At 67.7% G+C, this 57671-nt stretch carries 53 protein-coding genes and 2 pseudogenes (1 of these 55 running past the window's edge); 21 read left to right on the top strand and 34 right to left on the bottom strand.

From position 1 onward, the window contains the following. Positions 1–510 (bottom strand): ribulose-phosphate 3-epimerase (gene rpe, locus VHL31_RS20265; RefSeq protein WP_329663052.1); only part of this gene is annotated, 510 nt, incomplete at its 3' end. Further along, entirely contained in the window at positions 507–701 is a 195-nt protein-coding gene (locus tag VHL31_RS20270) for a cation transporter (RefSeq protein WP_329663053.1), read from the bottom strand. The genes VHL31_RS20270 and rpe, both read right to left, overlap by 4 nt. 146 nt (positions 702–847) lie before the next feature. Between VHL31_RS20270 and VHL31_RS20275 the strand changes: the two genes are divergently transcribed. From VHL31_RS20275 to VHL31_RS20325, 11 genes are all read left to right on the top strand, one after another. Further along, on the top strand, positions 848–3070 hold the full coding sequence (locus tag VHL31_RS20275; RefSeq protein ID WP_329663054.1) for a heavy metal translocating P-type ATPase: 2223 nt from the start codon (positions 848–850) through the stop codon (positions 3068–3070). 104 nt (positions 3071–3174) lie between these two features. Further along, positions 3175–4650 (top strand): glucose-6-phosphate dehydrogenase, encoded by a 1476-nt coding sequence (gene zwf, locus VHL31_RS20280; RefSeq protein WP_329663055.1) that lies wholly within the window; start codon positions 3175–3177, stop codon positions 4648–4650. Continuing rightward, a complete protein-coding gene (gene pgl / locus VHL31_RS20285) occupies positions 4647–5363 on the top strand; it encodes a 6-phosphogluconolactonase (protein ID WP_329663056.1) in 717 nt (238 codons plus the stop codon). The genes zwf and pgl overlap by 4 nt, the downstream gene beginning before the upstream one ends. Before the next feature lie 22 nt (positions 5364–5385). Beyond that, positions 5386–7224, top strand: a complete 1839-nt coding sequence (gene edd / locus VHL31_RS20290; protein ID WP_349262502.1) for a phosphogluconate dehydratase — start codon at positions 5386–5388, stop codon at positions 7222–7224. Further along, positions 7221–8174: a glucokinase gene (gene glk, locus VHL31_RS20295; protein WP_329663058.1), complete on the top strand. Its 954-nt coding sequence runs from the start codon at positions 7221–7223 to the stop codon at positions 8172–8174. The genes edd and glk overlap by 4 nt, the downstream gene beginning before the upstream one ends. A gap of 6 nt (positions 8175–8180) precedes the next feature. Continuing rightward, entirely contained in the window at positions 8181–8822 is a 642-nt protein-coding gene (eda, locus tag VHL31_RS20300) for a bifunctional 4-hydroxy-2-oxoglutarate aldolase/2-dehydro-3-deoxy-phosphogluconate aldolase (RefSeq protein ID WP_329663059.1), read from the top strand. Positions 8823–8952: 130 nt separating this feature from the next. Further along, on the top strand, positions 8953–10287 hold the full coding sequence (locus VHL31_RS20305) for an extracellular solute-binding protein (protein ID WP_329663060.1): 1335 nt from the start codon (positions 8953–8955) through the stop codon (positions 10285–10287). Positions 10288–10561: 274 nt separating this feature from the next. Beyond that, complete coding sequence (locus tag VHL31_RS20310) at positions 10562–11446, top strand: ABC transporter permease subunit (protein ID WP_329663061.1); 885 nt, start codon at positions 10562–10564, stop codon at positions 11444–11446. 10 nt (positions 11447–11456) lie between these two features. Beyond that, on the top strand, positions 11457–12374 hold the full coding sequence (locus tag VHL31_RS20315; protein WP_329663062.1) for an ABC transporter permease subunit: 918 nt from the start codon (positions 11457–11459) through the stop codon (positions 12372–12374). 11 nt (positions 12375–12385) lie between these two features. Next, positions 12386–13516, top strand: a complete 1131-nt coding sequence (locus VHL31_RS20320) for a sn-glycerol-3-phosphate ABC transporter ATP-binding protein UgpC (protein WP_329663063.1) — start codon at positions 12386–12388, stop codon at positions 13514–13516. Positions 13517–13573: 57 nt separating this feature from the next. Then, positions 13574–15049, top strand: a complete 1476-nt coding sequence (locus VHL31_RS20325; RefSeq protein ID WP_329663064.1) for a calcium-binding protein — start codon at positions 13574–13576, stop codon at positions 15047–15049. Here VHL31_RS20325 and VHL31_RS20330 read toward each other — a convergent pair. Together VHL31_RS20330 and VHL31_RS20335 are read right to left on the bottom strand one after the other, a co-directional pair. Further along, positions 15046–15825, bottom strand: coding sequence for a hypothetical protein (locus tag VHL31_RS20330; RefSeq protein ID WP_329663065.1), 780 nt, complete (start codon positions 15823–15825; stop codon positions 15046–15048). The two genes, VHL31_RS20325 and VHL31_RS20330, sit on opposite strands and share 4 nt — an antisense overlap. An 86-nt stretch (positions 15826–15911) precedes the next feature. Further along, the gene (locus VHL31_RS20335; RefSeq protein WP_329663066.1) at positions 15912–16673 is read right to left on the bottom strand and encodes an SDR family oxidoreductase; all 762 of its coding nucleotides are present in this window, start codon (positions 16671–16673) and stop codon (positions 15912–15914) included. 132 nt (positions 16674–16805) lie between these two features. Here VHL31_RS20335 and VHL31_RS20340 point away from each other — a divergent pair, with 132 nt between their 5' ends. Beyond that, complete coding sequence (locus VHL31_RS20340; RefSeq protein ID WP_329663067.1) at positions 16806–17261, top strand: DoxX family protein; 456 nt, start codon at positions 16806–16808, stop codon at positions 17259–17261. A 20-nt stretch (positions 17262–17281) separates the two neighbouring features. Here VHL31_RS20340 and VHL31_RS20345 read toward each other — a convergent pair whose 3' ends face one another. The 5 genes and pseudogenes from VHL31_RS20345 to VHL31_RS20360 form a co-directional block, all read right to left on the bottom strand. Further along, positions 17282–18340 (bottom strand): phosphatidylglycerol lysyltransferase domain-containing protein, encoded by a 1059-nt coding sequence (locus tag VHL31_RS20345; protein WP_329663068.1) that lies wholly within the window; start codon positions 18338–18340, stop codon positions 17282–17284. 207 nt (positions 18341–18547) lie between these two features. After that, complete coding sequence (locus VHL31_RS20350; RefSeq protein ID WP_329663069.1) at positions 18548–19036, bottom strand: hypothetical protein; 489 nt, start codon at positions 19034–19036, stop codon at positions 18548–18550. A 15-nt stretch (positions 19037–19051) separates the two neighbouring features. Next, positions 19052–19153, bottom strand: a pseudogene (locus tag VHL31_RS27035) (calcium-binding protein); the annotation flags it as partial. Positions 19154–19194: 41 nt separating this feature from the next. After that, positions 19195–19746, bottom strand: a pseudogene (locus VHL31_RS20355) (hypothetical protein); the annotation flags it as partial. A gap of 388 nt (positions 19747–20134) precedes the next feature. Further along, positions 20135–20791 carry a TetR family transcriptional regulator C-terminal domain-containing protein gene (locus VHL31_RS20360; RefSeq protein ID WP_329663071.1) on the bottom strand — a complete coding sequence of 219 codons (657 nt, stop codon included), beginning with the start codon at positions 20789–20791 and terminating at the stop codon, positions 20135–20137. Positions 20792–20876: 85 nt separating this feature from the next. Here VHL31_RS20360 and VHL31_RS20365 point away from each other — a divergent pair, with 85 nt between their 5' ends. The 3 genes from VHL31_RS20365 to VHL31_RS20375 are packed head-to-tail and all read left to right on the top strand — an operon-like array spanning position 20877 to position 24138. After that, positions 20877–22217 carry an NAD(P)-dependent oxidoreductase gene (locus VHL31_RS20365; protein ID WP_329663072.1) on the top strand — a complete coding sequence of 447 codons (1341 nt, stop codon included), beginning with the start codon at positions 20877–20879 and terminating at the stop codon, positions 22215–22217. A gap of 12 nt (positions 22218–22229) precedes the next feature. Continuing rightward, positions 22230–23507, top strand: coding sequence for an NAD-dependent dihydropyrimidine dehydrogenase subunit PreA (gene preA, locus VHL31_RS20370; RefSeq protein WP_329663073.1), 1278 nt, complete (start codon positions 22230–22232; stop codon positions 23505–23507). Between the two features lie 4 nt (positions 23508–23511). Beyond that, complete coding sequence (locus tag VHL31_RS20375; RefSeq protein ID WP_329663074.1) at positions 23512–24138, top strand: glutathione S-transferase family protein; 627 nt, start codon at positions 23512–23514, stop codon at positions 24136–24138. 3 nt (positions 24139–24141) lie between these two features. Here the strand turns inward: VHL31_RS20375 and VHL31_RS20380 are convergent, their stop codons facing one another. Both VHL31_RS20380 and mepA read right to left on the bottom strand, forming a co-directional pair. Beyond that, complete coding sequence (locus VHL31_RS20380; protein WP_329663075.1) at positions 24142–24537, bottom strand: surface-adhesin E family protein; 396 nt, start codon at positions 24535–24537, stop codon at positions 24142–24144. Positions 24538–24614: 77 nt separating this feature from the next. Next, positions 24615–25466: a penicillin-insensitive murein endopeptidase gene (gene mepA, locus VHL31_RS20385; protein ID WP_329663076.1), complete on the bottom strand. Its 852-nt coding sequence runs from the start codon at positions 25464–25466 to the stop codon at positions 24615–24617. 85 nt (positions 25467–25551) lie between these two features. Here mepA and VHL31_RS20390 point away from each other — a divergent pair, with 85 nt between their 5' ends. Continuing rightward, positions 25552–26244, top strand: a complete 693-nt coding sequence (locus VHL31_RS20390; protein WP_329663077.1) for a metal-dependent hydrolase — start codon at positions 25552–25554, stop codon at positions 26242–26244. A 54-nt stretch (positions 26245–26298) separates the two neighbouring features. Here the strand turns inward: VHL31_RS20390 and VHL31_RS20395 are convergent, their stop codons facing one another. Genes VHL31_RS20395 through VHL31_RS20405 form a run of 3 tightly spaced genes read right to left on the bottom strand, consistent with a single transcriptional unit; the run spans position 26299 to position 28627 of the window. Beyond that, positions 26299–27024: a 3-keto-5-aminohexanoate cleavage protein gene (locus tag VHL31_RS20395; protein WP_329663078.1), complete on the bottom strand. Its 726-nt coding sequence runs from the start codon at positions 27022–27024 to the stop codon at positions 26299–26301. After that, on the bottom strand, positions 27021–27917 hold the full coding sequence (locus VHL31_RS20400; RefSeq protein WP_329663079.1) for an NAD(P)-dependent oxidoreductase: 897 nt from the start codon (positions 27915–27917) through the stop codon (positions 27021–27023). The genes VHL31_RS20395 and VHL31_RS20400 overlap by 4 nt, the downstream gene beginning before the upstream one ends. After that, the gene (locus tag VHL31_RS20405; RefSeq protein ID WP_329663080.1) at positions 27914–28627 is read right to left on the bottom strand and encodes a GntR family transcriptional regulator; all 714 of its coding nucleotides are present in this window, start codon (positions 28625–28627) and stop codon (positions 27914–27916) included. The genes VHL31_RS20400 and VHL31_RS20405 overlap by 4 nt, the downstream gene beginning before the upstream one ends. A 150-nt stretch (positions 28628–28777) precedes the next feature. On the opposite strand from VHL31_RS20405, the gene VHL31_RS20410 reads away from it, so the two are divergent. The 4 genes from VHL31_RS20410 to VHL31_RS20425 are packed head-to-tail and all read left to right on the top strand — an operon-like array spanning position 28778 to position 33219. Beyond that, positions 28778–29743 (top strand): ABC transporter permease, encoded by a 966-nt coding sequence (locus VHL31_RS20410; protein WP_329663081.1) that lies wholly within the window; start codon positions 28778–28780, stop codon positions 29741–29743. Beyond that, entirely contained in the window at positions 29740–31245 is a 1506-nt protein-coding gene (locus VHL31_RS20415; RefSeq protein WP_329663082.1) for a sugar ABC transporter ATP-binding protein, read from the top strand. The genes VHL31_RS20410 and VHL31_RS20415 overlap by 4 nt, the downstream gene beginning before the upstream one ends. After that, positions 31242–32213 carry an ABC transporter permease gene (locus tag VHL31_RS20420; RefSeq protein WP_329663083.1) on the top strand — a complete coding sequence of 324 codons (972 nt, stop codon included), beginning with the start codon at positions 31242–31244 and terminating at the stop codon, positions 32211–32213. The genes VHL31_RS20415 and VHL31_RS20420 overlap by 4 nt, the downstream gene beginning before the upstream one ends. Before the next feature lie 16 nt (positions 32214–32229). After that, a complete protein-coding gene (locus VHL31_RS20425) occupies positions 32230–33219 on the top strand; it encodes a sugar ABC transporter substrate-binding protein (RefSeq protein WP_329663084.1) in 990 nt (329 codons plus the stop codon). Between the two features lie 51 nt (positions 33220–33270). Here the strand turns inward: VHL31_RS20425 and VHL31_RS20430 are convergent, their stop codons facing one another. The 13 genes from VHL31_RS20430 to VHL31_RS20490 all read right to left on the bottom strand — a co-directional run bounded on the left by VHL31_RS20430 (position 33271) and on the right by VHL31_RS20490 (position 47757). Next, complete coding sequence (locus VHL31_RS20430) at positions 33271–34488, bottom strand: MFS transporter (protein WP_329663085.1); 1218 nt, start codon at positions 34486–34488, stop codon at positions 33271–33273. A 3-nt stretch (positions 34489–34491) separates the two neighbouring features. Next, complete coding sequence (locus tag VHL31_RS20435; RefSeq protein ID WP_329663086.1) at positions 34492–35898, bottom strand: hypothetical protein; 1407 nt, start codon at positions 35896–35898, stop codon at positions 34492–34494. 52 nt (positions 35899–35950) lie between these two features. Continuing rightward, complete coding sequence (locus tag VHL31_RS20440) at positions 35951–36367, bottom strand: PadR family transcriptional regulator (protein WP_329663087.1); 417 nt, start codon at positions 36365–36367, stop codon at positions 35951–35953. 96 nt (positions 36368–36463) lie between these two features. Beyond that, positions 36464–37603: an ACR3 family arsenite efflux transporter gene (gene arsB, locus VHL31_RS20445; RefSeq protein WP_329663088.1), complete on the bottom strand. Its 1140-nt coding sequence runs from the start codon at positions 37601–37603 to the stop codon at positions 36464–36466. A 9-nt stretch (positions 37604–37612) separates the two neighbouring features. Then, positions 37613–38905, bottom strand: a complete 1293-nt coding sequence (gene arsJ / locus VHL31_RS20450; protein WP_329663089.1) for an organoarsenical effux MFS transporter ArsJ — start codon at positions 38903–38905, stop codon at positions 37613–37615. A 10-nt stretch (positions 38906–38915) separates the two neighbouring features. After that, positions 38916–39920 carry an ArsJ-associated glyceraldehyde-3-phosphate dehydrogenase gene (locus VHL31_RS20455; protein WP_414653784.1) on the bottom strand — a complete coding sequence of 335 codons (1005 nt, stop codon included), beginning with the start codon at positions 39918–39920 and terminating at the stop codon, positions 38916–38918. Between the two features lie 17 nt (positions 39921–39937). Continuing rightward, the gene (locus VHL31_RS20460) at positions 39938–40462 is read right to left on the bottom strand and encodes an arsenate reductase ArsC (protein ID WP_329663091.1); all 525 of its coding nucleotides are present in this window, start codon (positions 40460–40462) and stop codon (positions 39938–39940) included. Continuing rightward, positions 40459–40812, bottom strand: coding sequence for a metalloregulator ArsR/SmtB family transcription factor (locus tag VHL31_RS20465; protein WP_329663092.1), 354 nt, complete (start codon positions 40810–40812; stop codon positions 40459–40461). The genes VHL31_RS20460 and VHL31_RS20465 overlap by 4 nt, the downstream gene beginning before the upstream one ends. A gap of 83 nt (positions 40813–40895) precedes the next feature. Then, positions 40896–42629: a gamma-glutamyltransferase gene (gene ggt / locus VHL31_RS20470; RefSeq protein ID WP_329663093.1), complete on the bottom strand. Its 1734-nt coding sequence runs from the start codon at positions 42627–42629 to the stop codon at positions 40896–40898. 69 nt (positions 42630–42698) lie between these two features. Then, a complete protein-coding gene (locus tag VHL31_RS20475; protein ID WP_329663094.1) occupies positions 42699–43967 on the bottom strand; it encodes a hypothetical protein in 1269 nt (422 codons plus the stop codon). Positions 43968–44045: 78 nt separating this feature from the next. Next, positions 44046–45149: a substrate-binding domain-containing protein gene (locus tag VHL31_RS20480; RefSeq protein WP_414653786.1), complete on the bottom strand. Its 1104-nt coding sequence runs from the start codon at positions 45147–45149 to the stop codon at positions 44046–44048. Positions 45150–45163: 14 nt separating this feature from the next. Then, complete coding sequence (locus VHL31_RS20485) at positions 45164–46210, bottom strand: ABC transporter permease (RefSeq protein WP_329663096.1); 1047 nt, start codon at positions 46208–46210, stop codon at positions 45164–45166. Next, positions 46210–47757, bottom strand: a complete 1548-nt coding sequence (locus VHL31_RS20490) for a sugar ABC transporter ATP-binding protein (protein WP_329663097.1) — start codon at positions 47755–47757, stop codon at positions 46210–46212. The genes VHL31_RS20485 and VHL31_RS20490 overlap by 1 nt, the downstream gene beginning before the upstream one ends. 108 nt (positions 47758–47865) lie before the next feature. On the opposite strand from VHL31_RS20490, the gene VHL31_RS20495 reads away from it, so the two are divergent. After that, positions 47866–48717 (top strand): helix-turn-helix transcriptional regulator, encoded by an 852-nt coding sequence (locus tag VHL31_RS20495; RefSeq protein WP_329663098.1) that lies wholly within the window; start codon positions 47866–47868, stop codon positions 48715–48717. Positions 48718–48750: 33 nt separating this feature from the next. Here the strand turns inward: VHL31_RS20495 and VHL31_RS20500 are convergent, their stop codons facing one another. From VHL31_RS20500 to VHL31_RS20530, 7 genes are all read right to left on the bottom strand, one after another. Beyond that, the gene (locus tag VHL31_RS20500; RefSeq protein WP_329663099.1) at positions 48751–48939 is read right to left on the bottom strand and encodes a hypothetical protein; all 189 of its coding nucleotides are present in this window, start codon (positions 48937–48939) and stop codon (positions 48751–48753) included. 116 nt (positions 48940–49055) lie between these two features. Beyond that, the gene (locus tag VHL31_RS20505; protein WP_329663100.1) at positions 49056–50558 is read right to left on the bottom strand and encodes a serine hydrolase domain-containing protein; all 1503 of its coding nucleotides are present in this window, start codon (positions 50556–50558) and stop codon (positions 49056–49058) included. Between the two features lie 431 nt (positions 50559–50989). Further along, positions 50990–53464 carry an arsenate reductase (azurin) large subunit gene (locus tag VHL31_RS20510; RefSeq protein WP_329663101.1) on the bottom strand — a complete coding sequence of 825 codons (2475 nt, stop codon included), beginning with the start codon at positions 53462–53464 and terminating at the stop codon, positions 50990–50992. A 15-nt stretch (positions 53465–53479) separates the two neighbouring features. Next, entirely contained in the window at positions 53480–54001 is a 522-nt protein-coding gene (locus VHL31_RS20515) for an arsenate reductase (azurin) small subunit (RefSeq protein ID WP_329663102.1), read from the bottom strand. A 195-nt stretch (positions 54002–54196) separates the two neighbouring features. Continuing rightward, positions 54197–55516 carry a sigma-54 dependent transcriptional regulator gene (locus tag VHL31_RS20520; RefSeq protein WP_329663103.1) on the bottom strand — a complete coding sequence of 440 codons (1320 nt, stop codon included), beginning with the start codon at positions 55514–55516 and terminating at the stop codon, positions 54197–54199. Further along, complete coding sequence (locus VHL31_RS20525) at positions 55506–56954, bottom strand: HAMP domain-containing sensor histidine kinase (protein WP_329663104.1); 1449 nt, start codon at positions 56952–56954, stop codon at positions 55506–55508. Before VHL31_RS20525 ends, VHL31_RS20520 begins: the two co-directional genes overlap by 11 nt. 10 nt (positions 56955–56964) lie before the next feature. Continuing rightward, positions 56965–57671 carry the 3' portion of a PhnD/SsuA/transferrin family substrate-binding protein gene (locus VHL31_RS20530; protein WP_329663105.1) on the bottom strand. It continues 178 nt past the right edge of the window, so only the last 707 of its 885 coding nucleotides appear in the window; its start codon lies beyond the right edge, outside the window; its stop codon occupies positions 56965–56967.

Raw genomic sequence — 57671 nt, forward strand, 5'->3', positions numbered from 1 at the left:
GATCGGCCGCCCACCGATCAGCGCCCTTACCTGCCGGATCTTCTCGGCAGCGTAAGGGATGAATTTCTGTCCCCCGAAGCCCGGGTTAACGCTCAGGATAAGGATCAAGTCGATCTGGTCGAGCACCAATTCGAGCGAGCCTACAGGCGTGGCCGGGTTGAGCGCGACACCGGCGCCCTTGCCCAGGGCACGGATGGCGGCCAACGAGCGATCCAGGTGTGGGCCTGCCTCCGCATGCACCGTGATACGATCGGCCCCAGCTGCCGCTACCGGCGCCAACCACTGATCCACCGGCGCACACATCAGGTGCGCGTCGAACAGGAGCCTGGAGTGCTTGCGCAGCGACGCGATGACGTCGGCCCCGAAGCTGAGATTCGGCACGAAGTGGCCATCCATCACGTCCAGGTGCAGCCAGTCGGCACCGGCTGCCTCGACGGCCTGCACTTCCTCGCCCAGCCGAGCATAGTCGGCTGCCAGGATCGACGGCGCGATCAGAACCCCATCGTTCATGTGGAACGCACCTCGTAGCCTTCGGCCTCGATGGCGGCCACGACGGCGGCACGATCCTCGATCCCTTCGACGTCGACCGCTCCGTCCTGCAGGGACACCTTTACCACCGCATCTTCCTTCAACCTTACGATCGCAGCGGTAATCGCGCGAACGCAATGCGCGCAGCTCATTCCTTCGACGACCAGACGCATGACCTGTTCCATCTGCAGATGCCTGCCTTGTTATCTGGGCCTTCCAGTCCGAGGAAGGTCAAGGGCTACGAAATCATCCTTTGGCTCTTGACCTTCCTGTTGCTGGAAGGGCCACCTGGAAGATCGAGCTTCCCGGGAGCGCCCTCATGGCGACTACGCTAGAACGCATTGATCATCAGAAAGCCGCCATCGATCTCGCGATCGACGGCATGACCTGTGCCTCCTGCGTGCGGCGGATCGAACGCGTGCTTTCGGCCGTGCCGGGCGTAACGATGGCGACGGTCGATCTCGCGAACGAGAAGGCCCACGTGACAACAGAAGGCACGGCGCCGTCCGCGCTGGTCGCCGCGGTTGCCAGATCCGGGTATCGGGCCTCCATCCTGGAAGACGACCCGACCGGTTCTGCCGAAGCCATGCTCGACCGGCAGCGACGCGAGCAGAGCCGGCGGGAAGGCTGGTTCGCAGTCATCGCGATCGCGCTGAGCCTGCCGCTCGTGCTGCCGATGCTGGCGATGCCATTCGGAATCGACATCGGCTTGCCGCCCTGGCTGCAATTCGTGCTGGCGGCACCGGTCCAGTTCGTGCTCGGCGCCCGGTTCTACCGGGCAGGCTTCGCAGCCGTGCGGGTTGGCAGCCCGAACATGGACCTGCTCGTGTCCCTCGGCACCAGTGCCGCCTTCGGGCTCAGCCTCTGGAACTGGCTGGGCGCGGGACATGGCAGCCACGGCCTCTACTTCGAAGCTGCTGCCCTGGTGATCGCGCTCGTCCTGCTCGGCAAGTGGATGGAAGGGCGGGCCAAGTGCATGACTGGTGCCGCCTTGCGTGGGCTGGCGGCATTGCGGCCAACGACGGCCCGGGTGCTGGTGAACGACACCGAGATTGACCTGCCAATCAGCGCCGTCTCGGCAGGCGACTGTATAGCGGTACGTCCAGGTGAACGCGTCGCCGTGGACGGCTTGATCGCCGAAGGCGCCAGTCATCTCGACAAGTCCATGGTCACGGGCGAGAGCCTGCCGGTGGCGCGAAGCGCTGGCCAGAAGGTCATAGGCGGCACAATCAATCTCGACGGCCCGCTGATCGTGGAGGCCATCGCGGTGGGCGGCGACACCATGCTGTCCCGCATCATCCGCATGGTGGAAACCGCGCAGGCGAAGAAGGCCCAGGTCCAACTCCTGGTGGACAGAATATCCGCCTGGTTCGTACCGGTCATCCTGCTGATCGCGCTGACCACGGCAGCGGGCTGGTGGATCATCGCCGGCGACCTCGAGACGGCGATCCTGAACGCGGTCACGGTGATGGTGATCGCCTGCCCCTGCGCACTGGGCCTTGCCACGCCGATGGCCGTGGTCGCGGCAACCGGCGCCGGCGCACGATCCGGAATCCTGATCCGTGATCCTGCCGCGCTGGAAACCGCACAGTCGGTCGACCTGGTCGCCTTCGACAAGACGGGCACCCTGACCGTGGGCAAGCCCGAACTGACGGCGCTCGTCCCTGCGGATGGGCAGGCAGAGGACGCCCTCCTCGCCATCCTGGCCGGGCTTCAGAGCGGCAGCGAGCATCCGCTTGCTGCCGCCGTTCGAGAAGCGGCTGCTGCGCACGGCATCGAGCCGAGGCCGGCAACTGACCTTCTTACCCTTCCCGGCAAGGGTCTCGGTGGCCGAGTGGACGGGCGGCGGCTGGCCGTGCTCTCCGGGCGTGCCATGCAGGAAATGGCCACGGCCGATCCACGTCTCATCTCGGCTGCACAGGACGAGGCCAGCAGAGGTCGAACCGTTTCCTGGTTGGTCGACCTCGATCAGCCTGCTGCCTTGGGGTTGGTCTCCTGCGGTGACCAGCCTAGGCCCGAGGCGAAGGAGGCCGTTGCCACCCTGCGCCGCCATGGTGTGCGTGTTGCGATGCTGACGGGGGACAATGCCGGCGCTGCCGGAGCAATCGCCAACCAACTGGGTATCGCCGAGGTTCATGCCGAGCTGCTGCCCGAGGACAAAGTTTCCCTGGTTCATGCAGCCCATGCTTCGGGCGCCAGGGTGGCGATGGTGGGTGACGGCATCAACGATGCACCGGCCCTGGCGGCCGCCGACCTTGGCATCGCCGTCGGTTCCGGCACCGACATTGCCATGGCAAGCGCCGGGGTCACCCTGGTGCGCCCGGACCCCAGGCTCGTCGCGGCGGCCCTGGACCTCGCGGGGCGGGCCCGATCGACGATCATCCAAGGCCTCGTGTTCGCCTTCGCCTACAACATATTGCTGATCCCAGTAGCTGCGGCCGGTCTGCTCACGCCTGTCTTCGCGGGCGCAGCCATGGCATTGTCATCCGTGAGCGTGGTAGCCAATGCTTGGCGACTCGGGCGTTGGCGTGCGAATTGCTGAGGCTCGGTGGAGGGACCTGGGTCCGTCGGCCGGATATTGACGGAGAGCCACCACTCCGTCACGTCCATCGACCTACCCGGATCCGTTAGGGGAAAGCGACGAACGTGACGGCTCAGATCATTCCGGTCCAGAATTTCGACATCGTCGTGTTCGGCGGCACTGGCGATCTAGCATTACGCAAGTTGCTGCCCGGCCTCTACCAAAGGTTCAGAGACCGCCAGATGCCGGAAGCGGCACGCGTGTGTGCGGTGTCCCGGCGAGAGGTCAGCAGCGACGATTATCGCTCCTCCGTCAGGCAGGCGCTTACCGAGCACGTGAACGCCGACGATCTCGTGCCGGATGAGGTCGAGAAGTTCCTGCGCCTGCTGACCTACGTTTCCTTGGACGCCAACGGCTCCAAGGGCTGGCCGGATCTATCGGAGTGGCTGGCGTCGGGTGTCGACAAGATCCGTGTCTTCTATCTGGCGACAGCGCCTGAACTGTTCGGTCCCGTCTGCGCCAGGATCGGCAGCGAAGGCTTGGTGACGGAGCAGACCAGGGTCGTCATCGAGAAGCCTATCGGCAAGGATCTGGCGTCGGCCCGCGCGGTGAATGATGCGGTGGGTGCGGTCTTCGCGGAGAGGCAGATCTTCCGTATCGATCACTATCTCGGCAAGGAGACGGTGCAGAACCTGATGGCGCTACGCTTCGCCAACGCGCTGTTCGAGCCGATCTGGAACCGTGCGGCCATCGATCACGTCCAGATCACCGTGTCCGAGACCGTAGGCGTGGGCAACCGTGCCGACTATTACGATCATAGCGGTGCGCTGCGCGACATGGTGCAGAACCATATGCTGCAGCTCCTCTGTCTCGTGGCGATGGAGCCGCCTTCCGCCATGGACGCGAATTCCGTGCGCGACGAAAAGCTGAAGGTGCTGAGCGCGCTCAAACCCATTCGCCCGGGTCGGGTCGAGCAGGCGACCGTACGTGGCCAATACGCGGCCGGTGCGATCGGTGGCAAGGCAGTCCCCGGCTATCTCGAAGAGCTCGGCCGCGACAGCAGCACCGAGACCTTCCTGGCGATCAAGGCCGAAATCGACACATGGCGCTGGTCCGGCGTGCCCTTCTACCTGCGCACCGGCAAGCGGCTCTCGCAGCGCGCGTCAGAGATCGTCGTCCAGATGCGGCCGATCCCACATTCGATCTTCCCCAGAGATGCCGGTGAGGTGCGTCCCAATCGTCTCGTCATCCGCCTGCAGCCGGACGAGGGCGTGCGGCTCTACCTGATGAGCAAGGACCCAGGCCCAGGCGGCATGCGGCTCAAGACGACGCCCTTGAACCTGTCGTTCGGGGAGACGTTCAAGGTTCGTTACCCGGATGCCTATGAAAGACTGCTGATGGACGTCGTGAGGGGCAACCAGACGCTGTTCATGCGCAAGGACGAAGTCGAGGCCGCCTGGACATGGTGCGAGCCGATCCTGGCCGGATGGCAGGAGTCGGACGAAGGTCCGGAGGCCTACGGTGCGGGATCCTGGGGTCCCACCGGCGGTATCGCATTGATGGTGCGCGATGGGCGGCGTTGGGTGGAGCCCGGTACGTGACGGCGAAGCGGATCGAGCACCCGGACCCCGAGGCGCTGCGCCAGTCTGTCGTCAAGGTGATCGTCGACGGCATCCAGGCGGGATTGTCGGAACGAGGGGCGGCTGTCTTTGCCGTCTCCGGCGGCAAGAGCCCTGTCCCGCTGTTCGAAGCACTCGCCACCATGCCGCTGCCATGGGAGCGGGTGACGGTGACGCTGGTCGACGAGCGGTTTTTGCCGACCGACCATCCGGACAGCAACGAGGCGCTGGTTCGCCGGCATCTCCTGCAGGGAGCCGCGGCCGCAGCCACCTTCGTGGGCCTGCGCAACAGTGGCGGCGGCTCGGCCGGTGCGGCCTCGCTCGAAGCGGCCGCGACGGCTGCCGATCGAACGCTTGCCACGCTACCGCAACCCTTCGACGTCATGATCCTCGGCATGGGCGAGGATGGGCATACCGCGTCGTGGTTCCCGGATGGTGATCGCCTGGCCGTCGCCCTGGATCTCGGCACCAAGCAACTGGTCATCCCGATGATCGCCGAGAACGCGCCGGCGACACCCGAGCGGCTCACCCTCACCCTGAAGGTCGTGGCCGCGGCACGCACGGTACTGTTGCCGCTCGAAGGTGCCGGCAAGCTCGCGACCCTGGAGCGCGCCCTGCAACCGGGGCCGATCGAACAGATGCCGATCCGTGCTGCCATCACCCATGCCAACCTCCAGATCCACACTGCTCGTTGAACCAGGAGTCTTGTGCATGGCCGTGACCCTCCACCCGACCGTCGAGGCCGTCACCGAGAAGATCCGCAGGCGTTCCGCTTCCGTCCGTTCGCACTACCTCGATCAGATCAAGCGCATGGGCGAGCGGACTCCCCGGCGCCACAAGCTCGGCTGTGCCAACATCGCCCATGCCATCGCCGCCTGCGGGCCGGGTGACAAGGGCAGCCTGGAGGGGGAGGGTGCGCTTTCGATCGGCATCGTCACCTCCTACAACGACATGCTGAGCGCACATCAGCCCTTCGAGACCTACCCGCAGATCATCAAGGACGCCGTGCGCGAGGCGGGCGGCGTGGCGCAGGTGGCTGGCGGCGTGCCGGCCATGTGCGACGGCGTCACCCAGGGCTTCGCAGGCATGGAGCTGTCCCTGTTCTCGCGCGATACAATCGCGCTGGGCACGGCGGTAGCCCTGTCGCACGACACGTTCGATGGAGCCTTGGCGCTCGGCGTCTGCGACAAGATCGTGCCGGGCCTGTTGATGGGCGCCTTGGCGTTCGGACACCTGCCGATGATCTTCGTGCCGGCTGGGCCGATGACGACCGGTGCCTCGAACGACGAGAAGTCGCGGGTGCGGCAACTCTACGCGGAGGGCAAGATCGGTCGGAAGGAACTGCTCGCCTCGGAGACGGCCTCCTATCATGGGCCCGGCACCTGCACCTTCTATGGCACCGCCAACTCGAACCAGATGATGATGGAGATGATGGGGCTGCACATGCCGGGTGCTGCCTTCGTCAACCCGGGCACGCCCCTGCGCGACGCGCTGACTCGCGCTGCGGCCAAGCGGGTCACCGAGATCACGGCGCTCGGCAACGACTGGACGCCAATTGGCGAGGTCGTCGACGAGAAGGCGATCGTCAACGGTGTGGTCGGCCTGCATGCCACCGGCGGCTCCACCAACCACACGATCCATCTTGTCGCGATCGCCCGCGCCGCCGGCATCGACCTCACCTGGGAGGACATGGCCGAGCTCTCGGAAGTGACGCCGCTGCTGGCGCGCGTCTATCCGAACGGCATGTCCGACGTGAACCAGTTCCATGCGGCAGGCGGGATGTCGCTGCTCGTCCAGGAGCTGCTGGAGGCCGGGCTGCTGCATGGCGACGTGAAGACGGTTGCAGGAGACGGCGGTCTCGCCCGCTATGCGGAAGAGCCGAAGCTGGTGGACGGCGAGCTCGTCTGGGGCAGCGGTACGCCGCAGTCGCTCGACCGCAACATCATCCGCACCGTGGACCAGCCGTTCGACGCGAAAGGCGGGTTGGTCCTGCTGAGAGGCAACCTCGGCCGTGCGGTCATCAAGGTTTCGGCGGTCAAGCCTGAGCGACGCGTGGTGGAGGCACCGGCGCGGGTGTTCCACGACCAGTCGGAAGTACAGGCCGCCTTCAAGGATGGCGAACTGGATCGCGACGTCGTCTGCGTGCTCCGCTTCCAGGGACCGAAGGCGAACGGCATGCCGGAGCTGCACAAGCTCACGCCGACCCTTGGCATCCTGCAGGACCGCGGCTTCAAGGTGGCGCTCGTCACGGATGGGCGGATGTCGGGGGCGTCGGGCAAGATCCCGGCTGCCATCCACCTTACGCCTGAAGCGACCGATGGCGGGCCGATCGCCAGGATCCAGGATGGTGACATGGTCCGGCTGGATGCCGTGGCCGGTACCTTGGATGTGTTGGTCGATGCTGCCGAATTCACAGCACGAGAGACTGCCATTGCCGATCTCTCGCATTATCATCACGGCATCGGGCGCGAACTGTTCGCACCGTTCCGAGCCGCGGTGGGTCCGGCGGACAAGGGAGCGGTCGTCGTGGGTGGACCCTTCGGGATAGCGGCTTGAACGATCTGCTTCTGGTGGGCGACGTCGGCGGCACCAACGCGCGCTTCGCCCTCGTCGAATCGCCGGCAACCACGCCGACCCGGGTCGAGATCCTGAAGAACGACGAGTTCCCCAGCTTGGCGGCGGCGATCCGGACCTACCTGGAGGACCAGGGCGCAGCCCGGCCGACCAGGGCTGCGATCGACATCGCAGGGCCGGTCACCGGGGACCATGTGAAACTGACCAACCGCGGCTGGGACTTCTCGATCGAGGAGGTCCGCCAGGAGCTGGGCCTGGCGGAGCTGATCATCCTGAACGACTTCGAGGCGCTGGCGCTGGCCTGCCCGTTCCTGCCCGAGGATGCGAGCGAGCCCGTGGGCGTGCCGGGCATGCCGGTGCCAGGCAAGCCGATGGCCGTGCTGGGCCCGGGCACCGGGCTGGGCGTCGCCGGCGTCGTGCCGGGTCGGGGACGGTGGATCCCCGTTCCCGGCGAGGGTGGTCATGTCGAGATCAGCACGGCGATCCCGCGCCTGCGCCCCGCGCTGGAGGTGGCGTACCAGGGCCGCGCCAGGGTGTCGGCGGAGCACTGGATGTGCGGGCCTGGTCTGGTGCGGATGGGTGCCGATCTGGCAGAGGCGGAGGGGCGAGCCATGCCCTGGACCAGTCCGCCGGAGATCGAGGTGGCCGCGCATGGCGGCGACGCCTTCGCATGCGAACTGATCGGCTTGTTCCTGGACCAGCTTGCCAGCTTGGCTGGCGACGTCGCCCTCACCTTCGGTGCGCGGGGCGGTGTCTATCTGGGTGGCGGGGTGCTGGATCACCTGTCCGAGTTCCTGGATGCGGACCGCTTCGCGACACGGTTTCGTGACAAGGGGCGGCTGTCGTCCTTCCTTGAGGGAGTGCCGCTGCGCCGGATCACGGCACCCACGCCCGCCCTGTTCGGCTGTACCGCGAAACTCCTGCACGGGTGATGCACCATGCTGCCTGACCAACGCCGCGAGACCCTGCTCTCCATCCTGCGGATGGGCCCGGTCGTGCCGGTCCTGATCGTCGACCAGGTCGAGACCGCCGTTCCGCTGGCGAGAGCCCTGGTCACTGGTGGGGTGCGGGTGCTGGAGGTGACGCTGCGCACCCAGGCCGCCCTGGATGTGATCCGGGCGATCGCGAGCCAGGTCGAGGGGGCGGTGGTCGGCGTCGGCACGGTGCGCACGCCGGAACAATTGGCCGCCGCTGCCGAGGCGGGGGCACAGTTCGCGGTCTCGCCCGGAGCGACCCGGGCGCTGGTCGAGGCGGCAACCGCATCGCCGGTGCCGTGGCTGCCGGGAACGGCCACGCCGTCCGAGGCCATGCAGCTAGCCGAGAGCGGCTTTTCCGTCCTGAAGCTGTTCCCGGCCGAGGCCGTGGGCGGGGCCAAGCTGATCGCGTCGCTGGCCTCGCCCCTGCCCGACCTCGTGTTCTGCCCGACCGGCGGCATCGATCGCGCGAAGGCACAGGACTACCTGAAGCTGAAGAACGTCGTGTGCGTCGGCGGCAGCTGGATCGCGCCCGCGGATCTGGTCGCGGCGGGCGACTGGACGCGGATCGAGGAGCTCGCGCGGGATGCGTCGCAGCTGCGCTGAGGTGCCCGCCGCCCGATCCGGTTGCGGCCATCCTGTCGTGGCACGGTGACGAAGCCGTCATGATCGCCATCTAACCCCTCCCCTCGTCGCCACGCCTGCGTGCGGCGACGGCATATGGGAGAAGAGACGCATGACCGTGATGGGCAAGCTGCACGGGCTGGCGATGGCCGGCGTCGTGGCGCTCACCGCTGGCGCTGCCCAGGCAGAGCCGGTGAAGTTCGAGTTCTGGTACGGGCTGACGGGCGACCTCAGCGAGCGCATCCAGGACATGTGCCGGACCTTCAACGAAGGTCAGGATAAGTACGAGGCGGTCTGCGTCAGCCAGGGCACGTATGACGCGGCGATCCAGAATGCGATCGCGGCGTTCCGTGCCAAGAAGCACCCGACGGTCCTGCAGGTGTTCGATGCCGGCACCGCCGACCTGATGCTGTCCGGGGCGTTCGTACCGGCCCCGGAGCTGATGGAAAAGGCCGGCTATGACGTGAACTGGGACGACTACTTCAAGGGCATCGCCAACTACTACGCGACGTCCGGTGGCGAGCTCTACTCGTTCCCCTTCAACAGCTCGACGGCCGTGCTCTACTGGAACAAGGACGCATTCGCCAAGATCGGCAAGACCGAGGCGCCCGAGACCTACGAGGAGGTCGAGGAAGCCGCGCGGGCGCTGAAGGCGGCAGGCTACTCCTGTCCCTATGCCTACGACGTCGACCCCTGGCAGTTCATGGAGCAGTTCTCGGCTGTCCATAACCTGCCGATCGCCACGAAGAACAACGGCTATGACGGGCTTGATGCCGAGCTCGTGGTCAACACGACCAAGTTCGTGGACCATGTCGACTTCTTCAAGCGGATGACCGACGAGGGCCTGTTCCAGCTCAAGGAATATGGCCAGGCGCGACTGCAGTCCTTCATGAGCGGCGAGTGCATGATGATGCAGTCGTCGATCGCGGACCACGGCACGGTCGGCAAGACCATTCCCCAGGGCACCAACTGGGACGTGGCGATGGTGCCGGTCTGGGCCGGGACGGAGCGGAAGAATTCGCTCGTGGGCGGTGCCTCGCTCTGGGCGCTGGCCGGCAAGCCGCAGGAAGAATACGACGCGGCGGCGGCTTTCTTCTCGTTCATCGCCAAGCCCGAGCAGGCCGAATGGTGGTCGACGGTGACCGGCTACATCCCGGTGACCAATTCCGGCTTCGAGTACATGAAGTCCCAGGGCTTCTACGACAAGGCACCCTACAAGGGCCGCGAAACCGCCATCCAGTCGCTGACCTATACGCCGCCCGGCCCGAACAGCCGTGGCCTGCGCCTGGGCGGTTATGTCCAGATCCGCAAGGAGTTCCGCGACAGCCTGACCGCGATCATGGCCGGTGACGTTGGCGTGCAAGAGGGCGTGGACGCGGCGGTGGAGCGGGGCAACGCGATCCTGCGCCGGTTCGAGAAGACCTACCCGGGCAAGCAGTTCCCCTGAGTTCTCGGGTTCGTTCGTGCATTTGCATGCGCTGCTTCACCGCCCGGTCGGACCGGGGGGTGAACGGCCGGATCGGGGCCGGCTCGGGTTCGTTCGTGCAAAATGGATCATCGCCGCGGCGAGCCTCGCCTCCAGCCATCCATGCCAGGCAACGTGCTCGGGTTCGTTCGTGCAGATCGGGTCGTCCCATCGACTTGGTCTCCGGCGGCTCGGGCAGCCCGGGGTCAGTCTAGCGCAACTAGGCGTATGTTCCTAAGCCGGAGTTCCCAGCTCGATGGAGAAACGTGTCTGGTTCACCGACACGCCGTTGGCGGTGGCCCTGGTCCTGCCGCAGGTGCTGCTGGTGCTGCTGTTCTTCTACTGGCCGTCCGGTGCGGCGCTATACTGGGCGTTCACGCTGGAACAGCCCTGGGGCGGCGGCAATTCGTTCGTCGGGCTGGAGAACTTCCAGACAATCTTCGGGGACGGGCAGTACTGGAATTCGGTCGTCCGCTCGATGGTGTTCGCGCTGGCATCGACCGCACTCGCCATGGCGATGGGGATGCTGCTGGCGCTGGCCGTCGACAGGAAGCTGAAGGGCCATCAGGGGTTCCGCTGGGCGCTGATCTGGCCCTATGCCGTGGCCGCCCCGGCAGCCGGGCTGGCCTTCCGGTTCCTCCTGTCGCCCGAGGCAGGCCTGGTCGCCTACCTGAACCACCGATACCCCGGCATCTGGAACCCGACCGTGAACGGGACGCAGGCGATGATTCTGATCATCGTCGCCTACTCGTGGAAATACGTCGCCTACAACTTCCTGTTCATGCTGGCCGGGCTTCAGTCGATCCCCAAGAGCCTGATCGAGGCGGCGGCCATGGACGGATCCCGGCCGCTGCGGCGCATCCGGGACATCCAGCTGCCGTTGATGACGCCCACCATCTTCTTCCTGCTGATCGTCAATCTCACCGACAGCTTCGTCGACAGCTTCGGCATCGTCGACATCACGACCGAGGGCGGCCCCGCCAAGGCCACCGACCTGCTGGTCTACAAAATCTATTTCGACGGGTTCCGCGGCCTCGACTATTCGGGGGCGGCTGCGCAGAGCATCATCCTGATGCTGCTCGTCATTGTCCTGACCTTCATCCAGTTCCGCTTCGTGGAGCGGCGGATTCATTACGGTTGAGGAGCCGCCCATGACCGAGCGCACGCCCATCCTCGACCTTGTCACCCAGCTGATCCTGATCCTGGGCCTGCTCCTGGCGCTGGCCCCCTTGTGGCTGGTGTTCGTTGCCGCCACGCTGGACCTGCGCAGCGTCAACAGCTCGCCTCTGCCGATCCTGCCGGGACCGCATCTGTTCGAGAACCTGCAGGCGGTATGGGTGCGCTCGGACCTCGGCCCGAAGATGGCCAACAGCCTCCTGGTCGCGACGCTGGTGGCCGGTGGCAAGGTATTCCTGGCAGCGCTCACCGCGTTCTCGATCGTGTTCTTCCGCTGGAAGCTGCGGATGGTGGTTTTCTGGGGGATCTTCGTCACCCTGATGCTGCCGCTGGAGGTGAGGATCGTGCCGACCTATGCGGTGGCGGCGAACGCGCTGGGACCGCTGCAGACGATCCTGGACGTCACCGGGGTCACCTGGCTCTGGCAGAGCGTCACCGGCATCCGGCTGGCGCTGGAGTGGAACCTGCTGAATTCCTACACGGGCCTGATCCTGCCGCTGGTGGCGACCGCCACCGGCACATTCCTCTACCGGCAGTACTTCCTGACCATCCCGGACGAACTGCTGGAAGCCGCGCGCATGGACGGAGCGGGACCCCTGCGGTTCTTCAAGGACGTGCTGATCCCCCTGTCCCGCACCAACATGGCGGCACTCAGCACCATCATGTTCCTCTACGCCTGGAACCAATATCTCTGGCCGACCCTGGTGACGACGGACCGGGCCAACTACGGCACGGCGACGATGGAGCTTCGCCAGCTCATCCCGTCCCTGTTCAGCGAGCCTGAATGGCACATCGCGATGGCCGGGACCCTGATCGTCATGACGCCGCCCCTGCTGGTCGTCATGCTCATGCAGCGCTGGTTCGTGGCCGGCCTGATCGCGCCCGAGAAGTGAGGAGCAACGCCATGGCCGACATCCAGCTTCGCGCGGTCCGCAAGTCGTTCGGCCTCCACGAGGTGGTGAAGGGCGTGGACCTCCAGATCCCGTCGCGCTCCTTCGTGGTGATCCTGGGGCCGTCCGGATGCGGCAAGTCGACGATCCTGCGCATGATCGCCGGTCTCGAGCAGATCACGGCCGGCGAGGTGCGGATCGCCGGCGAGCGGATGAACGACAAGGAGCCGCGCGAGCGCCATTGCGCCATGGTGTTCCAGAACTACGCGCTCTACCCGCACATGAGCGTGGCGCGGAACATCTCCTACCCGCTCGAAGTGGCCGGCGTTGCCAGGGCTGAGCGGGACCGGCGGATGCGGGCGACCGCGGCCTCGGTGGGCCTGTCGGACTATCTCGACCGCAAGCCCGGGCAGCTATCGGGCGGGCAGCGCCAGCGCGTCGCCATGGCGCGGGCCATGATCCGCGAGCCCAAGGTCTTCCTGTTCGACGAGCCGCTCTCCAACCTGGATGCCACGCTTCGGGTGCAGATGCGCCTGGAGCTGCGCCGCCTGCATGCACGGCTGGGCGTGACCTCGGTGCTGGTCACCCACGACCAGACCGAAGCCATGACGATGGCCGACCTGCTGGTGGTGATGAATGGCGGTCGGATCGAGCAGGTCGGCACGCCCTTGGAGGTGTATGGCCGGCCGGCCTCGCGCTTCGTCGCGAGCTTCATCGGCACGCCGCCCATGAACCTGATGGCCGCCGAGATCATGGCCGACGGCCAGCTTGCCCTTCAGGGGCTGGCGCTGCCGCTCGCCGTCGCAGGGGTACGGCCGGGCCCGGTCGTGCTCGGCATCCGGCCGGAACATGTCGAGATGGCGCGGAGCCGGCACGAGGCCGACATCGAGCTGCCGGTGGAGATCGTCGAGGAGCTTGGGGCCACACGTATCCTCCATGCCAGGCTGCAGGAGCAGACCTTCGCGGTCGCGACGGCGCCGGGACTGCCCTTTCCAGATGGCGCCACCCTGCTCCTGCGCCTGCCCCCTTCGGCCATCCACCTGTTCGATCCGGCAGACGGTCAGCGGCTGCCGGGGACACTCGATCACGTTCATCACCGCCCGGTCGAGCCACCTACGGTTGCAGGCGCGGCGAAGGTAGGCTAGCCCGACGATCCGAGCCTGCCCAAACCGGGGCGGGCGGAGCGTCGACGGAGCAGCCGCGTGGTCGTTCTTGGTAGTGGTGTCACCGCCGATACCGTCCGCCTGACCACCCTGGTCGGTCCGGGCGGTGTCGCGGATCAGGCCTTCCTCATCCATTACGGCACGCGCGGCCAGACTATCCGAACCGAGGGTGCCACGCCGCCGGACATCTTCCTGGCGAATGGCACCCGCGTGGCGACCAGGCAGATGTTCTCCGGCGAGGAGCGCCTGCTGCTGACCGGCGGTGGTGGCGATGACCGGCTCCCCGGGACGGCGGGTGCCGATCTGGTGAAGGGCGGTGCCGGGAACGACTACCTGGATGGGGGTAGCGGCAACGACGTCCTGCTGGCCGGTGCCGGCGACGACGTGCTGGTGGCTGGTGCTGGCACGGACGGGCTTGCCGGCGAAGCGGGCAACGACCTCTACCGGATCGGCAGCGGCGTCACGGGTGTCGCCATCGTCGACGGCGGCGGCACCGACCGGCTGCTCCTCGATTTCGGCGTCACCTTTGCCGACCTCACGATCGGCCAGGACGGTTCGAACCTGCGGATCGACGTCCAGGGAAGCGGCGGGGCCACCGTGCAGATCCTGCTGGGAGACCAGTTCACCAGTGGCGGCATCGAGGAGCTGCTGGTCGGGGACGAAGCGTATCGCTGGAACGGATCCGCCTTCGTCGAGGCGACGCCGCAGGCGGGTGCGCCCGATGCGCCGTTCATCGGCAGCCTGAGCGATGGCGACAACCAGTTCGTAGGATCGGGCGGAGCCGACCTGGTCTTCGGCCGGAACGGCGACGACGCGATCCGCGGCGGGATCGGCAACGACCAGCTGGCTGGCGGCGGCGGGGCCGACTGGCTAGAGGGCGAGGCCGGCAACGACCGGGTCGATGGCGGGTCGGAAGCGGACCTGGTCGACGGCGGCGACGGCGCCGACCTCGTGCTGGGCGGGGCCGGCAACGACCTGCTGGATGGCGGCGGCGGCAACGACAACGTGTTCGGCGGCTTGGGAGGCGACGAGATCCGTGGCGGGGCAGGCGACGACCTCAAGCTGGCGGGCGGCGTCGGCGACGACCTGGCCCAAGGCGGCAGCGGCAACGACGTGCTGGACGGCGCGTCCGGAAGCGACCGGCTGGAAGGTCAGGCCGGGAACGACCAGCTCCTGGCCGGTGCCGGCAACGACGATTTGTTCGGTGGCGACGGCGCGGACGTGCTGCGGGGTGCCTTCGGCGACGACCGGCTGGACGGCGGCAATGGTGCTGATCTGCTGGCGGGTGGGCCTGACAACGACAGGTTGACCGGCGGCACCGGCAACGACGTGCTCGATGGCGGTGCCGGGACCGACCTTGCTTTGTTCGCCGGTGCTGCCGGCGACTATCGGGTCGTGCGGCTGGATGGGACAAGCTGGCAGGTGTCCAGCGCCGCCCAGGGCGTGGACACGCTGCGCGGGATCGAGCTGGTGCAGTTCGGCGACGGGCCGCCACTGGCGATCGGTACGCTCTAGGCCGACGCCGTGCCGGCTACCTCCCGTCCGCCCGGGGTGCTTCCCTGCCGGATCTCGGTCAGCCGGCGCCAGGCCAGCGCGCCGAACGTGCCGTGGCAAAGCGCGCTCAGCGCGTAGCCAAGGGCTTCGGCCAGGCTCTGGATGCGCGGAAAGCTTTCTCCCGGACCCAGCAGGCCGAGCCAGGCCGCCGCCGCGAGCGGTACCAGCAGCAGAAGGCCGACCGCCAGGGTGAACAACGTGGCGAACAATTGGGTCAGCAGGATGAGCAGGATGGCTCGCCAGCGGTTGCCGCGGGACAGCTGGCTGCTGCGCCTGGCTGCCCCGATCGGCCCCAGATCCTCCATGATGGCGGCGGGGACCGCGACGATCCAGGCCGCGGCCATCAGGACCCCTGGGAGTACCAGGAGAAGCAGGCCGACCGTGATGGCCAAGCCCAGCACGAAGCTCGCGCCGAACGCCCTGAAGGCGGCAGCGCCGATCGTGCCGAACGCCTCGCCGAAGCTGAGCAGGCGTCCATCGGCCAGGGCCAGGACTGCCCTTGTGACCACGACGGTTGCCGCGCACACGCCCGCCAGCTGAACGACGGTGACGAGGATGTCCGGCCACGGATCCGGTGCCGGCAGGCGGGCCGCGAGCAGCACCAGTGCGGCCGCCGCAAAGCTTGGAACGAGCGCCAGCCCGATCATCGCGCCGGGTTCGCGGAGAAGGATCTCGATCCCCTCCTGGATGACCTGGAGGGGCCGAAGCCTGGCGGGTGCGGGCAATGAGGCGGCCAAGCTGGGCACTCCGGGAATGAACGGGCCGAGGATGAACGTGCCGACCATGCCGTCGGGCGGTCACCTGCTCATCTGGCCGGTGCCTCCTAGTACTGCACGCCCTTGGTGAGCGCCCCGTCGATCACGAGGTTGGTGCCGGTGGTGAAGCTCGAGGCGGGGCTGGCCAGGAACACGACGCCACGGGCGACCTCCTCGGCGGTGGCCATGCGGCCGGTCGGGTTCAGGGACAGGGCGGTCTTGAACAGTTCGGGGTTGTTGTTCTCGATCCAGTGCCAGATGCCGCCCTCGAAATAGGTGTTGCCCGGCGAGACGCTGTTCACGCGGATCATCTTCGGCGCCAGTTTGTGGGCGAGGCCGTGGGCGTAGTGGATCAGCGCGGCCTTGAAGGCGCCGTAGGCCGGGCCGGTAAAGTCGATCTCGCGGCCGGAGACCGAGCTGATCAGCACGATCGACGGGTGCGCGGACGCTTCCAGGTGCGGCATGGCAGCGTTGACGGTGCGCACGCTGTGCAGCATGTCGACATCGAACTGCTTCTTCCAGGCCTCCTCGTCGTCGGTGACCGCGAGCGCGGACACGTTCGCGACGACGATGTCGATGCCGCCCAGCGCCTCGGCCGAGGCGGCGATCCAGCCTTCCAGCGCGGCCTTGTCGGCGACGTCCACGGCCCGGCCGAACGCGGTCACGCCCTTGGCCGTCAGCGCCGCCACGGTGGAGTCCACCTCGCCCGCATGGCGCGCGCAGATCGCGACATGCGCGCCCTCCTCGGCGAGGATGTCCGCACAGCGCCGGCCGATGCCCTTGCTGCCGCCGGTCACGATCGCCTTCAGTCCCTTCAGGCCGAGATCCATGTCGCTTTCCCCCTCGTCTTGTTGATCCGCTGCTAGAGATGTCCTTCCGAACCGGTCAGGGATCAATGCCGTTCAACAGGCCATGGCTGGCGCGCTATCGGTGCGTCGGGCGAGAACTGAGGGACGAGATCGATGAACAGATTCGGTGACGCTTCACTCGCCGACCGCGAGGTTCCCGGTGCAGCCGGGCGGGATGGCGTGCTGCTGGCCGCGCGGCTGCTGGCAGGTCTGATCTTCGTCGTGAGCGGCTTCGGCAAGCTTGCCGGCCTGGGCGGCTTCACCGCGGGCATGGCGGGACGCGGCGTGCCGCTCGCGGAGATCGCGGCACCGCTGGGTGTCGCCGCGGAGTTCGTGGGCGGGCTGGCCCTCCTGGCCGGTGCGTGGACGCGCTGGGCCGCGCTGGCGCTGGCGGTGTTCACGGTGGCCGCCACCCTGATCGCGCACCGGTTCTGGGCGTTCCCGCCGGACGAGCAGATGATGCAGACCACCCAGTTCCTGAAGAACCTCGCCATCATCGGCGGGCTGCTGGCTCTCTACGTCGCCGGCGGCGGGCGCCTTGGCGTCGACGGGTTCCGCGCCGGGCGCTGAGCCCGAGAGGACCGGCCTCGTCAGGCGGCACGTCGGCCCACCAGCCCTGTCCATCCACCGGCGATCAGCAGGGCCGTGTCGCGCAGCGTCGGCAGCAGCGCTCCCTTGTGGTGAACGAGATAGACCGGCTCCCAGTCCGGGTGGAACTTCTCCTTGAAGGTACGCAGGCCCTGGAAGTCGTACCAGCGCCGGCCGGCCCGGGACATCAGCCGCCCGAGCCTGCCCCAGAACGGTGCCTCGTGGATGCTGGGCAGGCCGGCCAGCGGGGCGCAGCCCAGGTCCAGCTTCCTGTCACCGCGCGCCCGGCAGAGCAGGGCAGCTTCCGCGATCAGGGCCTCCATGCAGCCATGCGGTGCCTCGGGTGCCACCCGCATCAGGTCGATCAGGACCTCGCCGCTGCGCCTGGCCCTCACCAGGTTCAGGAAGGCCGCGACCTCACCCTCCCGGTGCGCCAGCAGGACCTCCGTGCGCAGGAGGTAGGCCGGGTCGAAGGCGCCCAGCGAGAACCGCTTCTCCCGCCCGCCCTGCCGCTCCAGCCAGGCCGACGAGACCGATGCCAATGGCTGCAGCCACGGTCTCAGCGCGTCACCCTCGACGAGTTCGATCGTCCAGCCTTCGCGGGCGAGCTTGGAGCGGCGGGTACGCAGGTTCTGGAAGCGGGGCCCCTTCAGCGTGAAGGACGGCAAGTCGATGATGGCGCGCTCGCCGAGCTTGGTGGCGACCAGGCGCGGGCCCAGCAACAAGGGCAGTTCATCCGGCGTGACGGCATAGAAGGCGGCGCGCTCCCCGGCCAGGCGGGCATCCGCCAGGAAGGTGCGCACCAGAGCCGGCGCCTGGTCGGGGTCGCCGAAGGCACTGCCCAGGGCAATGCGGGTGGCTCCGTGGCGCGCGAAGGCGATCGCGGTGCGGCCGCCAGGATCGGTCAGCACCTGCTTGTCGCCCGTGAGCACCAATCCGTCCCGCGCCCGCTGCAGGAGCGGCACCAGGCGCTCGACGGCGCCGTCGAAGGGAGGCGCATCCACCCTGCGGCCGTTGGACGTGGCGAGGCGCAAGAACCGTTGGCGAATGCCCAGCGTCATCGAGAGTACCATCCCCGCCGTGTACGCCCCCTTCCTGCCACAAATTCCTTAAGGAACCGTGGACAGGCTGGGCATCGGTGGGTGCGTCGGCCCATCCCGTCTCCCGGGCAGAGGCGGGATGGACTTGTGCAGTCGAGGTCCAGGGACGTTTACCGCCGGAAGTTACGGCGGCATCCGCCGGTCGATCACCGCTGGCGCGCCATGGTCTCAGCCGGTGGGCATCCGTAACCCGCCGAAATCCATCAGTTCGATATCGTGGAGGCGGTCCGAGCCGTAGTTCACGCCACCCACACCATTGTGCGTGACCAAGAGGCCTCCGTCGTCCAGCCGGGTAAGCGTGTAGTTCGCGACCGATCCGTTGAAGAAGGCGATATCACTGCCCTCGCCCCCATTCAGTTCATCGTCACCGTGTCCGCCACGCAGTAGATCGTCGCCGCCGTCGCCATCCAGCCTGTCGTCGCCAAAGCTGCCGCGCAGTTCGTCGGCATCGTCGCCGCCGAACAGCCAGTCTACGCCGTCCCCGCCGGCAAGCAGGTCCTCGCCTGCCTCTCCATGGACCAGATCGTTGCCGGCACCACCATCCAGATCGTCGTCGCCATTTCCTCCAACAAGAAAATCATAGCCTACCCCGCCGCGCACCAAATCATTGCCGGCCTGACCCCTGAGATCGTCGCTACCAACGCCGCCAAAGATCAAGTCGTCACCGTCGAGACCGTGGGCTGTGTCCCGGCCTTCGCCAGCCTTGATGAAGTCCCTTCCGGCACCGCCTTCGATGAAGTCGTCATCACCACCTCCGTCCAGGACGTCGTCGCCGTCGAAGCCGTTGAACGTGTCCTGCCCGGCCCCCCCCCCGTCAGCACATCGTCACCGAAACCGCCGAGCAGGACGTCATCGCCATCGCCGCCGAACGCCGTGTCATCTCCTCCACCCAGGAACAGGTAGTCGTCGTTCGGCCTGGCCGTCACCACATCCGGAGCGTCCGTAAATTGATCGCCCGAGGGAACGAAGCTGCTGCCATTCCAGACATAGTTCCTGCCACCGGAGAAGAAGTACATTTCTTCGATGACCGGCGACGTCATCTGCCCCGTGATGACCACGGTGGTGGTGACGGACCCTGTTTGCTGGGTGATGATGTAGTCATTGCCGCGCACGGCGAAGGTCAGGCTAGCAATATCACCCCTATCAAACACCAAGCGATCTGCCGGACCATCGCTGTCGATGATGGTGACGGTGCCGGGAACGGCGAGCACATAGTACAGGTCGCTGCCGGCGCCTCCGCGGATCAGGTCGTTGCCACCGCCGCCGAGCAGGAAATCGGGTGCTTCCTGTCCCATGATGACGTCGTCGGCAGCGGTGCCGTGGAGAGCATCGATCCAGAAGGTGCCATCGATCCGAGCCATAGCCATACCCCGATCAACTTGTTCGACCCAATTCTTCAAAATTCGAAGATCAACATGGCTTTACCATGAGAACGATAGCATTCGACGCGTGCGCCAGACAATGGCAGGGTACTGCAGCATGGCGAACAACTGACGGACAGGTGGAGGATCTGCACCCTGCCAACGAATGCGGCCGGATGTCGTTGACCCAGCCGCGGGTCCATCTGGACAGTTCCTCCGTCGCCAGGGGTCAACTCGCCGCCAGGGCCATGTACCGGGTGGCGCGCGACCGGATGCTCGTGACCGTAAACCTTCCGACGCCAATCGGTACCGTGAGGCGACGCCGCTCTTGCCGATGGTGGAGCGGCCGTCTTTCAGTTCACCGGATTTGCTAGCAGAACTCCAACTCACACCACTAGGCGGCTGAAGCAGCTTGCCCTCGTCGGGACGTGGATGCGCCTGGATCGTCCTGCGCGACGCAGGCCCGCACCACGATCTCAGCCACCGATCGTGCGATCGCCGCCTGGGACGCGGCGTCGGGATCGCCGCCCTCGATGGCGCGAATCTGCGGCGCGAAGTCTGCATAGGTCTGGGTGGCAGCCCAGATGGTAAACAGGAGGTGGTGGGGATCAACCGGACGGAGACGGCCCTGCCGCGTCCAGGCACGCAGGACAGCTGCGCGCTCCTCGACCCAGGGGCGCAACTCGTCCTCCAGGAAGGGACTGATGAGATGGCCGCCGTTCAGCATCTCGCGGGCAAAGATGCGGGAGGCATGAGGCCGGGCGAACGACAGGCGCACCTTGGCAATGACGTAGCTCGCCAGCGCCTCGGCAGGATCGTCATGCTCACCGAACCGGCCGAAGGCGGCGAGCCACGTCTGGAGGATCTCCTCCAGGATGGTCCGGTAGAGCCGCTCCTTGGTCGGAAAGTAGTAGTGGACGTTCGACTTGGGCAGGCCCGCCAGGTCGGCGATCGCCTGAATCGTCGTGCCCTCGAAGCCCTTGTCGGCGAAGAGGCGCTCGGCGGCTTGCAGGATGAGCGCGCGGTTCTGCTCGCGGATCCGTCCGGCCACCGTTGTTCCTTTTGAATGATTCTTGACCGTGTGGTCAGGTTCTATAACGTCACGCTCCTAGGGGACAAGCAGGCTGCGGCAGGACATGGGCGACATCAGGAGCCATCGTCGAACGGCGGACGACTACGCAAAGGCCTTCGCCGACCTGGAACCACCACTGTCGCGCAAGGCGGCGATCGTCGAGGCGTCGCGCTGCCTGTTCTGCTACGACGCGCCCTGCGTCGAGGCATGCCCCACCAGCATCGACATCCCCCGCTTCATCCGGGGCATCCAGACCGACAATGTCCGCGGTGCTGCGATGACGATCCTGGACGCGAACATCCTGGGCGGCACCTGCGCCCGGGTCTGCCCCACCGAAATCCTGTGCGAGGGCTCCTGCGTGCGGCTCGACCAGGACCACGAGCCGGTCATGATCGGGGCGCTCCAGCGCTACGCCACCGACTATCTGTTCGAGCGGGGCGAGCAGCCGTTCACGCGCGCGCCGGCCACGGGCAGGAAAGTCGCGGTGGTGGGGGCCGGGCCGGCAGGGCTGGCCTGCGCGCACCATCTGGCGCGGCTCGGCCATGACGTCGTCATCTTCGAGAAGAAGCCCAAGGGCGGCGGGCTCAACGAGTACGGCATCGCGACCTACAAGATGACCAACGACTTCGCCCAGCGCGAGGTCGACTTCCTGCTCAGCCTGGGCGGCATCGAGATCCGTCATGGGGTCGTGCTCGGCATGGACGTCCATGTGGCTGATCTGGCCGAGCAGTACGATGCGGTGTTCCTGGGCATCGGCATGGGCGGCACCAATGCGCTCCGGATCGAGGGCGAGGAGCTGGACGGCGTCATGAACGCCGTGGTGTTCATCGAATCGCTCCGGCAAGCGGCCGACAAGGGTGAGCTGCCGATCGGACGGGATGTGGTGGTGATCGGCGGCGGCAACACCGCCATCGACATGGCGACGCAGGCCAAGCGGCTGGGGGCGGAGAACGTCACCATCGTCTATCGGCGCGGCGTCGAGCACATGGGTGCTACCGGCTACGAGCAGGAAGTCGCCCAGACCAACGGGGTGAAGATCCAGCTCTGGGCAGCACCCGTGCGGATCCTGGGCGATGGCGGTCGCGTCGCCGGCATCGAGTTCGAGTACACGCGGCTGGACGAGCGCGGCACGCTGGCGCTCACCGGCGAGCGGTTCGTGCTGCCGGCCGACCAAGTGTTCAAGGCGGTGGGCCAGAACCTGGTCGCGGCCGACCTGAACGGTAGTGCCGAGCGGCTGGCGATGGCGGGATCGAAGATCGCCGTCGATACCGACCGGCGCACGTCGATGCCCAGGGTCTGGGCCGGCGGCGATGCCACCGGGCTCGACCAGGACCTGACCGTCGTCGCGGTCGAGGACGGCAAGATCGCCGCGCGCTCGATCCATTCCTTCCTGGCCGGCAACTGAGGGAGCAGCGTCATGGCCGATCTGCGTTGCAACATCGCCGGCGTGAAGTCGCCGAACCCGTTCTGGCTGGCCTCCGCGCCGCCGACGGACAAGGAGTACAATGTCGTCCGCGCCTTCAAGGCGGGCTGGGGCGGTGTCGTCTGGAAGACGCTGGGCGAGGACCCGCCGGTCGTGAACGTCTCGTCGCGTTATGGTGCGGTGAAGTATCGCGGCCACCGCATGGCGGGCTTCAACAATATCGAACTGATCACCGACCGGCCACTGCAGGTGAACCTGCAGGAGATCAAGCGGGTCAAGCAGATGTTCCCCGACCGGGCGATGGTCGTCTCGCTCATGGTGCCCTGCACCGAGGAAGCTTGGAAGGCGATCCTGCCCCTGGTCGAGGAGACCGGGGCGGACGGGGTCGAGCTGAACTTCGGCTGCCCGCACGGCATGTCCGAGCGCGGCATGGGCTCGGCGGTGGGGCAGGTGCCCGAGTATATCGAGATGGTGGCGCGCTGGTGCAAGCAGACCACGCGCATGCCGGTGTTCGTGAAGCTCACCCCGAACGTGACCAACATCCTGGGGCCGGCCCGGGCGGCCGTGCGGGGCGGGGCGGACGCGGTCAGCCTGATCAACACGGTGAACTCGATCACCGCGGTTGACCTGGACCAGATGGCGCCGGAGCCGGTGGTGGGCGGCAAGGGGGCCCATGGCGGCTATTGCGGCCCGGCCGTCAAGCCGATCGCGCTCGGCATGGTCGCGGAGATCGACCGCGATCCGGAATGCCAGGACATCCCGATCAGCGGCATCGGCGGGATCGAGACGTGGCGGGACGCGGCCGAGTTCATCTCGCTGGGCTGCGGGTCGGTGCAGGTCTGCACGGCGGCGATGCATTACGGCTTCAAGATCGTCGAGGACATGGCGTCCGGCCTGTCCAACTGGATGGACGAGAAGGGCTACCGCACGCTGGGCGACTTCATGGGACTGGCGACGCGGAACTACCGCAACTGGGGCGAGCTCGACCTCAACTACAAGATCGTCGCCAACATCAATCAGGAACTCTGCATCAAGTGCGGCCTTTGCCACATCGCCTGCGAGGATACCTCGCACCAGTCGATCTGGGCGATGAAGTCGGGTGGCAAGCGGCGCTACGAGGTGAACGAGGAAGAGTGCGTGGGCTGCAACCTCTGCATGCATGTCTGCCCGGTCGAGGACTGCATCACCATGCAGGAGCGCGACCAGGGGCGGCCCTACCTGAACTGGGGCATGCACCCGAACAACCCGATGAGCCTGAAGGCGGCGGAGTAAGGCGGTGATCCTGATCGGGCAGTACGATTCGCCGTTCGTGCGGCGGGTCGGGATCGCGCTCAGGCTGTACGAGATGCCGTTCGAGCACCGGCCATGGTCGGTGTTCGGCAACGCCGCCGAGATCGCGCGCTACAATCCGCTCAGCCGGGTGCCGACGCTGGTGCTGGACGACGGCGAGGTGCTGATCGAGAGCGCCATGATCCTGGATCACCTCGACGAGGTGGCCGGTCCGGCGCGCGCGCTGGCTCCGGCCCGCGGGCTGGAGCGGCGGCGGATGCTCAAGACCTGTGCGCTGGCGAGCGGACTGGCCGACAAGGCCGTGAGCCTCTTCTACGAGACTGCGCTGCACAAGGAGACGTCCGCGGTCTGGGTCGAGCGCTGCAAGCGGCAGATTGCGGCCGTGCTCGACGTGCTGGAGGTGGAGCGCGCCAGCAGCAGCACGACCTACTGGCATGGCCCGCAGATCAACCATGCCGACATCGCCGTAGCCTGCGTGCTGCGCCACCTGACGGACGCGCACCCGTCGATCGTGCTGGAAGAGCGCTGGCCGAACCTGGAGGCGCATTCGGTCCGGTGCGAGGCGATCGACGTGTTCCAGGAGATCGCGCAGCCCTTCATTGCGCCGGCCTGAGCGCTACCGGCAGACGGCCTGACGCGCCACGTCGCCGCTGGAGCCGACGGGCTCCTTCACCGTGAGCGGCACGCGCTCGCGCCGCTGGGCAAGCGTGCGGGTGCCCTCGGCATCGGTGAACAGCGTGATCTTGTCGGTGGTCACCATGCCCGAGCGGCAGTCGAAGCGGGCATCGACGCGAAGCGAGGCGATGCTGCGCCCGTCCAGGTCGACCGGGGTGGTGAAGAGAACGCGGTAGGCGACGGCCCTGACGTCGCCGGTGGCCGCCTTCATCTTGCTGGCGTCGATAAAGACCTGGTTGCCCCTGCTCGACAGGCCGGCCGCCTCCCAACGAGCCGCCAGGGCGGGGCCGGCGGCCAGAAGAAGTACAGTGGCCGCGAACAACATCGACAAGCGCATGCAGGAAGCTCCCGGTGGCGTCGGTCCATCCTAAAGGAGCAGCCGGGCTCTGCGCAAACCGCGATCGCCGCTTCGCCCTAGGGTGCGGAAAGCACTGCAGTACACTGGGTCGGCAGGTCGCTCAGGACCAGGGGTTTGGGCGGCGGCTCCGGCACGGCCGGCGCCTGCCAGGGCTCCTCGCTGAACCACCAGGCGAGGTCGGCGCCACAGCCATCCCCTTCCGGCGGCGGTTCCTGGGGGCGGCAGTCGGGCTGGCCCGCCGGGCAGCGCAGCCGCACGTGGAAGTGGGCGTCGTGTCCGAACCAGGGGCGGACCTTCCGCAGCCAGCCACGGTCGGTCCCGGCCATCTCGCACATGGCGCCCTTGATCGCCGGATGGACGAAGATCCGCTCGACCTCGGGTTGCAGGGCAGCACGGCGGATGATGGCCAATTGCCGCATGCCGAACCGGGCGGGATCCAGTTCCCGCGTGCCGGGCTTCAGCATCGAGACGGCGCTCAGTTCCTCGCGGTCGTCCGGCGATAGCTGCTGGCCGGGCATCGGGGTCAGCCAGAGGTCCACGTCGAGGCCCAGCTGATGGCTGGCATGGCCCGAGCGCATCGGACCGCCCCTGGGCTGGGCCATGTCACCGACCAGCAGGCCCGGCCAGCCATCGGCCCGCCCCTCCTGCGCCAGCCGCTCGATGAAGGCCACCAGGTCCGGATGGCCCCAGGTGCGGTTGCGGGACAGGCGCATCGCCTGATAACCGTCACCGTCCGCTGGCAGGGTGACCGCACCGGCAAGACAGCCCTTGGCATAGCTGCCAAAGACCTGCGGAGCACCGGGTGCCGGCAGGCTCATGGCACCGAACAGCTCGCCGGCCGGCGGGGGGTCGGCTTGGGCCAGGGCTGGCGCCACGAGCAGAAGGAAGGTGGCAAGGAACCGTTTCATGCGGGTGACCTAGCCGTCACGAACCGCAACACCTATGTTGCGTCGCACACAATAAATCATCGATTTCCATGAGTGGGAACCAAGCATGTTGAGCATTACCTGGCTCGGTCATTCAGCAGTCCATGTCGTGCTCGGCGGACGGTCCGTTCTGTTCGATCCGTTCCTGACCGGCAACCCTTCGTATCCGGAGAATGCGCTGGACCGGCTGGGCAAGATCGACCTGATCTGCGTGACGCACGGCCATGAGGACCATCTGGGCGACGCGGCGCCGCTGGCCAAGCAGTTCGGCGTCCCGGTCGCCTGCAACTACGAGATCAGCGTGTTCCTCTCCTCGCAGGGCGTGGAGAACGTGGAGCCGATCAATGCGGGCGGCTCGATCGACCTGCTCGACCTCCATATTGCGTTCACCCGTGCCAATCATTCCTCCAGCGTGCACGAGGATGGCCGCGCCCGCTATCTCGGCAGCCCGTGCGGCATTGTCGTGCGCTCCCAGGACGACGGCTTCTACCATGCCGGCGATACCGACCTGTTCTCGGACATGTCCCTGATCCGCCGCCTCTACCGCCCGCGCGTCGGCGCGCTGCCGATCGGCGACCGGCTGACCATGGGGCCGCGCGCCGCCGCCATCGCGCAGAACGAGTTCCTGCAGATGGAGGCGGTGCTGCCGATCCACTGGGGCACCTTCCCGCTCCTCACCGGCACGCCCGACGTGTTCCAATCAGAGGTGAACCGCGGCCAGGTGCTTCGGCCGAAGCCCGGCGAGACGATCGAGATCTGAGCTTCAACCGGCTCTCCTCCCGTCGACCTGGTTCCCGTCGCGGGAGGAGAGCCCTCAGCTGGCGCGGTGCGTCATCGCGACCGCTGCAGCGACCAGGGCAGCGTTGGATGGCGCGATCGTGTTGTCCGGCAGGCGTGAGCCGTCCTCAAGTCCGACGCGGGTCGAGAAGCGCTGCCTCGCGGCACACTCCACGAACGGCCAGACCGTGGCGTCGAACCCGTGCAGCAGTACGGGCTTCCTGAGGCCGGCGCCGGTCAGGACTGCCAGGATCCCGTCGGCGACAGAAGTTGCCTCGTCCAGTGCCTGCTCGTCGATCTCGATGAGGATGCGGAACGTCAGCGGCCCGAGGCGTAGGCGCACGAGGCGCTCGGCATCGGCCACGGACGTCAGACCCGCCTCCACACCGATCCCGCGCCGGTGCAGCCGTTCGATGACAGCGGGCGCGGCCCTTTCCTTCAGGTTTACCGATGCGTAGTCCGGCAGTTCGCCCCAGCCGGCGATCATGGCGAGGCGGCGGTCGTCGTCTCTCTCGATCCAGGCCCCAGTGCTGATGCCGATCAGCGTGCCGGGCAGGCGAGACCGCAGCGCCGCCAAGGTGACATCCACCACTTCCGGCTCCAGGCTCTCGGCGCCACCCGGCCCGCGGACGTGCACGTGGATCTCCGCTGCCCCGGCGGCCACGCTCTCTGCCGCATCGTCGACGACCGCTTCCACCGTCACCGGCAGGCGGCGGTGGTAATCCTTCGGCCGCGCGCCGTTGAGGCATGCCTGGACGATCATGTCGGCTCCGGCCGCGTAGCCGGGTCCAGGACCGACCATACGTCGTCCTGCGGCTGGTAGCCCAGGGCGCGGATGGTCGGCTCCAGGTCCCAGGGCATGTCGCGGTTGGCCGACATGGCGTTCACGACGATGCCGGGTGCCGGCCAGCCGGACGCGTCGGCCAGGATCGCCGCCTGGACGATGCCGGTGAAGTCGCGGTTGGACAGCCACATGGCGCGGAACCAGCGGAGATCGCGCAGGCCGTCCTCGTCCCACATCTCGGTGCCGTCGATGGGCTTGCCGGTCGGGCTGATCGTGGCGGGCAGGTTCTCGCCCGGCTGGCACCAGCCGATGCGGATCGCCACCGCCGTGAGTGCATCCGGGCTCGCGCGCAGGACGCAGAGACGCTCGCCCATCAGCTTGGCCACAGCATAGGCAGTCGATTCGAAGCGCTGGCCGGCGCTGCGCCAGATCGTGCCGGTCTGGGGCGGCGTGTCGGGCTTGAGCGAGCGCGGGATCGAGCCCTCGGGGCGGTCCTTGTAGCGGCCCATCACGTGGTTGGACGTGGCGAACACGAGGCGGCGCGGCTTGGCCCGCGTCGATGCCTCGACGACGTTGATCGTCATGTCGAAGGAGGCGGCCGATTCTTCCCAGGTGGCGTCCGGGTAGGGATTGCGCGCGGCCAGGTGGACGACGGCATCGGCCTTCTCGATCGCTTCCTGCCAGCGGCGGTCGTGGCGGTCGACCAGGTCGGCCTGGACCGGGCGGAACTTGTCGGAGCGGATGGGCTCCCCCAAGAAGTCGATATCGATGCCCAGGATCTCGCCGCACCAGTCCTGCGGGGTGAAGGCCTGGATCAGCTTGCGGCCCAGATTGCCGTTGGTGCCGGTGATGACGACCGTCTTGGGGTTCATCGGCGGTCCTGTCCTTTGTCCTGTTCGAGGTTGGCCATCATCTTGTCCCGTACCAGGGTGAGGTGAAGGCAGGCGGCCTGCTCGGCGGCCGGTGCGTCGCCAGCGCGGATGGCCTCGATAATGGCATGGTGATCGGCGGTCACGCCTGTGGGCGAGCGCAGCACGTCGAAATTGTGCGAGCGGATGATGTGCAGGTGGACGTGGAGGTTGCGGTAGGCCTCCGAGAAGCGGCTGTTGCCGGCACCATCCGCGATCCGCTGGTGGAACGCCTGGTCCCAGGCGATGAACCGGTCGTAGTCGGTGTAGACGTCGCCCTTCATGCAGCGGACCATCTCGGCCTGGGCTTCCTCGAGGTGCGGGACGACGTCGTGGTGGAGGCCCTTGCGGATCATGTAGCGGATCGCGAACAGCTCGATGGCCTCGCGGACCTCGAAGATCTCGCGGATGTCGGTCGCGCTGAGCTCACGCACGAAGCAGCCGCGCCGGGCCTTGATCTCGACCAGCCCCTCGGCGGCGAGGCGCTTGAGCGCGTCGATCACCGGCGTGCGGCTGACGCCCAGCTCGGTCGCCACGCGGTCCACCGGGATCTGCTCGCCCGTGCCGAGCTCGCGCGCCAGGATGCGGCGGCGGATGGCGTCGTAGGTGAGTTCGCTCAGATCCGCGTAAGCCAGCCGCTCGAACCCTGCCTTGGGAGGGCCCGGATCCTCCAAGATGGTAATGGTGGCGCTCCCTGATCCTCTCGTTCGTTGCGGCGTCCTTGGAGGCGTTCGCAACAGCTGCATTGACAGCTAACATGTAAAATTTTACCGCTCAACCACCGAGCGGCCCTGCCAAAGGCCCGCCGGAGGGGAGGCCTGGGTTTGAGCGCAATCGCGGCAACGCCTCGCGTCGCAGAAGTACGGCGTCTCGTGACGTTCGCCGTGCCGCTGGTGATCGTCGCCGGCCTGCTGGTCGTGATGTACGCGTTCGCGCCGAACTTCTTCCGCGTGAACAACCTCATCAACATCCTGGTACAGACCTCCGCGCTGGGCATCATGGCGATCGGCATGACCTTCGTCATGGTGGGCGGCGGCATCGACCTGTCGATCCCGGCGAACATGGCGTTCTCGGCGGTGATCGGCGCGCTGGTCATGCGCGAGGCAGGGGTTGCGCCGGGCATCCTGACGATGCTCCTGACCGGCGGCCTGATCGGGCTGTTCAACGGCGTGGCGGCGGCGATCTTCAAGATGACGCCGTTCGTGGTGACGCTGGCGACCATGACCGTGGTGGGTGGCGCCACGGTCTGGATCACCAACTCGCAAAGCATCGCCGACTTTCCCGAGAGCTTCTTCGACCTGATGCTGGCCCGGCCGGGAGGCGTGCCGCTCGCCATCCTGATCCTGCTGGCGGTGGCCCTGGCAGCCTCGATTGCCACGACCTCCACGATCTTCGGGCGCCAGCTCTACGCGATCGGGCTGAACGCCAGGGCGGCACGGGTGGCGCGCGTGCCGGTCGAGCGGGTGCTGCTGATCACCTATGTCGTCTCCGGCCTGCTGGCAGGGTTGGCGGCCGCGATGCTGACCGCACGGCTGGGCTCGGCCTCGGCCAACCTCGGCAATGACGGCGTGGTGCTCGACATCGTCAGCGCCTGCGTGGTGGGCGGCGTCAGCATCTATGGCGGCTCGGGCCGGCCGATCGGCGCGGTGCTGGGTGCGTTGTTCATCATCCTGATCAGCAACAGCCTGAACCAGCTGGGCGTCTCCTATTTCATGAACCTCGTGATCAAGGGCGTGGCGATCATCGGGTTCATCTATCTCGACCGGCTGACGGCGGGGCCCGGGCGATGAGCGCCATCCTGGAGCTGCGCGGGATCTCCAAGCGCTTCGCGGGCGTGGCGGCGTTGACCGATGCGGGCATGACTGTGGAAGCCGGCGGGGCGCATGCGCTGATGGGCGCCAACGGGGCCGGCAAGTCGACGCTCATGAACGTCCTGGGCGGCGTGGTGCCGAAGGACGAGGGCCTGATCCTGATCGACGGGCGCCCGGTCGAGATCACCGGACCGCGCGACGCCCGCCGGCATGGCATCGCCTTCGTCCATCAGGAGCTGAACATGCTGCCGTCGATGACGGTGGCGGAGAACGTCTTGATCGACGAGCTGCCGACCAGCGGCGGCCTCGTCAACCGCAAGGCGATGCGCACGCTGGTGGCGCCGATCCTCGAGCGCCTGGGCTGCACGTTCGGGCCGGACGAGGTGGTCGAGACGCTCGGCATGGGCGACCGGCAGATGGTCGAGGTGGCCCGTGCGCTCGCCGGCAAGCCGCGCATCGTGATCTTCGACGAGCCGACCTCGTCCCTGTCGGATCGCGAGAAGCGGCGGCTGTTCGACGTAATCGGACGGCTGAAGGCGGATGGCACGGCCATCATCTACATCACCCATTTCATGGACGAGATCTTCGAGGTCTGCGAGCGCGTGACGGTCATGCGCAACGGCCAGCGCGTCGGCTCCGGCCCGATCAGGGACTACCGGCCCGCCGACATCGTGGCGCTCATGCTGGGCGACGTGCACGAGCAGGACCGGCTGCGGGCGCCCCAGGTGGTCAACACGTCGCCGATGCTGGAGGTGGAAGGGCTTCACAACGGCGCGCTGGCCGACGTCGGGCTGACGCTGCGGCCGGGCGAGATCGTGGGCCTTTGGGGACTGCTCGGCTCCGGGCGCACCGAGATCCTGCGCGCCCTGGTCGGGCTGGACCCGATCGACCGCGGCACGATCCGCTTTGGCGCGGATGGACGCCTTTTGCCGGTCACGCCCAGGGAGCTGCATGCCGAGGTCGGCTTCGTGACCGAGGACCGGCGCGGGGAAGGACTGCTCCTGCCCCTGTCGGTCGCGAGCAACATCTCGTTCGGCAATCTGGACCGGCTGCTCGGCCGGCTCGGCCTGATCGACCGCAAGCGCGAGCAGGCGTTCGCGCAAGGCTTTGCCGACCGGTTGCGCATCAAGCTCGCCTCCATCCGCCAGCCGGTGCGCACGCTCTCGGGCGGCAACCAGCAGAAGGTCGTGTTCGCCCGCTGGCTGGGCACGCAGCCCAAGCTGTTCCTCCTGGACGAGCCGACCCGTGGCCTGGACGTGGGGGCGAAGACCGAGATCCTGCGGCTGACCGTGGAGCTGGCGGAAGCGGGGGCGGCGGTGCTGCTGGTGGCCTCGGAGCTGGAAGAGCTGATGCGCGTCTGCGACCGCTACCTGATCGTCCAGCGCGGCCGGATCACGGGCGAACTGCCGGGGACGGCGGACAAGGACATGCTTCTCCAAGCCGTGTCCGAGGCCCGGCCGGTGGAAAGGCAGGCGGCATGAGCACGCTCGTCGGCCAAGCGCGGCGCCACGGCTTCCTGGTCGTCCTGGTCCTGATCTTCGCTTTCTTCTCGCTCGTGACCCCGCATTTCGCGAGCGGGGCCAATCTCGTCGCGATGCTGCACACCATGGCGCCGGTCGTGCTGATGTCGGCGGGCATGGCGCTGGTGGTGCTGGCGGGCAAGCTCGACATCTCGATCGGCTCCATCGCGTTCCTGTCCTCGACGTTCACGGTCCTGCTGATGAACGATCTGGGCGTTCATCCGGTGATCGCGTTCGCGGCGGCGCTGGTGGCGGGAGCACTGCTGGGGGCGCTGAACGGCTTCATCGTGGTGGTGCTGGGCATCAACCCGCTGATCGCGACGCTCGGGACGATGATCGCGTTTCGTGGCGTGGCGCTGCAGCTCACGGGTGCGATCCTGATCCCGCTGCCCGAGAGCGTGCGGGCGCTCGGCAACCTGTCGATCGGGCCGGTTTTCGTCGACATCCTGATCGTGGCGCTGCTCGTCCTGGTGATCGACCAGGTGCACCGGCGCACCGTGTTCGGACGGCAGGTCAACGCGATCGGCAATGGCGAGGAGGTGGCCGAGCGGATCGGGATCCCGGTGCGCAAACGCCTGTTCCTGGCCTTCGTGCTCTCCGGCCTGCTGGCCTCGATCGGCGGGCTGATCGCGCTCGTCCAGGTGGGCTCGATCAGCGCCTATCTCGGCCGGGGCATGGAATTCACCGCCGTGGCGGTCGTGGTGGTGGGCGGGATCAGCCTGTTCGGCGGGCGGGGCAACATCCTGCCGGGCGTGGTCCTGGGGGCGTTGACCTTCGAGATGATCGAGAACGGGCTCAACCAGATGAGCGCCAACCCCTACGCCTACCGGCTGGTGACGGGAGCGATCATCTTCGTCGCAATGTATGTCGACGCCTTGAAGTCCGGCCGGCTGCAGTCGGTCCGCAGGGTCGCGCTGGGTTCTTCATAAGGGGAGGTTGGAAACGATGAACAGACTGACGGGGATGCTGCTGGGAGGTGCCTGCCTGATGGCGGCAGCGCTGCCGGCCAAGGCCGAGGACTATACGGTGGGCCTGTCCTGGAACGCCATGGACAACCAGCTGCCGGTGAAGTGGCAGGAATACCTGCAGTCCGAGGGCGTGAAGCAGGGCGAGGCGGCCGGCATCACCTTCAAGTGGGTGATCAACGTCGCCGACGCCGATCCGGCCCGGCAGGCGGCCAACATCGAGGACCTGATCAACCAGGGCGTGGACATGATCATCGCCCGCGCCGAGGACGCGGCGGCGATCGGTGCATCGATCCGGGCGGCCCAGCAGGCGGACATCCCGTTCATCACCTTCGACCGCGAATCGGCCACGACCAAGCCCACGGCCCATGTCGGCGGCGACAGCTACGACCAGGGCAAGACCACGGCGGAAGCCTTCGTGCAGCTGCTGAAAGACAACAACGTCCAGGGCAAGTGCATCGAGCTGCAGGGCTCGCTCACCGACATCAACGCGGTGAACCGCTCCAAGGCCTGGCACGAGGTCACCGACAATTCGGGCGTGGTCACCACGCTCGTCTCGGTGCCCACCGAGTGGAACCCCGACCTGTTCCGCTCCGGCACGGTGAACGCGTTGCGCGCCAACCCGGACGCCAACTGCATGTTCCTGGCCAGCGACTTCGCGCTCTCTGCCGTGCAGTCGGCGCTGGAAGGGGCGGACAAGTGGGCGCCGCGCGGCGACCCCAAACATGTCTGGATCGCCACGCAGGACGTGTTCCCGGAAGCGGTCACGGCGATGCAGCAGGGCTATATCGACGTGGGCACGACCTACGACGCCTTCTCCCAGGCGCAGGAGGCGATCCGCGTGGCGATCCTGATCGCCAAGGGCGAGGAGGTGGACTGCCCGGATGCGGTGTGCCTCGCCAAGGGCCGGCTGGCCACCCAGGAGAACATCGACACGCTGGAGAACCTCTGGTCGCGTCCGGCGCAGTAGGCGGCTCAGCGACGTCCTCCTCCTGCCATGCCGGCAGGAGGAGGATCCTGTTCAGGTGCCGGTCTTCCGCCGCAGGGCCAGGACCAGGAGCAGGTTGAGGACGGCCAGGATGACCAGCACGCCGAGCAGGCCGTCCGGCTCCAGCCGGGCTGCCAGCACGGCACCGAGCGACGGCGTGACGGCCTGGGCGACCAGGCTCGGCATGGCCAGCCTGCCCATCATCTCCGCATAGCCCTCCGCACCGAACAGGCTGAGCGGCAGGGTGCCCCGGGCAATTGATTCCAGGCCGATCCCGGCCCCGTAGAAGACCAGCGTGAGCGCCACGACGGGGAAGCCCGACCAGAGGGCGCCCAGGCCAACGGCGACCGCCAAGGCGGATGCGATCTTCGTCCAGATCGGATGGTGGTAGCGGGCGATCGCCATTTCCACGGCGCGGGCACCCACCTGCGACGGGCCGACCAGCGCGCCCAGCGCCACCGCCGCTGCCAGCGCGATTCCGTGCGCCTGCAGGACGGTGAACAGGTGCACCGACATGGCCGTCGAGATCATCGCGCTCATCGTGGTGACGATGGCCAGCAGCACGAAGACCGGGCGGGCCGGCCGCGGCATGCGCGCGGGCGGCTGGCCGGAAGGACCCGGTCCGGTCCTCGGATCCGGCCGTAGCGGCGGATTGGCCCTGGGCAGCGCCATGACATAGACCGGGACGGCCACGAGAAGCTGGATCACGGCATAGACGAGGCAGGTCCCGCGCCATCCCACTTCCGACACCAGCAGGGCCGACAAGGGCCAGCACACCGTGCTGGCGAACCCGCCGAACAGGGTCAAAGTGGTGATCGCCTGGCGGGCTCCCTGGCCGTAGATCCGGCCGAGCGTGGCAAAGGCCGCGTCATAGAGGCCCGCTCCCATCCCCAGGCCCAGGATCACCCAGCCGGCCAGGAAGACCGGCAGGCCGGGTGCGATGGCCAGGATCGTCAGGCCGATGACCAGTAGGAGGGCGCTCAGCACGAGCACCGGCCGTCCGCCGCGACGCTCGATGGAACGACCGACCATCGGCGAGACCAGACCGGCAATGAGCAGGCCCAGCGACAGCCCGCCGACGATCCAGGCGAGCGGCCAGCCCGTGTCTCGCATGACCGGCTGGGCCAGGACGGCCAGCAGGTAGTAGGAGGAGCCCCAGGCGAGGATCTGCGTGATGCCCAGGGCCGGGATGATCACGATCCGGCGGGCGGGCAGCCCGTGCGGGTCCGCCGCTGCGATCCGCCCGGCCATGGTTCAGCAGCAGCCGGCTGTGGCGCCAACCGGTTCCGATGCCGGCTCGCTGCAGCCGCACCCTGCCAGCCCCTCCGCCTTGGCCGATGCATCCTGGGCGCAGCAGGCGGCCACCCCGGCTGGTGCCGGCCCGTTGCAGCAGGCCGAGGCCTTGTCCGGCACCGGGCCGCTGCAGATGCCGGTCTCGGGCAGGACGAGCTCGACCCGCCGGGCCGCCTCCTCGTCGCCGGCCAGATGCGCCACCACGGACCGGGCCTGCTCGTGCCCGGTCGCCAGCAGGAAGGTGGGCGCGCGACCATACGACTTCATGCCGAGGATGAAGAAGCCAGCCTCCGGCTGGGCGAGCTCGGCTGCGCCATGGGGCCGGACGGTGCCGCAGGAGTGCTCGTTCGGGTCGATGAGCGGTGCCAGGATGCGCGGGCATTCCAGCGCAGGATCGAGGTCGAGGCGCAGCTCGTGCAGGAAGCCGAGGTCGGGGCGCAGGCCGGTGGCGACGATCAGCTCATCGGCTTCGATGGCCTCCTCGCCGCCAGCGCCCAGGCCGACGAGCAGCAGGGAGCCGCCTTGCCCACGTTCGATGCGGTCGAGGGCGAAGGGTGCAACCGGACGGACGACCCCTTGCTCGACGAATTGCCTCGCCTGCGTGCCCAGTGCGCCCCGCTGCGGCAGCTGGTCGGCGGCACCGCCGCCAAAGCTGCGCTGGAGGCTCGCGCGCCGCACGGCCCAGGTTAGGTGCGTCGCAGGCTCCTGCGTCTTGAGCTCCGCCAGGCTCAGCAGGCTGCCGATCGCCGAATCGCCGGCACCCAGCACCAGGATCCGTCTGCCGGCATAGCGTTGCCGCTCGGCACCCAGCACGTCCGGCATGCCGTAGCGGATATGGCCGGCAGCCGCGCGCTCGCCGATGGCCGGCAGCCCGCTGGCACCAGCCGGGCTGGGGGAGAGCCACGTGCCCGATGCGTCCAGGACGGCCCGCGCGAAGAAGCGCCGCTCGGCCCCGTCGGCCTCGACGACATGGATCTCGAACGGCTGCGCCGCGCGGCCCGGGGTCTTCACCTTGCCGAGGCCGGTCCGGCCGATGCCGACTACCCGGGAGCGCAGGTGCAGGTGCGGGGCGATCTCGGGAAGTGCGGCCAGCGGCTCCAGGTAGCGCTCAGCCAGCTCGGTGCCGGTCGGAAAGGCATCGTCCTGGGGCGACTGCCAGCCATGCCGTTCCAGTAGGGCCACGGCGGCACGGTCGAGGTTCAGGCTCCAGTTCGAGAACATGGGCACGTGGCCCCAGTCGCGCACGGCGGCGCCGACCTTCTCGCCCGCTTCCAGGATGACCGGGACGATGCCGTAGCCCAGCAGATGAGCTGCTGCGGCGAGGCCGATCGGGCCGGCACCGATCACGACGACAGGAAGCTCGTTCACAGGACCTTCTCCATCTATGCATCGGCCATCGAGGCTACAGGACAAAAAAAGACTAGCGGCAGCAGTCGGACGGCTTGGGTGCCAGGACCAGCCGCTCGGTGTCGACCAGCGCACGGGTGACGTCCATCCAGGCATCCACACCCACGGCGAAGGCCTCCCTGCCCTTGTCGGTGAGCGTGTAGGTCTTGCGCTGGCGGCCGGAGACCACGCTCGCCTCGGAGGTCACGTAGCCGCCCTCCTCGAACTCGCGCAGCACCGGATAGATCGTGCCCTCGGTGGGGGAGCAGCAGCCATTGGTGACGCGCTCGACCGCGCGGGTGATCTCGTAGCCATGCATCGGCCGCTCGTGCAGCACGCACAGGATGAAGAACTTGGACAGGCTCATCTTGATCGTGCCGGTCCAGTAGGCCCGACTGGTATAGTCGGGCGCCTCGCGCGGCACGGCTCGTAGAGCGGGTTTCCTGGTCATCGGGAAAGCCTATACCTCGATGTCCTATGGGTCAAGATTCGGGCACGGCAGGACGGGGCGGCAGCGTCCGACACGGCTCTTGTCGCCCCCCTGGCGTCACCCGCGCTGCGGCACCTTGCGCGCGACCGGGACCCCGCCGCCTTCCTTTGCGAAATGATGCTGGGTCCGATTCGCGAAGGCGACCAGCGACAGCATGACCGGGACTTCCACGAGTACGCCCACGACCGTCGCCAGCGCTGCGCCGGACTGGAGGCCGAACAGGCTGATGGCGACCGCCACGGCCAGCTCGAAGAAATTGGACGTGCCGATCAGGGCGCAGGGGGCAGCGACGTTGAAGGGCACCCGCCACATCCATGCGGCTGCATAGGTGATCCCGAAGATGCCGTAGGACTGGATCAGCAGCGGCACGGCGATCAGGGCGATCAGGACCGGCTGCTCGAGGATCACCTGACCCTGGAAGCCGAACAGGACGACGACGGTCGCCAGCAGGCCGATCACCGAGAACGGCTTCACCGCCGCCGTGAAACGCGCAACGGCGGTTTCCGCGCCTGCCTCCCGGTCGGCGCTGGCAACGATCCAGCGGCGGGTGAGCGCGCCGGCGGCAAGCGGGATCAGGATATACAGGGCGACGGATAGAAGCAGGGTTTCCCAGGGGACGGTGATGTTGGTGACGCCCAGCAGCAGGGCGACGATCGGCGCGAACGCGAAGATCATGATCACGTCGTTCACCGACACCTGCACGAGCGTATAGGTCGCGTCGCCGCGGGTGAGCTGCGACCAGACGAACACCATCGCGGTGCAGGGGGCAGCACCGAGCAGGATCAGGCCGGCGATGTATTGCTGCGCATCGGCGGGCGCGATCAGGCTCGCGAACACATGGTCGAAGAAGAGGACACCGAGCGCTGCCATCGTGAACGGCTTGACCAGCCAGTTCACGACGACCGTCAGGACCAGTCCCTTCGGCCGGTCGCCGATATGGCGCAGGCTGGCGAAGTCGACCGCGACCATCATCGGATAGACCATCGCCCAGATCAGGACGGCCACCACCAGGTTGACGGATGCGTACTCCCAGGAGGCCAATACTTCGAAGGCGCCGGGGAACAGGTTGCCGAGCGTGAGGCCCGCGAGGATGCACAAGGCCACCCACAAGGAGAGCCATTTCTCGAAGAAGCCGATACCGGCTGCCGGGGATGCCAGCGCATCCGCGGCCCGGTTGGGATGGGTCGTGGTGGTCATGATGCTCCGCTAGCGCTGGGCGGCCGCAAGCGCCTGCCCGGATGCGCGGTCCTTCGGAAGGAAAGTGGCGATCAGCCAGCTGGCGACCAGGAACAGGGTCGAGGCGCCCAGGCAGCCGATCACGCCATAGGCCTGGTAGGTCAGGCCGGACAGGAGGCAGCCGACGAGGCGTCCCCCGGCATTGGCCATGTAGTAGAAGCCGACATCCAGGGTCACCCGCTCGGCCGTGGAATAAGCGAGGATGAGGAAGGAGTGGAGGGAGGAGTTGAGGGCGAACGCCACCCCGAACAGGCCGAGACCCACCACCAGCAGCAGCCCCGGATCCAGGACCGACGGGACGGGCCCTTGCGGCTTGGCGGCCGTAACGAGCACGTCCCAGGGCAGGGCTGCCGCCAGGACGAGCGCCAGGGCGAGCGGGATGACCGCCAGCACGAGCGCCCAGAGCCTGGCCGCCCGCACCTCGGCGGCCAGGCCCGTGGCCGTGCGCCGGACGAGGCCGGGGGCGGCTGCCTGGACGAGGCCGTAGCCGATCACCCAGGCGGCGAGGAAAGTCGCGACCTGCATGTAGTGCCAGCCGGCCACGTCGTAGAGGAAGACCGGGATGCCCACGACGAACCAGATGTCCCGGGCACCGAACAGGAAGAAGCGGGCGGCGGAGAGCAGGTTGATCTCCGGCGACTTGGAGAACAGCCCCTTGAGCGGCGCCTTGGCCTTGGTCCGGCCCATCTCTGCCGGCAGGGCCGCCAGGACGAGCGCCAGGATGCAGCCCAGGCAGGCGGCGAGCAGCAGGAGCCCGCCCTTGAAGCCGAGGGTCGCCAGCAGGAGGCCGCCCAGGAAGAAGCCGATGCCCTTCATTGCGTTCTTCGATCCGGTCAGGATCGCCACCCACCTGAACAGGGCGCCCTCGGCGTTCTCCGGCACGACCAGCTTGATCGCGCTCTTGGAGCTCATCTTGGTCAGGTCCTTGGCGATCCCGGCCAAGCCCTGCACCGCCACGGCATAGACGACCGACAGCCAGGCCGGCCATCCGGGGTCGAGCAGCGAGAGGGCGAGCAAGGAGACGATCTGCAGGACCAGCCCGCTATAGAGGGTCAGCTTCAGCCCGAAGCGTGCGGCGATCCAGCCGCCCAGCAGGTTGGTGAGGATGCCGCAGGCCTCGTAGAGGACGAACAGGGTCGCGACCTGGAACGGCGTGAAGCCCAGCGTGTAGAAATGCAGCAGCACCAGCATGTGCAGGGCGCCGTCGGTGACGGTCTCGCCCCAATAGGCTGCCGTGACGATGCCGTAGCTGCGCAGATTCATCCGCCCGGCCCTAGCGCTGCAGCGCGCGGCCGACCTTGGCCGCAAGCTCGGTCAGCCGGCAGGCATAGCCCATCTCGTTGTCGTACCAGGCGAACACCTTCACCGACGTGCCGTCCACGACCATGGTCGAGGGGCCGTCGACGATGGCCGAGCGCGTGTCGCTGCGGAAGTCGACCGAGACCAGCGGCCGGTGCTCGAAGCCCAGGATGTTCTTCAGCGGTCCGTCCGCCGCCGCTGCGCTGAACAGCCCGTTCACCTCCTCAGCACTGGTCGGGCGCTCCACCTCGAACACCGCGTCGGTGAGCGACGCATTGAGGAGCGGCACGCGGATGGCATGGCCGTTCAGCTTGCCCTGCAACTCCGGGTAGATCAGCCCGATGGCGGTGGCCGAGCCGGTCGTGGTGGGTACCAGCGAAGCCAGGGCCGAGCGGGCGCGCCGCAGGTCCTTGTGGGGCGCGTCGACCAGCACCTGGGTGTTGGTCACATCGTGGACGGTCGTGATCGCGCCATGGCGGATCCGGAGGTTATCGTGGATCACCTTGACGACCGGTGCCAGGCAGTTGGTGGTGCAGGAGGCAGCGGTCAGCAGCCGGTGCTCGGCCGGATCGTAGAGATGGTCGTTGCAGCCCATCACCACGTTCAGGGCACCCTTCTTCACCGGTGCCGCAACGACGACCGTCTTCACGCCGCGGTCGAAGTAGGGTGCCAACGATTCGGCGGTCACGAACTTGCCGCTGCACTCCAGCACGATGTCGATGCCGAGGTCACCCCATGGCAGGTCGGCCGGCTTCGATGCCTCGGTGAACGCGATCCGCCGGCCGTCGACCAGGATCGCATCGTCCGCCGGCTCGATCCGGCTCCGCCACCGGCCATGGACGCTGTCGAATTCCAGGAGGTGGGCGGTCGCCCTTGGACCGCCCTTGATCTCGTTGACATGGACGATGTCCAGCGCCGGCTGGCCGGGGCCCGCACCACCGAAGGCCGCACGGAGCGCCAGCCGCCCGATCCGGCCCATGCCATTGATCGCGATCCTCACGATGCCAGGTCTTCGGCAGCGTCGGGACGGAGCCGGCCAATGGCTTCCACCTGCCGGGTCAGGGAGAGCCGGTCGAGCGACGCGATCGGCAGCGAAGCGAAGATGCGGATGCGGCGGTTCAGCATCTGGAAGGCTTCGCGGAAGGCCAGCATGCGGAAGGTCTCGCTGCCGACGACGGCCGACGGATCCGGCACGCCCCAATGCGCGGTGATCGGCTGGCCCTGGAGCACCGGGCAGTTCTCGCCCGCGGCCTGGTCGCAGAGCGTGAACACGAAGTCCATCACCGGCGCGTCCGGACGAGCGAATTCCTGCCAGGACTTCGAGCGCAGGCCCTCGATGGGCAGGCGCTGTTCCTGGAGGAGGGCCAGGGCCAGCGGGTTGACCTTCCCGCGCGGGGCGGAGCCCGCGCTGTAGGCCTTGAACCTGCCGGCGCCGAACTCGTTGAGCATGGCTTCGGCGAGGATGCTGCGGGCGGAATTGCCCGTGCACAGGAACAGCACGTTGAACACGCGATCGGTCATGACATCGCCTTCTCGGGTAGGCAGCACGGTGTCAACGCGGCGATCAACGGTGCGCAAAGCTCGGACTTGCCGCCGCAGCAATCGGTGACGAGGAACAGGGTCAATTCCCGCAGCCTGTCCAGGTCGGCCCGGTAGATGATGGAGCGGCTGTGCCGCACTGATGTCGCCAGCCCGGCTCGCGCGAGCACGGCCAGATGGGCGGACATGGTGTTCTGCGGCACGCCCAGCCGACGCGCGACCTCGCCTGCCGGCAGCCCGTCCGGCTCATGCCTGACGAGCAGCCGGAAGGTTTCCAGCCGGGTGATCTGTGACAAGGCCGCAAGAGCTTCGGTCGCTTCGATTGCATCCATGTATCCAGGAATCCAGATATAATGGTCGGTGTCAAGATGTGCAGTTGCCCCGGGCCAACTGCTCCAGGACGCTTTGCGGGAGCCTACCGGCCCTTGGCGGCACCCTCCCGGCGCGGGTCGACCCCGCTCTCCAGCCGGTCCCCGTCAATCCGGATGGCGTGCAGCCCGCTGTTCAGGGCCTTGACCTGGACCTGCTGGCCGCGCGCCTCGAAGGCGGCCTGGAGCGACGCGGCGTCGGTCCCTTCCTCCAGCTCGACCGGGCCGTTGCGGCTGAGCACATGGCCCATGGCGACGGCTTCCTGCGGGCTCATGCCCCAGTCCAGCACGGCGACCAGGGCCTGGGCGACATAGCCGATGATCTGGCTGCCGCCGGGCGAGCCGATCAGCAGCATCGGGTCGTCCTTGCCGTCGAACACGATGGTGGGCGCCATCGAGGAACGCGGCCGCTTGCCCGGCTCCACCCGGTTGGCGACGAGCCGCTCGCCCTCCGTTGGCGTGAAGGCGAAGTCGGTGAGTTCATTGTTGAGGAGGAAGCCGCCCACCATCAGCCGGCTGCCGAAACCGTTCTCGATGGTGGTGGTCATGGAGATGGCGTTGCCCTCGCCATCCACGATGGCGATCTGGCTGGTGCCCGGCAGCTTGTCGCTCTCGTCCGGGGCGAGCAGGGCTGCCTCGCGCCAGGGCGGATTGCCCGCGGCGGCCTTCGGGATCGAGCTGTCGAGCCGGATGGCCTGGGCACGGGTGGTCAGGTAGGCCTGGTCGAGCAGGCCGCGCACCGGCACCCGGACGAAGTCGCTGTCGGCCAGGTAGAGATTGCGGTCGGCAAACGCCAGCTTGGAGGCCTCGACCAGGGCCTGCATGCCGTCCACGCCGGCACCGAGCCCCTGCATGTTGACATGCTCCAGCATGCCCAGGATCTGCAGGACGGCGATGCCGCCGGAGCTGGGCGGTCCCATGCCGCAGACCCGATAGGCACGGTACGGCCGGCACACCGGCGGGCGCAGCACGACGCGATAGTCGGCCAGGTCCTGGCGGGACAGCGTGCCCGGGTTGACCGGCGCCGAGCCGACCGCCGCGACGATGTCAGCACCTAGCTGCCCGCGGTAGAAGGGTGCACTCCCCTGCTCGGCCAACAGGCGCAAGGTCGCGGCGAAGGCGGGATTGCGCAGGACGGACCCTGCCGCAAGCGGCTGGCCGTCCGTGCCCAGGAAGTAGGACCGGGTCGCCGGGAAGGCACGGAGTTGCTCGACATTGCCCGCGATGGCGCTGGCCAGCCTGGGCGAGACGGGAAAGCCGCGCTCAGCGAGGTCGGCGGCGGGCGATACCAGATCCGCCCAGGCCAGCCGGCCGTGCAGCCGGTGCGCCAGCTCGAGCAGCGCCAGTGTGCCAGGCACGCCCACCGACTTTCCGCCCGGCACCGCCTCGTCGAACGGCATGGGCGTGCCGTCCGGCCGCAGGAACAGGTCGGGTGCTACCGCCCTTGGGGCAGTCTCGCGGCCATCGAAGCTGGTAAGCTGCCTGGCCTTTTCGTCCCAATGCAGCAGGAAGGCCCCGCCGCCGATGCCCGAGGATTGCGGCTCGACCAGGTTCAGGACGAACTGGGCGGCGACCATGGCGTCGACCGCACTGCCGCCGCGCGCCAAGACGGCCTCGCCGGCCTCGGTCGCCAGCGGGTTCGCGGTGACGATCATGTGGCGCGTGGCGGTGACCGCCTGCCGCTCCGCCCGCCCGCTCGGCGCCTCCTGCGCCCGGGCGAGGGACGGGGCGAGCATGGCGATCTGGCACCAGATCAGGATGAAGATGATCCGCGGTCGCATCGCTCGCCTCCCCGACATGAGGCCGTAGTGTCGTCGCTTGGCCCGCGCGAGCCAAGCGGTGGAAGGCGGTCAGCTTCCCGTATATTCCAGGATGAACAGGCCCCCATTGTAGTCGTTCGAGTAGATCACCCCGTTCACGTCCACGTAGATGTCGCAGGACTGGATCACCTGCGGGCGGCCCGGCCGGTGGTCCACCAGCCGCGTCGGCTTGGGCGGCACGAACGCGGCGAGCTCGTAGGGGCGGTACTGGTCCTTGATGTCGAAGATGCGGATGCCGGCATTCTGGTAGGTCGTGAAGATGCGCTCGGAGCTGACATAGCTGTCCGGGCGGTTCTCGTGCAGGTTGTGCGGGCCAAAATGGCCGCCCTTCTTCGCATAGTCCTCCTCGTCGGGCGACTTGAAGGTTGAGATGCTGATCGGGTTGGACGGCTCCCGGTTGTCGAAGACCCAGATCAGCTTTTCGCCGTCTTCCTGGTGGTCGAGCACGGCCTCGTCCAGCACCACCAGCAGCTCGCGGTCGGGCAGTGGCAGGCAGTTATGGGTGCCGCCGCCGAACGGGGGCGACCAGTTGCGGTGGACGATGAGCTTGGGGTCATGCCGGTCGGCCACATCCAGCACCACCATGCCGGCATCGCGCCAGGCGCAGTAGGCGGTGTCGCCGGCGATGATCGGATGGTGGAGGCCAAAGCGCCTCGTCGGCGCCCAGTCCGGCGTCTCGCCGGCCGCCTGGTTCATGCCGGGGATCCACCAGCGACCGGCGGGCACCGGCCTGGTCGGGTCCGCCATGTCGATCGTCATGAAGATGTAGTCGGTGAATCCATCGAGCAGCACCGAGCAGTAGGCCCAGCGGCCGCCCGTGTACCAGATGCGATGAACGCCGCCCCCTTCCACGGGCATGAAGCCGATCTGCCGGGGCTCTCCTGGCCTGGAGATGTCGTAGACCGTCATCCCGGCGGTCCAGTCGCGGCTGGCATCGGCCGCCTTCGCCTCGGCCGTGCCCACCTTCTTGCCGAGCGATCCCTTGTAATAGGCCTTCTCGTCCTGGAATTCGGCTGCCGCGAACATGTCCTTGGCGTTGATCACCAGCAGGAGGTCGCCATGCGTCTGGAGGTGAATGTTCCAGCTGTTGGGCGGGGCCGCCATGTAGGCTGTGGGCTTCGGGTTCGCCGGATCGCGCACGTCGACAATGCTGAAGCCCTTGGAGAACATGTGGCCCACATAGGCGAACCCCTTGTTCACCATCAGCTGGACGCCGTCGGGCCGCCCACCCTGGTCGCTGTGGCCGATCAGGCGGAGATTGCGGGCGAAATCAGGAGTCGGCAGGTCTTGGCTCGCCAAGGACGGTCTCCGGTCACGATGATGACGTCATGAGGAAGCGGGTGGAGCCTGACTGCCCCACCCGCATGGGCCCGCTGCTCAGCCGGCAGCGCCCCAGATCTTCTGGTAGGCGTCGGTGTAGCCGTTGTCGGGGTCGTAGATCCCCTTCATGCCACCGTCCTTGTCGATGTTGGTCGGCAGGAACAGGTGAGCCGGCGCCACGTAGCCCGAGTCCTTCTCGCCCGCGAAGGCGCGGTTGGCCTCGTCCACGATCTGCCAGCCATGCAGCCGCAGCGGCTCGGCCACCGTGCCGACCTGGTATTCCGACTGCGCGATCCGCTGGAACGCGGCGGCACTGCCGTCGCCGGCGGAGATGTTGCGGGGATGGCCATCGCCAGCGATGCCAGCCGCGGCCAGCGACGGCGCCATGAAGTCGAAGGTCAGGTCGTTGATCGACAGGCCGTAGGTCCACTGGTCGCCATAGCGCTGCAGCAGGGCGGTGGTCAGCGGCGGCATGCGCGAGCTGGCATCCGCCAGCGGCGTGTCGACCACCTCCAGCAGCTTGCAGGTCGAGCAGGCCTTGATGATGTCGGCCATCGCGTCCGACTTGGCGATGGCGATCTCGTAGACGCTGTCGGTGAAGATCACGACGCCGGCCTTGCCGTCGGATTCGGCCACCGCATAGGAACCCGCCGCCTTGGCGACTTCCAGCGGATCGGTCGTGATGTTCGTGAAGATCGGCAGGCTGTCATGCGGCCCGGCCTTGGCATAGGCATGCCAGCCCAGCACCTTGATGCCCTGCTTGGCCGCTTCCTCGATGGCGCTGGCCTGCTCGGCGGCATCCACGCCGCCCAGGATGATGGCGTCGGGCTTGGACGCGATCGCCTGGTTGAGCGCGGACGAGCGGGCCGAGACGGAGCCCTGGCCGTCCAGGACACGCACCGTCCAGCCGATCTTGGCGGCCGCCTCCTCGACCCCCTCGCCCACGCCACGGGCGCCGCCGTTGCGCTGGTCGGTCGAGACATAGACGAGGGTCTTGCCCTCGGCCGCCTTCGGCCCGGACGTCGGTCCGTCCCATGGCGGGTTGGGCTTGCTGACCTTCTCGACATACGCTTTCGCATCCGCGATCGGATCGGCCAGGGCCGGCAGCGAGCCGGCCGCGAATACGGCGAAGCCCAACAGGGCCAGGGCCGACGTCGACATGAACTTCATGATTCCTACCTCCCTTGAGACGTGCGCAGGCTCTTTTGGCCCCGCCCGCGCTTGCGTTGGGCGTAACCGGCAAGGCCGATGGCCAGGAGCAGGGTCACGCCGTTGAACAGCGGCTCCACGTAGAAGGCGCCGCCGAGCTGCTGGATGCCGGAGATGCCGACCGCCAGGATCGCCACACCGGCGATCGTTCCCCAGACATTGACCCGGCCCGGTCGGATGGTGGTGGAGCCCAGGAAGGCGCCGACCAGGGCGGGCAGAAGGTATTCCAGCCCCACGCTCGCCTGACCGATGCGAAGGCGCGCCGCCAGCACGATCCCGGCCAGCGCGCCGATCAGGCCCGAGGCCACGAAGGCGCCGATGACGTAGCGGCGGGTCGGGATGCCGTTCAGGGCAGCCGCGCGCGGATTGGCGCCGATCGCGTAGAGGTAGCGGCCGATCGGCAGGTACTCCGTGACGATCCAGAGCAGCAGCGCCAGGGCCAGCACGTAGTAGGCCGCGATCGGGATGCCGAAGGGCATCAGCGTGTAGATTGAAGTGAAGCCCTTGGGCAGCATGCCGATGACCTGCCGCCCTTCCGTGTACCACAGGGCGATCGCATAAAGGACGGTGCCTGTCCCCAGCGTCGCGATGAAGCTGTCGATATGGGCGAGCTCGACCAGGAGGCCGTTCAGGAGCCCCAGCAGGCAGCCCATCAGGAGCACGATCAGCACGACCACCGGCCATGACAGGCCGAACTGCGTCTGCAGCGCGATCGCCATGATGTGCCAGAGCACGATCCCGTAGCCCACCGTCAGGTCGATCCGTCCGGCCATCATCGGGATCATCGCTGCCAGCGAGAGCATCGCGATGATCGCCTTGTCGCCCAGGATCGAGCGCAGGTTGAGCATGGTGGGAAAGGTCGCCGGCAGGAGCAGCGAGAAGAACAGGATCAGCAGCACCGTCAGGATGGGCAGGCCGTAGACGGGCAGAAGCCGGGCGGCGCGCTCGCCCGGCGCTATGGCGGCCAGATCGGCGCGGGTCGGCTCCAGGGCGGTGGACTTGATCGACTGCATCAGCGCACGTCCATCGGCGAAGTGGCGGGTGGTGCCAGCGAGGCTGCGGCCAGGAGATTGCCGGGCTCCAGCGCCTCCCCCTCCAGCTCCGCCACGATCCGGCCGTTGCGGAACACGAGGGCGCGGTGGCAGATGGCGGCGACCTCCTCGAAATCGGTCGAGACCAGGATCACCGACAGGCCACGGCCGACCGCTTGCGCAAGCAGCCGGTAGATCTCGGCCTTCGCACCGACATCTACGCCGGCGGTCGGATCCTCCAGGATCAGCACCTTGCCGCCGATCCGCATCCAGCGCGCCATCACCACCTTCTGCTGGTTCCCGCCGGACAGCGTCTCGATGGGTGCAGCCGGGTTGTTCGGCGACAGGCCCACCTGCCGGCCCAGCGTCGCCGCCTCCGCGGCCTCGGCCTGGGGCTGGCGCCAGCCGAACATGCCGCGGCCGGTGGCGCGCGGGTTGATGAACATGTTCTCGCGCACGTTCAGGCCGTGTGCCACCGATTCGGCGATCCGGTCGGCCGCCACGAAGCCGATGCCGCTGCGGATGGCCCGCGGTGGCGCCTGCAGGTCGGGGTGGCCGCCGTCCAGCCGGATCTCGCCGCCCCGCCTGGGCACCGCCCCCACGAGCACGCGACCCACCGCCTCCTGGCCGGCGCCGCGCAGCCCGACCAGGCCGATGATCTCGCTCCGGCGCACCTCCATCGACAGGGGCCCCGCCTCGTCGGTCAAAAGGTCGGTGAGGGACAGCACCGGCACGCGCTCGGGCGGCGGCGGACGGACGAACAGGCTGTCCGGTGGCCGGCCGATGATCGCGCGCACCAGCTGCCTGGGGTCAGCTCCCTGCGTCAGGCGGCTGTCGACCAGCATCCCGTCGCGCAGCACCATCATCCGGTCGGAGATGGCGAAGATCTCGTCCAGCCGGTGCGAGACGTAGATCATCGCGACGCCGTTGCGCTTGAGCCCGCGCAGCACCTCGAACAGGCGCTCGACCTCGTCCTGGGGCAGGCTCGCGGTCGGCTCGTCCAGCACGAGCACGCGTGCGTCGACGCCGACCGCCCGCGCGATCGCCACGAGCGACTTCTCGGTACGCGACAGATCGTGGATGCGGCTGTCCGGATCGATGTCCGGCGCGATCGAGGCGAGCGTCGACCGTGCCGCGTCGGCGACGCGCCGCCAGTCGATCAGCCCACGGCGCCGGCGGAAGCCCTGGGCCAGCGCCATGTTCTCGGCCACCGTCATCCAGTCGATCAGGCCCAGGTCCTGGTGGATGAAGGAGATGGCTCCCTTGCCCAGCACGGGGTCGAAGGGCTTGCCGGCCAGGCTGATTTCGCCGCTGTCGGGCACATGCACGCCGGCCAGCATCTTGATCACCGTGGATTTGCCGGCCCCGTTCTGCCCGAGCAGGGCCAGGATCTCGCCCGGGAACAAGTCCAGGTCGAAGTCACGGACAGCGATCGTCCCGCCGAACTGCTTGCCCAGGCCACGCAGCGACAGTACCGGCTCCAGCGCGGCCGGATCGTGCGCGAGCTTCGACACGGCGACACTTGGCACCCGCTCTCGACCTCCCTGATGCGGCCAAGGGTTACTTGTCCTTTGGCCGTCCTTGTCTTATCGCTTCATGCAACGGTGGCATTTCATAGACAGAAGGGCAACTTCTTTTTGCAATCGGTCACGACTACCCAGCGACTGCTGCGCACGGCGTCCGACTTCGTCGCGGCGGCGACGCCCGATCGCCTCCTGGCGCCGGACCCGGTGGAGGTCGAGCGGGCGGTGCTGCTGGCGGCGGATGCATGGCAGGAGGGGAGCCTGGGCGATCCCATGCACAAGCTGGTCCTGGTGCGCGCCGGCGTCATGGATCTGGAGGGTGCCTCCGGCGGATGGCTGGTCCTGCCGGGGCACATGGTGTTCATCCCGGCCGATCGCGCCTTCTCGCTGCGGACCGGGCCGGGCACCAAGCTGGAGGTCGTGCATCTCGATCCCGCCCGCACCACCTGGCACCATCACGGTTGCTGGGTGGCCGCCGCGACGCCGCTGGCCGCCAGCCTGATCGAGCGGGCATTGGCCTGGGATGCGGGCGAGGCCAGCCGCGCTCCGCTGGCGCCATACCTCTTCCGCACGCTGGCCCTCCTGTGCGGCGAGATCTTCTCAGGCCCGCGGATGCTCTGGTTGCCGGCCGCGAAGAGCACAGAGATGCGCAACGTCGTGCACTACCTGTCCGGGAACCTGGCCAACGCCTCGGCGGGCGACGCGGCGACCGCTGCGGGACTGTCGGTGCGCACCCTGCAGCGGCGCTGCGTGGACGAATTCCAGATGAGCTGGCGCGCTTTCCTGCGCGAGGCCCGGATGATGCGCGCGCTGGAGTTGCTCATGCTCGGCCACTCGATCAGTGCGATCGCCGGCTTGGTCGGCTTCGAGAGCGTATCCGCCTTCACCGTAGCCTTCGGCCAACGCTTCGGCCGGCCGCCGAGCGAGTATCCCAGGCCGGCGGAACTTCCCCCGTCGGGACGCTAGGCGACCAGGCGGCACAACGGCTCGGAAGGGCCGTCAGTCGCCCGGACGAGCGCTCGGACCTTCGCCGCCGAGGCCGGAGGGACCGGCCTGCGGTCCCCAATCATTCATTCCTGAACCTTCGTCGGCCCGGTCCTGGATACTCTCCGTGCAGGCAGCAAGCGTGCCTGCCGCAAGGGCCAGTGCCGCGATCATCAGGATCTGGCGGGCGCCACGTCGTAGCATCGGTCTTCCAGCCTCTGTCCTTGTTCCAACCGACAAGACGGACAGGGCAGGAATCGTTCCCTGCGCCCAGCTGGAAACGGCGAACGGCCACCGAAGCGGTCGTCGGCCGTCCATGATCAGCCGAGGCGACGGAACAGGCGACCGCCCAGGCGGAACCAGACGACCCGATCGTGTGCGTCGCGCAGGAAGTTCGCGCGCAGCCCAATATCGTCGACCAGCACGAAGTCGCGCTTGTAGAAGGTGAGCACCCTGGTCGTGCTGTTGTCGCCTTCGCCCTCGATCATCGTCAGGCGGCCCCTGTTGCGGACGATCCGCAGGGGGATGTCGACCGTCACGTCGTCGAACCCGATCTGCTGCGCGGTGTAGCGGCCCTCGTAGGGTGCCAGTTCGGCACCGGTCAGGGACTGCGGCTCCGCAGGCAGGTTGCTCACGCCGGCAAACCGCCGCAGCGCCCAGTCCTGGTAGAAGAACTGGGCGATCAGCAGGGGCCCGGCCTCCGAGTTGGTCAGCATGGTCATCGCGAAGTTCTTCTCCGGGACCAGCATGAGCCCGGAATGGAAGCCTGGCAGGTCGCCGCCGTGGTGCACCACCACCGGCCCCTCGCGCGTCGGGCGCACCATCCATGACACGCCGGCACCGTTCAGCTCGACGAGCAGCGTGCCGCCCGGCCCGACCCGGGTCCACATGCTGTTCAGCGACCTCTTGCTCATCACCCGCCGGCCATTCTCCGCCCGCCCGTCGCCGAGATGGAAGCGGGCATAGGTGACCATGTCGTTGGCGCTGGACAACAGGCCGCCGAACGGATTGCAGCTGCGGGGCAGATAGAGGAGGTCCGGGTCGGCCACCGGCTTGCCGTCCACGACGTCGTGCGGCGTCGCCTGGTTGCCTTTGCCCAGGATCCGGGCGTTGTAGCCGCTATCGGTCATGCCGAGCGGTTCGAGCACCAGCCGGCGGACCGAGGATTCGAACGAGGTCCCGGTGATCGTCTCGATCACCCGGCCGGCCACGGAGATCGCGGCGTTGCTGTAGGAGAAGGTCTTGCCCACCGGCGTGAGCTGCGGCAGCCGGTGGATGTCCCGCACATAGCGGGCCAGCGCCGGCTTATCGGTGCCGGTGTCGTGGTAGTCATAGCCGAGCCAGCCCGCCGAGTGGTTCAGTACCTGCCTCACCGTCACTCCTTCGGCACCCCTGGGCGGCCGGAAGTCCGTGACGTAATGTTTCACGGGCGCATCTAGATCCAGGCGACCTTCGTCGACCAGCCGCATGGCTGCGGTACCGGCGAACGTCTTGCTGTTGGACGCGATGCGGAAGACGGTCCGGCCATCGACTGGCCGCGGATGACGGACATCGGTCACGCCGTAGCCGCGGACATACTCCTTGCCGCGATAGATCAGCCCGACCGCCACGCCGGGGATCCCGAGTTCGCGCATGCCCCGCTGGATCTTCCGGTCCAGCTGCCGGAACAGGTCGGCATCGTCCGGATCGAGATGGGAGGCCGAGACGGCTGCCGGCAGCAGGGCGCCGCCGGCTACCGCCGTCGCCACATGCACGAAACGACGACGGGAGAGGACGCCCTTTTCCGCCGGTTCGTCATCCTCGAGCTGCGCAGTGTCCTTCATCGCGATTCCCTGCTCCCAGCTGGCTCGATGGCCAATGCGCCTCGTTCTGCCAGCAAGGCGCGACGTGGTCGCAAATAACACTGCGCCCGGATGATGAGAAGCGGCGCTCCCATGGTTTCGGCGCCGCGGCAGCAGTCGCTAACGCAAACGCCATAGCAGATAAGCGGAGATGATATTACCGCTTCAGGCGTCCCAAGCGAATGTCGTCTGCCGCCCACATACCTTCTGCAGGACTGTTCCGATCATGTAGTGCGTGGTCCAAGAAGAAATGCCGGAGGTGCTTTGAAAACCGGACCAGGGACTTCGCTGATGCCGCCGTTTCTGCCTTTCACGATTATCAACAGGCAGGCCCCTCGGGATGAAGGGCACTGCGCCAGGAGGCATGGCCTGGGACGGAGCCGGGCGGAGCGAGGCGCCCCGCCCGGCTGGGATCAGGCCGAAGGATATTCCTGCGACTTGAACGTCAGGTGCCGCACCCCTTCCGGCGCATCGGCGATCTTCCGGATGTCGCCCCAGGTCTGCTTGTAGTTCGGGATGACGAACTCGTTCACGCCGGCCGACACGACGTTGCCCTGCACGCCGCTGGGATAGCCGAACAGCATGAAGGCCTGCTTGGGCCTGGCCGACGGTGTCGGATAGACCATGGCCTGCGTGGAGCCGTTGTCGTTGTAGATCTCCACGAGATCGCCTTGCCGCAGGGCCAGCTCCGCCATGTCCTGCGGGTTCATCTCGATGAACGCGTACGGCCAGCGGTCCATGACGAGTTCGTTCTCCTTGTCGAGATAGCCGCTCTGCCAGACATGATTGGCGCGGCCATTGTTGATCAGGAAGGCGAACTTCTCCTTTTCCGCCTGCTTGCCGGCCGCCTGCAGGCCACGCCACTGCGCCTCCATGAACTGCGCCTTGCCGTCCGGCCGGTTGAACTTGCCGTCGGCAAACAGCCGCTTGGTGCCGATGATCCGCCCGCTTCCATCAGCGTCGAGGCCGACCGCCGGCTCCTGGAAGCCGTTCGTGCCCATGGCGCGCAGGCGCTCATAAGTGACGAACTCGCCCCCCTTCTCGTGACCGTGGTAGCCGTCCATGAAGGCGTCTTCCTCGGTCTGCCAGTCGAAGCCCTTGAACCGGTCCGCCACCTCCGCCTTGCCCTGCTCGCGGAAGACGCGCTCCAGGTGGTTGGCGATCCGCGCCGCGATCAGGCAGTCCGGCATCGCCTGGCCGGGCGGGTCCATGTAGCGCTCGGTCAGGCGCATCCGGCGCTCGCCGTTCATCGAGGTGAGGTTCATCTCGCCGGAGGTGGCCGCGGGCAGGATGACATGCGCTGCCTCGCCGATCCTGGTCGGCACGATGTCGACGTCGACCGAGAACAGGCCGCCCTGCCCGATCGCATCGGTGATCGCCTTCACCATGGCGGCGCGGTCGCCGTAGGGCACGGCGTTCATGGCATCCTTCACGATGTCCGTGCGCTTCTTGTAGACGCGCTTGAACTCCATGGCGTTCAGCGTCGTCTTGTAATGGTCGCATCCCCAGACATGGTGGATGCCGCCCTTGCCCTCGATCAGCAGCTTGTCGACATAGGCGGCGGGCCGGCCAACATGGGCATCGGCGGGCCGCGAGTAGCCTTCCTGGTGACCGCCCATGCGCACGCAGCCGCCGCCGGGCCGACCGATATTGCCGGTGGCCAGCGCCAGGTTCACCAGGGCGGCGTTGGTCCGATAGTTGTCGTTGCCCCAGATGAGGCCCTTCTCGTAGGCGAACATCGCGCGGCGGCGCGCCTGGTCCTCCTTTGGCTGGGCGATCCATTCCGCAGCCTTGACGATGTCCTCGGGCTTCAGCCCCGTGACCTGTGCCGCTTCCTCGATCAAGACCTTGTTGGCCGCGAGCGCCTGATCGAAATTGGTGGTCGACGCATCGATGAAGTCCCGGTCCAGCCACCCCTTCTCCGCGACATGGGTGAGCAGGGCGTTGAACAGGACGAGGTCGGTGCCGGGATTGATGGCCAGGTGCAGGACGTTCTCCTTCCCGGCCTCGACCTCGCAGGCATTGATCGTCACCGTCCGGCGCGGATCCACGAAGATGGCGCGGGCCGGCCCGACCGCTTCGTCGCCGAACTCGGCTTTCTTCTTGTCCAGCGAGCTGCCGCGCAGGTTCGGCACCCAGTGGTTCAGGAAATAGTTGGTCTGCGTCTCGAGCGCGTTCGTGCCGACGGCCACGATGGTGTCGGCAAGTTCGGCATCCTCGTAACAATTGTTGAGTTCGCCCACGCCCATGTCGCGGGTCGCATGGACCTCCGAGTTATAGGCCGGGCGGTTGTGGATCCGGATGTTCTTCGCCTTCATGGCGCCGAAATAGAGCTTGCCGGTGCCCCAGGTGTTCTCGTAGCCGCCGCCGGCCCCACCATGGTCGAAGGCGGAGACGAACAGCCCGTCCTCGCCCTGCTGGTCGATCACCGCCGCCGTCACCCTTGCGACCAGGTCGAGCGCATCGTCCCAGCTGGTGGGCTGAAGCTGGCCGTAGCGCCAGACCAGGGGGTCGGTCAGCCGTTGCAGCTGCGTGTTGCGCTGGCGCGAATAGCTCATCTCCGCGATGCGGGCGCCGCGGACCGAGCCCAGGCCCGAGTTCACCACGCAGTCCTTGTCCGGCTTGATCACGAGGTGAACGTCGCGGCCGTCCTGCTTGACAATGTTGTACATTGACGGCGCGTACCAGGCCGCGGTGTCCGCTTCCTGCTGCCTGGACAGATCCACGCCAAACTTGTTCTCGCCGGGTGCCGTGCCGCCCTCGTAGCGGGCATCCCAGCTGTAGGCCTTGTAGCCGCAGCCGACGATGCAGTAGTGGCAGACGACATTATGTTCCCTGGCATCGGCCGGGATGATCGGCAACCGGCCAATCTGGCGCTTGTAGGCCATGTTCTTCCTCCCCTTTCAGAGAATGTTGGACAGCCGGCCGAACAGGAGCTCGTCCACGCCCTCGGCATAGATCTCGCCGGCGTCGTCGACGCGCAGCACGTATTGCGGGAGGTTCTGGGTCGCGTGCCCCCAGATCTGCTGCCCGCCCTTCTCGCAGTCGAAGCGGGAATAGTGGCCAGGACAGTTCAGCGTCCGGTCCGAGCCGTCATAGGTCATCGGGTAGCCCTTGTGCGGGCAGATGGTGGAGAAGCCGACAATGTCCCCATCGGGGCCGACGCCGCCCTGCACGCTCGTGCCGAGCTTGATCAAGACGCCCGGCGCCTCGGCGTCGGGATAGGCGACGTCCAGCGGCTCGTTGACCCGCAGATCCTTCACGTTGGCCAGCCGGTTGGCCGGATACCTGACCAGCGCTCCCCCTGTTGCGGCCTCTGCCTTGGCCGGAAGAACGGCTGCGGCGGCAGCACCGGCGGTCATGACCCCGGCCCCGCTCAGGAACCGACGGCGGCCGACCTCCACAAGGTTCTGGCACCTCTTCATGTTCAACCCCTCCCCAATCACCATCCAGGTCTGGACGCAGAGGTGACTTGCAGGAGCCGTGCCGGATGGGGTTGTAGAAGAAAATCAAAGGGCTATCCGAAACCCATCCTCGCAGGCCGGTGCTGTCCGTTCGGAAACCCGAACATGTTGCGGTGCCGTTGGTTCGGCATGCCGAACGCGACGAGAGACGGCTGCTCAGTCGGCACCGAGATCCAGGCGGCGCATCTTCTCCCAGAGCGTCGTGCGGCCGATGCCGAGAAGCTTCGCCGCCGCCGCCACCTCGCCCCCTGTGGCTTCGAGCGCGCGCAGGATATGCCGCTTCTCCGCATCGGCACGCGCGTCCTCCAGGGAGCCGATCTGCTGTCCCGGGCCGGCAACCGGTCCCGCGGCCTCCGGGAACAGGTCGCCCGGCATCATCCAGGGGCCGAGACCCAAGGCCACCGCGCGCTCCATGCGGTTGTGCAGCTCGCGCACGTTGCCGGGCCAGGCATGGGCGAGCGCCGCCTCCTGGGCCAGCGCGCTGATCCCTTTGAGCGAGCTGTCCATGCGTTCGGTCAGTGCAGCGAAGAAACGCGCCATCAGCCACACCACGTCCTCGGGACGCTCGCGCAAGGGCGGCATCCGGACGGTGACCACGTTGATGCGGTAGTAGAGGTCCTGCCGGAACCGCCCGGCCTGGACCAGGGCCGGGAAGTCGGCGCTGCTGGCCGTGATCAGCCTGCCGCGGAACGGCAGGGGCTGCTCGCCGCCCAGCCGGTGGAAGATCCGGTTCTCGACGACGCGCAGGAGCTTCGCCTGCAAGTCCGGACGCAGCTCCGCGATCTCGTCGAGGAACAGGACGCCGTCGGCGGCCCTCTCCGCATAGCCCAGGTGGCGCTGGACCGCGCCGGTGAAGGCTCCCCGCTCGTGCCCGAACAGCTCGCTCTCCATGAGATCGGCCGGGATGGCCGCGCAGTTGACGGCCATGAAGGGCTTCGACGCGTTGTCCGACACGGCGTGGAGGAAGCGGGCGGCCACGTCCTTGCCCGTGCCGGTCTCGCCGGTGATCAGGACCGGCGAGCCGATCCGCGCGACGCGCCGGAGCAGGCGCTCGACCTCCCGCATCGCGGCCGACGTCCCGAGTGCTGGTGCATGCTCGTCGGCACGGGACCTCATGAGATCGCCGAGGCGGACCAGGAAGTCCGCCATCTCGAACGGCTTGGTGACGTAGTCGGCCGCGCCGGACCGCATCAGGCGGACGGCCTGGTCGATGTCGGCGTGGCCGGTGATGAAGAGGAAGGGCGGAGCATCCGGCGTGCGGGCCACCTGCCGGAACAGCGTCTCGCCGTCCAGGTCCGGCAGGCGGATGTCGCAGACCACGGCCTGGACATGGGCACCCGGCAGCGCGCTGGCCGCCTCCTGCCCTGTCTGCCACCAGCAGACGGCGATCCCTTCCAGCGCCAGGCGCTGGACGAGGCTCTCGCCCATGATCGGGTCGTCCTCGACCAGACCGATCCGGGGTGCGTCAGGCGACAAGCGGCAGTTCCTCGGCTTTGGCGAACGGGACGGTCAGGCGCACGACCGTGCCACCTTCGAGGGGGCGCTCCACCTCGATGGTGCCGCCCAGGTCGGCGACGATCCGGCTCGTGGTCCAAAGGCCGAGGCCGCCTCCATCGGCCAACGGCGCCGCGGGCACGGCGCCGGCCAGGACATTCGCCCCCTCCTCGGGCAGGCCGGCACCGCGATCGGTGACCGTGACGATCAGGTTCGCGCCGACCGGACGGGCCGAGAGCAAGATCCCGGCACCCGCCGGCGAGGCGGCAAGCGCGTTGAGCAGCACGTTCAGGATCGCCTGGCGGACGGGCGTGCTTGGGAGCGGCATGCTGCCCACGATCTCGTTGGTGATCGAGATCCTGACGGCCTTGCGGCGGGCCTCGGGCATGATCAGCAGTTGCAGATCGTCGATGTCCGCCGCCGTCAGGTCGCGTGGCCTCCGGTCGGTCCGGTACACCGCCAGCGTCGTGCGCACGATGTCCCGGATCCCGACCAGGCCACGATCGAGCAGGCCGATGGCGTTGCCTCGGACGCTGGCGTGGTGGCCATGGGACTTGAGGGTGGCGAGCGCGTTGAAGAGCCCGCCCAGCGGATTGTTGATTTCGTGGGCGAGCGAGGAGGTGAGCCGCCCCAGGCTCACCAGCCGCTCCTCCTCCGCGAGTTTCCTCGCCAGCGCCTCGCGCTCGTCCATCGATTGGACCAGGGCATTGTAGGCGCCGAACAGCCGGCCGAACTCGCCGGGGTGGCGGGCGACGACCTCGGCAGCGATCGGCGCCGCCTGCGCAGACCGGGCCTTGGCCAGATGCTCGGTCAGGATCCGTACCGGCCGCATCATCCGCGCCACCAGGAGCCAGCCGCCCGCAGCGAGAAGGAGCGTCAGGGCACCGTTCGTGGCGGCGAGCTTCAGGATCACCTTCCGTCGTTCGGCGGCGAGGTGACTCGTGTCGAAGGCGGCATGGATGACGCCGATGGTCCGGCCAGGATAGGAAAGCTTGCGCAAGGCGCTTGCCGCATCCGCGCCGGCCTGGAAGCTGAAGCTGCGGTCAGGCGAGGCCTGCGCCTGCTGACGTGTGCCGAACGTCGAGCCCAGGGGGTGCCGCCGCGGATCGGACGCTGCCAGCACCAGACCCTCGGCATCGGTCACAACCGTCTCGGTCGGCCGCAGGCCCCTGTGCAGTTCCTGTGCACGCTCGACGGCCTCGAAGATCTCCCAGATGTCCTCCCGCAGGATTGACGGTGCGACGGCGGACGGCAGCCCGTCCAGGTAGCTCTGGGCCAGGTCGCGCAGATGCCGCTCCTGCGTGTCGGCAAGCCCGGCCAGCACCCGCTCGGAGAGGAGCAGCCCGACCAGCACCATGAGGGCTGCTACCGCGAGAGGGACCTTCACCATGATTGGCCAGGAGCGGGGATCGGGGTGCATCGGCATCACCTCACCCGGCCTGAGCGACAAGGGCGACATTGGCCGCAATCGTGTCGAACAAAGCCGGCTCTCCTGCCGCGAATCCGTCGAGCCTCAGCAAGCGGAGGACCGCCTGGCCCTCCGGCACGCCGTTCATCTCCAGCAGCGCCTTGGTCAGGCTGGACAGGCGGCGTTCGTCCACGGGCACGCGCGGAGCTGCGATCGGGGGAAAACCCAGCCACTCCGAGCGATGGAGCACCCGCGTGCGCGCTGTCAGCGCCGGCTCGAGTTCCGCCACGACCTCGTAGACATAGCCATCAACCGATCCGGAGGATGCGAGGCCGCTGGCCACCGCGCGGATGACGTTGCGGTGGCCATAGGTAAAGAACGACCGCGCGAAGAATCCATCCGGCCGCATTCCCTGGCGGGCCAGCAGGGCGATGGTGGACAGAAAGCCGGAATTGGAATCCGGATCCGAGCACGCATGGATATCCCCGCGAAGATCCGCGAAGTCCCGGGTTGTTCGGTCACGGTCGACGATGACATAGGACTGGTAGAGCGGCGCGGCCCGCCACAAGGGCACCGCGACGAGCCGAAGCTCGGCCCGATGCGCTACGAACGGGTAGCCGCAGATCCAGGCCGCATCGAGCTGGCCGGAAGTCAGAAGGGTCGTGATCTCCTGGTAGGTCCGCCGCGTGACCAGGATGACGGGAAGGCCGGTTCGATGCTCGAGATAGA

Origin of the sequence: Geminicoccus sp., assembly GCF_036263595.1 — a bacterium.
In the GTDB taxonomy this organism is placed as follows: Bacteria; Pseudomonadota; Alphaproteobacteria; order Geminicoccales; family Geminicoccaceae; genus Geminicoccus.

Bases quoted from the DNA above. Each gene is read 5' to 3' on its own strand.
- VHL31_RS20270 (WP_329663053.1), bottom strand. From the start codon at position 701: ATGCGTCTGGTCGTCGAAGGAATGAGCTGCGCGCATTGCGTTCGCGCG.
- VHL31_RS20275 (WP_329663054.1), top strand. From the start codon at position 848: ATGGCGACTACGCTAGAACGCATTGATCATCAGAAAGCCGCCATCGAT.
- eda (WP_329663059.1), top strand. From the start codon at position 8,181: ATGCTGCCTGACCAACGCCGCGAGACCCTGCTCTCCATCCTGCGGATG.
- VHL31_RS20305 (WP_329663060.1), top strand. From the start codon at position 8,953: ATGACCGTGATGGGCAAGCTGCACGGGCTGGCGATGGCCGGCGTCGTG.
- VHL31_RS20310 (WP_329663061.1), top strand. From the start codon at position 10,562: ATGGAGAAACGTGTCTGGTTCACCGACACGCCGTTGGCGGTGGCCCTG.
- VHL31_RS20315 (WP_329663062.1), top strand. From the start codon at position 11,457: ATGACCGAGCGCACGCCCATCCTCGACCTTGTCACCCAGCTGATCCTG.
- VHL31_RS20320 (WP_329663063.1), top strand. From the start codon at position 12,386: ATGGCCGACATCCAGCTTCGCGCGGTCCGCAAGTCGTTCGGCCTCCAC.
- VHL31_RS20335 (WP_329663066.1), bottom strand. From the start codon at position 16,673: ATGGATCTCGGCCTGAAGGGACTGAAGGCGATCGTGACCGGCGGCAGC.
- VHL31_RS20340 (WP_329663067.1), top strand. From the start codon at position 16,806: ATGAACAGATTCGGTGACGCTTCACTCGCCGACCGCGAGGTTCCCGGT.
- VHL31_RS20345 (WP_329663068.1), bottom strand. From the start codon at position 18,340: ATGACGCTGGGCATTCGCCAACGGTTCTTGCGCCTCGCCACGTCCAAC.
- VHL31_RS20365 (WP_329663072.1), top strand. From the start codon at position 20,877: ATGGGCGACATCAGGAGCCATCGTCGAACGGCGGACGACTACGCAAAG.
- preA (WP_329663073.1), top strand. From the start codon at position 22,230: ATGGCCGATCTGCGTTGCAACATCGCCGGCGTGAAGTCGCCGAACCCG.
- VHL31_RS20380 (WP_329663075.1), bottom strand. From the start codon at position 24,537: ATGCGCTTGTCGATGTTGTTCGCGGCCACTGTACTTCTTCTGGCCGCC.
- mepA (WP_329663076.1), bottom strand. From the start codon at position 25,466: ATGAAACGGTTCCTTGCCACCTTCCTTCTGCTCGTGGCGCCAGCCCTG.
- VHL31_RS20390 (WP_329663077.1), top strand. From the start codon at position 25,552: ATGTTGAGCATTACCTGGCTCGGTCATTCAGCAGTCCATGTCGTGCTC.
- VHL31_RS20395 (WP_329663078.1), bottom strand. From the start codon at position 27,024: ATGATCGTCCAGGCATGCCTCAACGGCGCGCGGCCGAAGGATTACCAC.
- VHL31_RS20400 (WP_329663079.1), bottom strand. From the start codon at position 27,917: ATGAACCCCAAGACGGTCGTCATCACCGGCACCAACGGCAATCTGGGC.
- VHL31_RS20415 (WP_329663082.1), top strand. From the start codon at position 29,740: ATGAGCGCCATCCTGGAGCTGCGCGGGATCTCCAAGCGCTTCGCGGGC.
- VHL31_RS20420 (WP_329663083.1), top strand. From the start codon at position 31,242: ATGAGCACGCTCGTCGGCCAAGCGCGGCGCCACGGCTTCCTGGTCGTC.
- VHL31_RS20425 (WP_329663084.1), top strand. From the start codon at position 32,230: ATGAACAGACTGACGGGGATGCTGCTGGGAGGTGCCTGCCTGATGGCG.
- VHL31_RS20430 (WP_329663085.1), bottom strand. From the start codon at position 34,488: ATGGCCGGGCGGATCGCAGCGGCGGACCCGCACGGGCTGCCCGCCCGC.
- VHL31_RS20440 (WP_329663087.1), bottom strand. From the start codon at position 36,367: ATGACCAGGAAACCCGCTCTACGAGCCGTGCCGCGCGAGGCGCCCGAC.
- arsB (WP_329663088.1), bottom strand. From the start codon at position 37,603: ATGACCACCACGACCCATCCCAACCGGGCCGCGGATGCGCTGGCATCC.
- arsJ (WP_329663089.1), bottom strand. From the start codon at position 38,905: ATGAATCTGCGCAGCTACGGCATCGTCACGGCAGCCTATTGGGGCGAG.
- VHL31_RS20455 (WP_414653784.1), bottom strand. From the start codon at position 39,920: ATGGGCCGGATCGGGCGGCTGGCGCTCCGTGCGGCCTTCGGTGGTGCG.
- VHL31_RS20460 (WP_329663091.1), bottom strand. From the start codon at position 40,462: ATGACCGATCGCGTGTTCAACGTGCTGTTCCTGTGCACGGGCAATTCC.
- VHL31_RS20465 (WP_329663092.1), bottom strand. From the start codon at position 40,812: ATGGATGCAATCGAAGCGACCGAAGCTCTTGCGGCCTTGTCACAGATC.
- ggt (WP_329663093.1), bottom strand. From the start codon at position 42,629: ATGCGACCGCGGATCATCTTCATCCTGATCTGGTGCCAGATCGCCATG.
- VHL31_RS20480 (WP_414653786.1), bottom strand. From the start codon at position 45,149: ATGTCGACGTCGGCCCTGGCCCTGTTGGGCTTCGCCGTATTCGCGGCC.
- VHL31_RS20485 (WP_329663096.1), bottom strand. From the start codon at position 46,210: ATGCAGTCGATCAAGTCCACCGCCCTGGAGCCGACCCGCGCCGATCTG.
- VHL31_RS20500 (WP_329663099.1), bottom strand. From the start codon at position 48,939: ATGCTACGACGTGGCGCCCGCCAGATCCTGATGATCGCGGCACTGGCC.
- VHL31_RS20505 (WP_329663100.1), bottom strand. From the start codon at position 50,558: ATGAAGGACACTGCGCAGCTCGAGGATGACGAACCGGCGGAAAAGGGC.
- VHL31_RS20510 (WP_329663101.1), bottom strand. From the start codon at position 53,464: ATGGCCTACAAGCGCCAGATTGGCCGGTTGCCGATCATCCCGGCCGAT.
- VHL31_RS20515 (WP_329663102.1), bottom strand. From the start codon at position 54,001: ATGAAGAGGTGCCAGAACCTTGTGGAGGTCGGCCGCCGTCGGTTCCTG.
- VHL31_RS20525 (WP_329663104.1), bottom strand. From the start codon at position 56,954: ATGCACCCCGATCCCCGCTCCTGGCCAATCATGGTGAAGGTCCCTCTC.